Source organism: Sphingomonas trueperi (assembly GCF_040545665.1).
GTDB classification, from domain to species: domain Bacteria; phylum Pseudomonadota; class Alphaproteobacteria; order Sphingomonadales; family Sphingomonadaceae; genus Sphingomonas; species Sphingomonas trueperi_B.
On the sequence record NZ_JBEPMH010000004.1, the window covers coordinates 110,217 to 167,215 of the forward strand.

Sequence of the window (56,999 nt, forward strand, 5' to 3'; positions counted from 1 at the left end):
GACCCGGCCGCTGGTCGCCACCTGCGGCTCGGGCATCACCGCATCGGTGATCGTCTTCGCCGCGCATCTGCTCGGCCACGAGATCGCGCTGTACGACGGCAGCTGGACCGAATGGGGCGCGCAGCCCGATACCGCCAAGGTGGTCGGCGCATGAGCGGACACGACGACAAGCACGCGGACGGGGAGGCGACCAAGATCGTCCATGCCGGCCGCCGGCCCGAATGGACGCAGGGCATCGTCAACCCGCCGGTGTGGCGCGCCTCGACGATCCTCTACGACAATATCGCCGAGATGCGCGAGCGGGGCAGCGCCGACACGCACCACAAGCTCTATTACGGCCGCCGCGGCACGCCGACCCAGTGGTCGCTGGCCGACGCGCTGACCGAGCTGGAACCGGGTGCGCAGGCGACCTTGCTCTACCCGTCGGGCGTAGCGGCGATCACCACCGCACTGCTCGCGGTGCTCTCGCCCGGCGACGAGGTATTGTTGCCCGACAGCAGCTACGAACCGACGCGTGCCTTCGGCAACGGGATGCTCAAGCGGCTGGGCATCACCGCCACCTATTACGACCCGCTGATCGGCGCGGGCATCGCAGCGCTGTGCAGCGAGCGGACCAAGGCGATCCTGATGGAGAGCCCCGGCAGCCTCACCTTCGAGGTGCAGGACGTGCCCGCGATCGTTGCGGTCGCCAAGGCGCGCGGGATCGTCACGCTGCTCGACAACACCTGGGCCGGGCCGCTCTATTTCCCGGCGATCGAGAAGGGCATCGACTATACGATCCTGTCCTGCTCCAAATATGTCGTCGGCCATTCGGACGTGATGCTGGGCTCCGTTACCGCCGCGCCGGGCCACTATGAGAAGCTGCGCGCGACCACCTACCAGCTCGGTCTCTGCGCAAGTCCCGACGACGCCTATCTGGGGTCGCGCGGGCTGCGGACGATGGAGGTGCGGCTGCGCCAGTCGGGCGCGAGCGGGCTCAGGATCGCGCAGTGGCTGAAGACCCGGCCCGAAGTGGCGCGGGTGCTCCACCCGGCGCTGCCCGACTGCCCGGGGCACGAGGTGTTCCTGCGCGATTTCCGAGGGAGCGCCGGCCTGTTCTCCTTCGTGCTAAACGGCGGCGGCGATGCTGCGCGCACCGCGTTGATCGACGGGCTCCGGCATTTCGGCATCGGCTTCAGCTGGGGCGGCTATGAAAGCCTTGCCATCCCCGCCGATCCGCAGCGGATCCGCACCGCGTCGCGCTGGGAGGCAGAGGGGCCGATGATCCGGCTCTATGTCGGGCTGGAAGACACCGACGACCTGATCGCCGATCTCGAGGCAGGGCTCGCGCGCTTCGCCGCCGCACGCGGATGATCCGCGAATTGCTCGACCGGTTCGCCGGCATGGGGATGCGGTTTCCCTCGCCGGCCGAACTGGGCGAGTTGGCGGTGGCGCTGGGCCTGGCTGGACTTGCGCTGACGATCGGCGTGCTCGTCGGCCGGCGTATCGGCGCGCAGGTTGCAGGGCTGTGGCACCGCATCGCCGGCGAGCATGTCAACGGAATCCAGGCGCGGCTTTGCCGGATCACCCGCTACCTGACCGTCGCGTTGCTGCTCTCGCCGGTGGCGAGCGGCTATGGCTGGCACCCGCCGGCGACGCTGCTGCTCGGAATCGCATTGGGGCTGGCGATGGCGCTGGCGGTGGTGGAGGTGCTGCGCGGGCTGGGCCTGCCGCGGCTCGCCACCTGGCCGATGGGGGCGATCGCCTTCACCTCGCTGCTCAGCAAGACGATGGGCGGGCTGGGGGTGATCGAGGCGCTGCTGGCGCGCGTGGGTTTCGACATCGGCACGCGGCGGCTGTCGCTGCTGTCGCTGCTCACCTTCCTCGTCACCGTCACGATCATCTATGCGTTGGTGCGGATCGCCAACCGGCTGCTCGCCCAGTGGATCGGCCGGGCCAAGGGGCTCGATCCCACCCAGCAATTGCTCGGCCAGAAGCTGGCGAGCATCGCCATCGTCACCGCCGCCTTCTTCGTCGGCATCGATCTGCTGGGGATCGACCTCACCACCTTCGCAGTGTTTTCGGGGGCGTTCGGCCTGGCGATCGGCTTCGGCATGCAGAAGACGGTCGGCAACCTGATCGCGGGGATCATCCTGCTGATGGACCGCTCGATCAAGCCGGGCGACGTGATCGTGGTGGGGGACAGTTTCGGCTGGGTGAACAAGATCGGTGTGCGCGCGGTCTCGGTGATCACGCGCGACGGCAAGGAGCATCTGATTCCGAACGAGAATCTGATGACCCAGGAAGTCGAGAACTGGTCCTACACCGATCGCAACGTGCGCGTGCGGATCACGGTGACCGTCGCCTATGGCTGCGATCTGGAGCTCGCGCAGGATCTGATGCTGCGCGCGGCGACCGAAAGCCCCCGCGTGCTCGACACGCCGCAGCCCAATGTGTGGCTGACCGCGCTCGGCGAGAACGGCGCGGCGCACGAGATCCTGGTGTGGATCAGCGATCCCGAGAGCGGCGTCGGCAACGTGCGCAGCGACGTGCTCAACCGGCTGTGGAAGCTGTTCGGCGAGCACGGGATTACCGTGCCGGCGCCGCGGCGGGATGTTCGGGTGCGGGGGGTGGAGTAAGCCAGCCAAGTCCCCCTCACCCTTCCGCCGCTGCGCGGCTCCCTCCCTCTCCCACAAGGGGAGAGGGACCAGGACGCCGAAACTCCCTCTCCCCTTGTGGGAGAGGGAAGGGGCCCGCCGCCGAAGGCGGTGGGAAGGGTGAGGGGGATTGTTCTTTACCCCGTCACCGCGCCGGGCAGCGCGCCGTCACGCTGTTGCAGATCACGCTGCTCTTCCCCAGCGACACCGTCCAGTTCAGCCCCCGCGGATCGGGTGCGCCCTCGTAGAAATCGGTGCTGATCAGCTGCGCGCCCGCAGCGATCGCGGCGTCGAGCCGGCGGCGGTCATGATTGCGCGCCTCGATCGTCTCGGCATCGGCGCGGGTGCGGACCATGAAGCCGGCCTTGACCCGGCGGGTGATCGTGGCGGTGTCCGCGGTCGGGCTCTGGGTGTTGAAGAACGACGCTTCGGGCGCGTCTTCGGGGTACCAGCCGAACATCATCCGGCCCTTCAGGCTGGCATGGCCGGTCCGGTACTGCTCCTCGTTGGCGTCCGAGGTGTCGAGCACGAACAGGAACTTGCCGCGCGAGGCGCCGACGGTGGGCCAGCGATGCGCGGTCACCGCGTCGCGCAGCGTGGGGAGGGAGCCGCGCACGTCGTCCGGCGTAATCACCCGCTCGCGGCCGATCGTCGCGACAATGTCGGCATCGAGCGCGTCGAGCGTGGGGGCGTCGAAGCCGATATCGGTGGTGCGTACGCCCGGGATCGGCCGCACGTCGCTGGCGTTGACCAGGATCATCACCGGTAGGTGCCCCGGATGCGTATCCGACCAGCGGCGGAACAGCGCCATGCAGGCGCGGAAGACGCGGCAATGCGTCTGCCAGTCGATGCCGGGGATGTGGATCGTCTTGGCGCCCGGCGCGGCCATCTCGGCCTTTATTTCCTCGGTGCCGTTCGCATAGGGCGCGGCATAGGCACCGCCCTGCGGATCGGGCGCCACGTCGATTTCGAGCTGGCGCAGGCCGAGCGCGAGCTGGCTTTCGAGCGGCGGGTGGCCATAGGCCAGGCCCTCCCAGTTGCTCGGGAGCAGCTTGCGGATGCGCGCTTCCACCTCGGGCAGCGGATAGGGGCGGTAGCTGTTGTGCGAGCCGAGCACCCGCACCTGATCCAGCCGCAGCGAATCGAGGCCCTTGTCGGCGTCCGGCGTCGTCCCGCCCGGTGCCATTGCCATCAGCAGCGCCGCCGCGGCGACCATCATCCCTTTGCGCATTCCCGTCCTGTCCCTTTGCGAAGCGAACCCAAGGCGGTGCCTTTGGCGGGCTTTCGTTCCGGATCCATGACAGTCGCGCACACAAAAACGGCGGCGGTCCGCTGGGGACCGCCGCCGGCTTAGGGAGCTATCGGTTTAGTTGCCGGTCGGGCTGGCCGGTGCGGTGGCCTGGGCCGACTGGCCGCTGGTCTGCGCCTGGGCGGCGGCCGCCTGGATGCGCTGGTTGAGCGCGGTATCCGAGGCCATCGCCTGGCTGATCTCGTTGAAGCGCTGCGGCTGCAGGCCCGACGACGTGATGGCGGCAACGAACTTGGGATTCTTTTCCGCGGTCGGGATGCTGGTGTCCGCGTTGATCTTGTTCACCGCGAGCGCCGCCTTGGCGTACTGCTGCACCTCGGTGTCGGTGAAGGTCGCCGAACCGGCGGTCGCCGTCGCCGCGGTACCTGCGCCCGTGGTGCCCTGGTCGGGCGTCGCCGGCGTGGTCTGTGCCGGAGCGGCGTCGGCCGGGGTCGTCTGGGCCGGGGTCGTGGTCTGGGCGAAGGCGGTCGACGCCATCAGCGTGCCGGCAATTGCCAGGCTCGAAAAGATCGTCTTCATTCTCAACTCCTCGCAACAATGAAACTGTTTTGCATCGGCGTAACGTAACAGTGGGGATTGGGTTTTCCGCTTCACACCCGATTCACGATAGGCTGTGGCCATGGCGGGACGGCATGACCCGTCCGGGGACGGCGCCCCTCGGAATCACACCGCTGGAAAAGCCGGGGATTTTCGCCTATATGCCGCGGATGCAGACAGTGTCGGCCGCCCCCATGCCCATCCCCGGGCACATCGATCCCGTGCCCGTGCCGCGTGCCCCCGCCGCGCGCGAAGACGGGCGTACCGACCTGATCGGTCTCTCCCGCGACGGTATCCGCGAAGCGCTGGCCGCCGCCGGACTCGAGCCCAAGCAGGCCAAGCTGCGCGCCAAGCAGCTGTGGCACTGGATCTACAATCGTGGCGCCACCGAGTTTTCGGCGATGACCGACATCGCCAAGGCGCAGCACCCGTGGCTGGCCGAGCGCTTCGTGATCGGCCGCCCCGACGTGGTCGAGGCGCAGGTCTCGAACGACGGCACCCGCAAGTGGCTGCTCCGCTCGCCCGACGGGCAGGATTACGAGATGGTGTTCATCCCCGACGCCGATCGGGGCACGCTCTGCGTTTCCAGCCAGGTGGGCTGCACGCTCAACTGCCGCTTCTGCCACACCGGCACGATGCGGCTGGTGCGCAACCTCACCGCCGGCGAGATCGTCGGCCAGGTGATGCTCGCGCGCGATTCGCTCGGCGAATGGCCGAGCCAGCCGGAAGGCCGCCTGCTCACCAACATCGTGATGATGGGCATGGGCGAGCCGCTGTACAATTTTGACGAAGTGAAGGCCGGCCTGCAGATCGTGATGGACGGCGACGGCCTCGCGCTGTCCAAGCGCCGCATCACCCTGTCGACCTCGGGCGTGGTGCCGATCATGGCGCGCGCGGGCGAGGAGATCGGCGTGAATCTGGCGGTGTCGCTCCACGCGGTCACCAAGGAGGTGCGCGACGAGATCGTGCCGCTCAACAAGAAGTACGGGATCGAGGAGCTGCTCCAGGCCTGTGCCGATTATCCGGGCGCCAACAATGCCCGCCGCATCACGTTCGAATATGTGATGCTCAAGGACAAGAACGACAGCGACGCCGATGCGCACGAGCTGGTCCGCCTGCTCCGCAAGTACAAGCTGCCCGCCAAGGTGAACCTGATCCCGTTCAACCCCTGGCCCGGCGCGCCCTATGAATGCTCGACGCCCGAGCGGATCCGCTCCTTCTCGAACATCGTGTTCGAGGGCGGCATCTCGGCGCCGGTGCGCACCCCGCGCGGGCGCGACATCGACGCGGCGTGCGGCCAGCTGAAGACCGCGTCGGAGAAGAAGAGCCGGGCGCAGCTCGACCGCGAGGCCGAAGAGAAGTTCGCAGCGCTCGGTTGAGCCCTGCACGCTTCTGCCTGTAGGATGCAGCCATGCCGCTGCTCCTGCTCGCCCTCGCGCTTGCCGCCCCCGCCGATCGCTGCGCTGATGCGAAGACTACGGTGGACATGAACCTGTGCCTCGCGCGTGCCAGCAACGCCGCCGAAGTGCAGATGAACACCTATCTGGTCGCCGCCCGCAAGCGCGCCGCGACCGACGGCGTGACGGTGGTCAAGGCGTTCGACGAGGCGCAGGGCCGCTGGATCGCCTGGCGCAAGGGCGAGTGCGACGCGGTCTATGCGCATTGGCAGGGCGGCACGATCCGCAATGCCGCGCTGCTCACCTGCCGGATCGAGCTGACCGAGGCGCGCGTCCACCAGCTTTGGAAGACTTGGCTGACCTATCCGGATTCGACCCCGCCGATCCTGCCCGAGCCGGGCGTCAGCGCGGGCGAAACATCCTGAACAGCGATTCCTCGCCGATCTCGAAATAATCGGCCGGGCCGCCGCCGCGCAGGATCGGGCGGGCACGGGCGGTCTGGTAGACGCCGTCCTCCAGCATCGCGCGATCGATATGGATGCCGGTCGCCTCGCCCAGCACCAGCCAGGTGTCGACCGCGGCGCCTTCCTTGTTCTCCAGGCGGATCAGCTGGGTCAGCCGGCATTCGAACTGCGCGGGGCTGCCCGCGACGCGATCCGGCCGCACGGTGCGCGAGGGGAGTGCCTCGATGCCAGCATGCGTGAACTCGTCGACCTCGGGGTCAACCGGTGCCGAGGTCGCGTTCATGACCTCGGCGAGCGGGCGCGTCGCGAGGTTCCAGACGAACTCCTTGGTCTCGGCGATGTTGGCGACGCTGTCCTTCCATGCGGTGGAGGCGAAGCCGAGGATCGGTGGGCGATAGTTGAACAGGTTGAAGAAGCTGTACGGCGCGAGATTGCGCACGCCGCTGGCCGACATGGTGCTGACCCAGCCGATCGGGCGGGGCCCGACGATGGCGTTGAGCGGGTCGTGGGGTAGGCCATGGCCCGAGGCTGGTTCGTAGAAATGGAAGTCGGTGGGCATGCACGCTCCGGATTTTTATGGCGGCGGTGAAACCGATTCCGCTCGGGCCGCGAATATCCTATCGTCGAGGGTGCCGGAAGCGCCCGCCGTTGCACCCTTGCGATCCTCCCCTGGAAGGGGAGGGGGACCGCCCGGAGGGCGGTGGAGGGGTGTCCCGGTCGCACGGGCGGGTATCCTTTCAGCGGGGACACCCCTCCGACCTGCCTATGGCAGGCCACCTTCCCTTCCAGGGAGGATCTGAAGTCGGTGAAGGAGACACGAGCAGATGGCCGAAGCACCCCGCCTGATCTATCGCCATCGGCTGGTGACCCGGCTGTGGCACTGGATCAACGCGATCGCGCTGCTGATCATGGTCGGCAGCGGGCTGATGATCTTCAACGCGCATCCCCGGCTCTATTGGGGACAGTACGGCGCGAATTTCGACCATGCCTGGCTGGAGCTGCCGCGCTTCCCCGGCTGGGTGACGATCCCGTCCTATTACAGCCTCGCCGGTGCGCGGCACTGGCACTTCTTCTTCGCGCTGGTGCTGGCCTTCGGGTTGCTGGTCTACCTGCTCTGGAGCCTGGCGAACGGCCATATCCTGCGCGACCTGCGCATCCGCGCGCGCGAGCTGGGGCCGGGGCACCTGTGGAAGGACTTCAAGGACCATCTCGCCCTGCGCTTCCATGATCCGGAGAATCCGCGTGCCTACAACATCTTCCAGAAGCTGGCTTATGTCGGCACGCTGTTCGTGTTGCTGCCGGCGGTGATCCTCTCCGGCCTCGCGCTCTCGCCCGGCATGGACGCGGCCTGGCCCTGGCTGACCGAAGTCTTCGGCGGGCGGCAGTCGGCGCGCTCGGTGCATTTCCTCGCGATGGGGGCGATCCTCGTCTTCCTGCTCGTCCATCTCACCCTGGTGCTGCTCGCCGGCCCGATCAACGAACTGCGCTCGATGATCACCGGCTGGTGGCGCGTGCCCGCGGAGAAGCAGCCATGATCCTCACCCGCCGCAACCTGCTGGTCGGTGGTGCCGCCGGGCTGCTCACAGGCTGCGACCAGTTCACCGACAGCCCGGTGCTGGCGAGCGCCGAGGAAGCGCACCGCTTCCTCCAGCGCTCGATCGGCCGCGGATCGCTCGCCACCGAGTTCCGGCCCGAGCAGCGCAGCCCGATCTTCCGGGTGAACGGTACCCACCATCCGAACACGCCCGAGTACAATATCTGGGCGGGCACCGGCTTCGCCGACTGGCGCCTGAAGGTGGGGGGCATGGTCGCCCGCCCGATGCAGCTCACGCTCTCCCAGCTCCAGCACATGCCGCAGCGCGCGCAGATCACCCGCCACGATTGCGTCGAGGGCTGGAGCGCGATCGGCAAATGGCAGGGGCCGCAACTCGCCACGATCCTCAATGCGGCGGGGCTCGCTTCGCAGGCGCGCTATATCGTCTTCCACTGCGCCGACCGCTACGGCGATGGCGGCTATTATGAATCGATCGACCTGATCGACGCCTTCCACCCCCAGACCATCCTCGCCTGGGCGCTCAACGACCGGCGGCTCGATATCGGCCACGGCGCGCCGCTGCGGCTGCGGGTGGAGCGGCAGCTCGGCTACAAGCAGGCCAAATATCTGGTGGGGATCGAGGCGGTCGCCTCGCTCGCCGGGATCGGCAAGGGCAAGGGCGGCACCTGGGAGGATATGAGCGGCTACCAATGGTATGCTGGGATCTGAATGACAGCGCGAAACCTACTGGCAGATAGGTTGTGTGGCCGGCGCCGAAACGTAATACGCGTATTCCCGACACAATCTCTGCCTAGTGGAGCGACATGGCCCTGATTGACCGCTTCCTCGACCGCGCCGTGAAGCGTGGCGAGCTCACCCTGATCCGACCCGATGGCAGCACCCGCACGTTCGGCAGCCCCGATCCCGCCCTCAAGCCCGTCACCATGCGGCTGTCCAAGGGCGCCGAGGGCCGCATCGTCCGCGATCCCGCGCTGGGCGCCGCCGAAACCTATATGGACGGCAGCCTGAACCTCGAGCACGGCCACATCCTCGATCTGCTCAACCTGGTGACGGCCAACAACGCCTGGGAAAAGAGTGACGCGGCGCTCAGCCCGTCGAAGCTCAGCCTCGCCGCCGGCAAGGTCGCGCACCTGCTCGGCCGCTACAACATGGCGCGTAAGTCGAAGCAGAACGTCGCGCACCATTACGACCTTTCGGCGCGGCTCTACGATCTCTTTCTCGACGCCGATCGGCAATATAGCTGCGCCTATTACACCGATCCGGGCAACAGCCTGGAGCAGGCCCAGGCCGACAAGAAGGCGCACATCGTCGCCAAGCTGGCGATTCAGCCGGGCATGCGCGTGCTCGACATCGGCTGCGGCTGGGGCGGTATGGCGCTTTACATCCACGCCAAGACAGGCGCCGAGGTGCTGGGCATCACCCTGTCCGAAGAGCAGCTGAAGATTGCCCAGGAGCGCGCCGAAGCCGCCGGCGTGGCCGACAAGGTGAAGTTCGAGCTGATCGATTACCGCGCGCTGCAGGGGCAGTTCGACCGCATCGTCTCGGTGGGCATGTTCGAGCATGTCGGCACGCCGCAATACCGCACCTTCTTCACCAAGTGCCGCGAGCTGATGACGCCGGAAGGCGTGATGCTGCTCCACACGATCGGGCGTGCGGGCGGGCCGGGCTATACCGACGCGTTCACGCTGAAGTACATCTTCCCCGGCGGCTACATCCCCGCACTGTCGGAGATCGCACAGGGCTATGAAGGGCTGCGCTACTTCCTCACCGACGTGGAAGTACTGCGCATGCATTACGGCCACACGCTCAAGGCCTGGTACGACCGTACCGTCGCCGCGCACGACGCGATCGTAGCGCTCTATGACGAACGCTTCTTCCGCATGTGGACCTATTATCTGGCGGGGTCCTATGTGAGCTTCATGAACGGCGGGCTGGTCAACTACCAGCTGCAATTCTCGCGCTCGCGCACCGCGCTGCCGCTGACCCGCGACTATATGGCCGAAGCCGAAGCGAAGCTGACCGCCGGCAGCCAGTGATCCTGGCTGCCGGCGGCGCGCATCAGAAGGAGAAACGGGCCTGCAGACGGGCCGAACGGGCCGTCTGGTAGCCGGTCACCTGCCGGTAATAGGGGCTCGCGACGCCGTTGCCGTCGGTGCCGTACTCGTTGAAGTCGGTCTTCGCGTGCAGGTTGAGCAGGTTGAAGACGGTGAGGTTCAGCTGGACCTTCGACTTGCCGATCTCGGTTTCCCAGCCGAGCGAGAAGTCGTTGCCGAACACCCAGTCGCTGGTGAACACCGATCCCCGCGGGATCAGCTTCACCGGCGCATCGGCGGCCGGCGTGTTCGGATCGGTGGCGATCTGCCCGTTCGCCAGCACGCGGCAATAGAGCCCCGCCGCGCCATAGGCACGGGCATAGGGATCGACCGACGCCGGCACCTGGCCGATACAGCCATAGTGGCGCGGCGAGGTGGCCGAGGCGCTGAAGCCGATCGTCAGATGCTTGAACGGCGCATAGGAGCCCCACAGCTTGAACACGTGGCGGCGATCGTTGGGCGAATAGCCATAGGTGCCGTTGGTGAGGCCCGGCTGGTCGAAGTCCGTCGTCAGGCCGGTGTCGCTCTGGCCGTTGTCGGTCTTCACCCCGCCCTCGTAATTACCCTTGGTCCAGGACAGGACGTAGGAGCCGTTGAGCTCGAAGCGGCCGTCGAACTCATGGCCGACCTCGAAGGCGATCGCCTTGTAGGTGCGCTTCGCCTCGGGATAGCCGAGGTCCTTCGCCGAGAAGGTGACGGTGCGCACCTTGGACTCGCCGTTGATCGGCGCGGCGAGCTGGACGGTGATCGGGCGACCGGGATTGAGCAGCACATATTGGGTGAAGCCGGTCCAGGTCTTGTCGCAGCCGGTGATGCCGTTCTGGGTGCAGTAGTTGTTCACCGCGCGGTCGATCGCGGCGTCTTCCAGCACTTCGTTGAGCTTGGTGTACATGCCGTAGACGTTGAAGCGCCAGCGGCCGATCCGCTTCTCATAGCCGAGGATGAACTCGTCCTCCGACTGCGGCTTGAGCGACTGCGACACCGCAGCGCCGACCGCGACCGGCTGGCCCGATCCGGTCACGTCGCAATTGACCACCTTGTCGTCCGGGCAGGCCGCCGCACCGGCATAGGAGACCGGTGCGCCGAGCTGCGGAATGCCGTCCGCGCCGATGCCGGCGAGCAGGTTGGTGCGGGTGTAGTAGGTCTCGCCGCCGGTCAGGCGGATGTTGGTGTTCGATGCGACCGGCAGGTACATGCGCGAGAAGCTGCCATAGACCTTGTCGGTTCGCGCGCCGAACGGATCGAGGGTGAAGCCGAGCCGCGGCCCGAACTGCGTGCCCGATTCATAGAAGCGCGCGCCCGCCGAATTGTTGTTGGTGAACCGGTCGCCGCGCAGGCCGAGGTTGAAGTTCAGCCGCCCGTCGATCAGCGACCAGGCATCCTGGACGTAGAAGGCCTCGTTTTGCGAGGTGAAGCTGCCGATGTTCGAATAATAGGTCTGGCGCACATAGTCGGTGCCGATCGGCAGGCCGAACTGGTCGCCCTGCTTGGCGCGGTAGATGGTATAGCTATAGCCCAGGCCGGCGCCGACCGCGCGGTTTTCGGAGGCGAGATCCTCGCGGTCATAGCCGAACTTGAAGTGGTGGTCGCCGAACAGGTGGACCGTCACATCGACGTCGGCGCGGTAGAATTTGCGGACGTCGTTGTTGATGCCCACGCCGCCGCCGGCGATGGTCAGCGCCTTGCTCGGATCGGTGCGCGCGTCGGTCACGCCCGGCACGATCTTCGAATCGGCGTTGACGCTGCGATAGCTGCTGTTGTTCTCGCCGCGGCCATAGGCGGCCGAGACGGTCAGCCACTTGGTCAGGATGCTGGTGTAGCGGGCGACATAGTTGCTGCCGCCGGCCTTGCCGAACGAGGCCCCCGCGAAGGGACCGTCAATCCCGCGATCCCGGTCGAACCGCACCGTCGAGGTGCTGCCATAGGTCTGGGTGGTGCTGTCGGACTTGGTATTGAAATAGGTGAATTCGAGGTGGTTCTGGTCGTTGATATAGCCGTCGATCTTGGCGCCGTAGAAGGGCGAGCCGGTATGATAGAAGGAGCGGGAGGTGCCCTGCTTGGTCTTGGTCTTCAGGTCATATTCGGTGCCGGCGCCGATGCTGTTGTTGTCGCGCGCCTGGTAGAGGCCGAAGAAGAACAGATGATCCTTCCAGATCGGCCCGGAGAGCGTGGCGGTGAGCGACTTGGAATCGGCCTCGCCGTTGACGTTGTCGGTATAGATGGTGTCGCGCGTCTTCGAGCGCAGCGCATTGGGGTTCCAGTTGTACAGCAGCATGCCGTGGAATTCGTTGCTGCCGGACTTGGTGGTGGCGTTGATGAAGCCGCCGGTCGAGCGACCGAACTCGGCGGAATAGCCGCCCGTCTTGGTCTCCAGCGTCTTGTAGAAGTCGTAGGGAACTTCGACCGGTGACAGCCCCTTGCGGAAATCGGTGATGTTCAGCCCGTTGATGAAGAACGCGTTTTCCGAGACGGCTCCGCCGTTGAACGAGGTCTGGCCAGAAAAGGCGCTCGAACCCGCGCTCGCGCCCGGCGCCAGCTGGATGGCCGCCTGCAGGCTGCGCGCGAGCGGCAGGCGCTGGCTCACATCGGCCAGGTCGAGGACGAGGCCGGTGGTGGTGCGGTCGAAATCGGCGGTGGCGACGCGCGAGCTCTTCACCACGATCTCGTTGCTGCTGCCTTCGGGCGCGAGCGCGAAGATGTTGCCGGTGTTGTTGGCCGAGATCCGGATGCCCGATTCCTCGTATCCCGGATAACCTGCCGCGGTGATGGTGAAGCTGTACGCGCCCGTCTGCATCTCGGGCAGGCTGAAATTGCCTTCCTTGTCGGTGGTCGCGGTGCGGGTGAAGCCCTGGTCCTCGGACTTGGCCGAAACCGTCGCCCCGACGATCGGCTTGCCGTCCGGATCGACCACGCGACCGGTGGCGCGGACGGTAGAATAGCCCTGCGCATGGGCCAATGTCGGCACGAGTGGAAGGATCACCAGCGTCGCACCTGCGACGGACGCACGAAGGAGGCCGCGGCAGAGCCGCAGGCGAGCGTTGTTCATGATGGACTACCCCTTGTTGGCCCGACCCTCGGGCACGATCCGCGTTCGAATGTTATACGGATATCGTATACAACATAAGATTGCTGTGTCTTGTCAAACGGAAACTTCCGTTATTAATCAAGGGATTTGGAGTGTATTGCTGCAGTGCAACGCGTGAATCGTTAACTTTTCGTTCCGATCCGGCGGCGGGTTGTCTGCGCCGTTCGCGACGTGCATGGCCAAATCGCCGCCGGAGTTGCACCCCGGCCGCGCGGGCCGTACAGGGCGCGCGTTTCCCCATTTCGGAGTCCCTGCCCCATGTCGGATAAGATCAATCGCGTCGTCCTCGCCTATTCGGGCGGCCTGGACACGAGCGTGATCCTGAAATGGCTGCAGCAGACCTATAACTGCGAGGTCGTCACCTTCACCGCCGATCTCGGCCAGGGCGAGGAGCTGGAGCCCGCGCGCAAGAAGGCGGAGATGGCCGGCGTGAAGCCCGAGCACATCTTCATCGAAGACGTGCGCGAGGAATTCGTGAAGGACTATGTGTTCCCGATGATGCGCGCCAACGCGCTCTACGAGGGACTGTACCTGCTCGGCACCTCGATCGCGCGGCCGCTGATCGCCAAGCGCCAGATCGAGATCGCCAAGATGGTCGGCGCCGACGCGGTGAGCCACGGCGCCACCGGCAAGGGCAACGACCAGGTCCGCTTCGAGCTCGGCTATTACGCGCTGAACCCGGACATCAAGGTGATCGCGCCGTGGCGCGAGTGGGACCTGACCAGCCGCACCAAGCTGATCGAATTCGCGGAATCGCACCAGATCCCGGTGACCAAGGACAAGCGCGGTGAGTCGCCCTTCTCCACCGACGCGAACCTCCTCCACACCTCGTCGGAGGGTAAGGTGCTCGAGGATCCGTGGGAGGAAGTGCCCGACTATGTCTACTCGCGCACGGTGAACCCCGAGGACGCGCCGGACGTGCCCGAGACGATCACGATCGATTTCGAGCGCGGCGACGGCGTGGCGCTGAATGGTCAGGCGATGTCGCCGGCGACGCTGCTCACCGCGCTCAACGAGCTCGGCCGCAAGCACGGCATCGGCCGGCTCGATCTGGTCGAGAACCGCTTCGTGGGCATGAAGTCGCGCGGCATGTACGAGACGCCGGGCGGCACCATCTATCACCTCGCGCATCGCGGCATCGAGCAGATCACGCTCGATCGCGGTGCCGCGCACCTCAAGGACGAGCTGGCCCCGCGCTATGCCGAGCTGATCTACAACGGCTTCTGGTTCTCGCCCGAGCGCGAGATGCTGCAGGCGGCGGTCGATTACAGCCAGGAGAAGGTCACCGGCACCGTTCGGCTGAAGCTGTACAAGGGCAGCGTGATCGTCACCGGCCGCAAGTCGCCCTACACGCTCTACAGCGAGAAGGTCGTGACCTTCGAGGACGACCAGGGCGCCTATGACCAGCGCGATGCGGCGGGCTTCATCAAGCTCAATGCGCTGCGCCTGCGCCTGCTTGGCCGCCGCGAGGGATAAAAGGAAATAGTGTTTCCTCTCCCGGCGCAGCCGGGGGAGGGGGACCGCGCCGCGCAAGCGGCGTGGTGGAGGGGGCGCCGCACGATGCGGCGTCCTTTTTTGTCGGTGCGGGGGATGCCTCCTCCACCACCGCCTGCGGCGGCTTTCCCCCTCCCCCGGGCTGCGCCCGAGGGAGGAGACGCTTAGGCTTTCACCGCCGCCCGGTACGCCCGCAGGCTATCCCAGGCATAGAGCGCGCAGCCCGACCAGATCAGCGCGAAGGTGGCGAGGTGCACGGGCAGCACTGGCTCGCCGAAGATCAGCACCGCTTCCAGGAATTGCAGCGTCGGCGCGATATATTGGAGCAGCCCCATGGTCGCATAGGGCAGCCGCTTGGCGGCCGCGGCGAACAGCAGCAGCGGCGTCGCGGTGACGATCCCGGCGGCGACCAGCAGGAGGTCGATCCGCGTAGATCCGCCGAACGCGGCCGTGCCGGTGTGGTTCGCCCAGAGCAACACCGCCAGCGCAGGCGGCCCGAGCAGCAACGTCTCCACGGTCAGTCCGCCCAACGCGTCGATCGCCGCGACCTTGCGCAGCAGACCATAGGCCCCGAAGCTCAGCGCCAGCGCGAGCGGGATCCACAGCGCGCCGCCGCCATGCAGCGTCAGCAGCAGCACCCCGATCGCGGCCAGCCCGATCGCCACGCCCTGCCAGCGCCGCAGCCGCTCGCCGAGTACCAGCATCCCAAGCGCGACATTGACCAGCGGATTGATAAAATAGCCGAGGCTCGCGTCGAGCACATGGTTGTTCTGGACCGACCAGATATAAACCAGCCAGTTGATCGCGATCAGCGCCGCGCTGCCGACGAGGAAGAGCAAGGTCCGTCCCCGGGCAGCGGCGGCGATGCTCCGCACGCGGCGCAGCACCACGACGATCACGGCGAGCAGCAGCAGCGACCATAGCACGCGATGCGACAGCACCTGGAGTGCGGGCACTGCCTGTAGCAGGTGCAGATAGAGCGGCAGCACGCCCCACAGGCTGTAGGCGGCAATGCCGAGGGAAAGACCGGCGCGATCGGCGCCCTGAACGTTGGACATGTCGCCCTGTTGCGCCGTGTTGCGGTGCAACGCAACAAGCGGAGCAGTCAGGCGGGGCGGATCGGTATCGCCGCGTCCGCCCCCACCACGGTGGTCCAGCGCACCACCTCCCAGTGCGTGACGACCCCCTCCGTCACATAAGGATCCTGTTCTGCGAAGGCGCGCGCAGCCTCGGCATCGTCGAACAGCAGCAGCGCGCTTTCTGGAGGATCACCCACCGCGCCACCCAGCAGCAGCGTGCCCGCCTCCGCTGCGGCCCAGGCGAACGCGAGATGCGCTTCCCGAAGCGTTCCCCGGCGCGCGAGATAGTCGGGCGCCAGGGTGTAGCGGAGCAGGACATGCGCCATGCTCAGTCGGCGAACAGCAGGACCGGCGTCTCCAGCAGCTTCTTCACCGCCTGGACGAAGCTCGCCGCATCCCAGCCGTCGACGACGCGGTGGTCGCAGCTGATCGAGAGGTTCATCAGCTTGGCGCGGACGATGTCGTCGCCCCCCATTCCATTCGACTTGAACACCGGGCGCTCGACGATCTTGTTCGGGCCGATGATCGCGACTTCCGGCCGGTTGATCACCGGCGTCGTCGCGATGCCGCCAAGGGGCCCAAGCGAAGTGACGGTGAGGGTGGAGCCGCTCAGCTCCTGCGACGTCGCCTTGCCGGTGCGCGCAGCCTCGGCGAGGCGGGTGATCTCGCTCGCCAGCTGCCAGACATTCCTGTCCTGCGCATCGCGGATCACCGGCACCATCAGGCCGGCATCGGTCTGCGTCGCCATGCCGAGATGGACGCGGCCATGGCGGGTAACCACGCCGGCCTCGTCGTCATAGCGGGCGTTGAGCATCGGGAAGTCGGGTAGCGTGCGGCACAAGGCGACGATCAGCAACGGCAGCAGGGTCAGCTTGGGGCGCTGGCCGCGATTGTCGTTGAGGTCGGCGCGCATCGCCTCCAGCGCGGTCACATCGATCTCGTCGACATAGGTGAAGTGCGGGATGGCGCGCTTCGACGCGGCCATGTTCTCGGCGATGCGGCGGCGCATGCCGATCACCTTCACCGGCTGGTCCTCGCGGGCACGGCTGGCGTGCGGCGCGTGATAGCCCTGCGCGCTGCCATAGCGGAGGAGGGCGTCGAGATCGGCGTGGCGGACGCGGTCGCCCTCGGCGGGCTTCACCTGCGCGAGGTCGATGCCGAGGTCGGCGGCGCGGGCGCGGACGGCGGGGGAGGCGAGGATCTTATGATCCTCCCCGGAACGGGGAGGGGGACCATCAGCCGCAGGCTGATGGTGGAGGGGGGGCTCAGCCGGGGATGCGGGCGCAGTTTCGGCGGGGTCGCCCAGCGACGCCCCCCCTCCACCACCGGCTTCGCCGGCGGTCCCCCTCCCCGTGCCGGGGAGGATCGATTCCTCCACGCCAGGATTCTCCGCTTCGACCTGCTCCTCGACGGGCGTTTCCGCCTCGGCTTCCGCCTCGCCCTCGACCTCGATCACCATCAGCGCCGAACCGATCGGCACCTGATCGCCCACTTCGCCGGCGAGTTCGACCACCACGCCGGAGACGGGCGATTCCATCTCCACCGTGGCCTTGTCGGTCATCATGTCGGCGACCTGCTGGTCCTCCTCGACGCGGTCGCCGATCTTCACGTGCCAGGCGACGATCTCGGCCTCGGCAATGCCTTCGCCGATGTCCGGCAGACGAAAGGTAAAACGAGCCATGGGCGTCAGTCCTTGAGGAGGTTGTTGAGCGCCTCGCGGATCCGCACGGGACCCGGGAAATAGGCCCATTCGAGGCTGTGGGGGTAAGGTGTGTCGAAGCCGGTGACGCGAGCAATCGGCGCTTCGAGATGGTAGAAGCAGCGTTCCTGCACCAGCGCGGAAAGCTCGGCGCCGAAGCCGGAAGTCCTCGTCGCCTCATGGACGATCATGCAGCGGCCGGTCTTCTTGACCGAGGTCTCGATCGCTTCGATGTCGAGCGGCACCAGCGTGCGCAGATCGATGATCTCGGCATCGACGCCCAGCTCCTCGATCGTCGCGGCGACCACGTGCACCATCGTGCCGTAGCAGAGGATGGTGACCGCCTCGCCCTCGCGGACCGTGGCGGCCTTGCCGAGTTCGACGCGGTAGTGCCCCTCGGGCACCTCGCTCGCCGGATGCGCGGTCCAGTTCTTGGCCGGGCGGTCATAATGGCCGTCGAACGGGCCGTTATAGATGCGCTTGGGCTCGAGGAAGAGGACGGGGTCGTTGTCCTCGATCGCGGCGATCAGCAGGCCCTTGGCGTCATAGGGCGTCGACGGGATCACCGTCTTGATGCCGGAGACGTGGGTGAAGATGCCCTCGGGCGACTGGCTGTGCGTCTGCCCGCCGAAGATGCCGCCGCCATAGGGCGAGCGTACCGTGATCGGCGCGGTGAAATCGCCGTTGGAGCGGTAGCGCAGCCGCGCGGCTTCGGAAACGAGCTGGTCGAGTGCCGGGTAGATGTAATCGGCGAACTGGATCTCGGGCACGGGGCGCAGGCCATAGGCGCCCATGCCGATCGCCACGCCGATGATGCCGATCTCGGTGATCGGCGTGTCGAAGGCGCGGGTCTTGCCGTACTTGGCCTGGAGCCCGGCGGTCGCGCGGAACACGCCGCCGAAATAGCCGACATCCTCGCCCATCACGACGACCTGGTCGTCGCGCTCCATCATCACGTCCATGGCGGAGTTGATCGCCTGGATCATGTTCATCCGGGGGGCGCCGCTCATATCCCGGCCGCCTTGCGCTCGGCGATCATCTGGTCGCTCTGTTCCTTCAGGTGCCAGGGCATCTCCTCGAAGACGCCCTCGAACATGGTCTCGAACGGCTGGTGCATGCCGTGGCCGAGGATGCCGTTCTTCTCGGCCTCCTTCTGCGCGCGCTTCACCGTCTCGGCGAGTTCGAGGTCCATCGCCGCATGGCGTTCCTCGTCCCATTCGCCGAGGCCGATCAGATGGTCCTTCAGCCGCCGGATCGGGTCGCCGAGCGGCCAGGCATTGGTCTCGCCCGCCGAGCGATAGGCGCTGGGATCGTCCGAGGTGGAGTGGCCCTCGGCGCGATAGGTGAAATGCTCGATCAGCGTCGGGCCCTGGTTGGTCCGCGCGCGCTCGGCGGCCCACTCGGTCGCCGCATAGACCGCCAGCGCGTCGTTGCCGTCGACGCGCAGGCCCGCGATGCCATAGCCGATCGCGCGCGCCGCGAAGGTGGTCGCCTCCGCGCCCGCGAAGCCCGAGAAGCTAGAGATCGCCCATTGGTTGTTGACGACGTTGAAGATCACCGGCGCGCGGTAGACCGTCGCGAAGGTCAGCGCCGAGTGGAAGTCGCCTTCCGCGGTCGAGCCCTCGCCGCACCAGGTGGCGGCGATGCGGGTGTCGCCGCGCGCCGCGCTCGCCATCGCCCAGCCCACCGCCTGCGGATATTGCGTGGCGAGGTTGCCGGAGATCGAGAAGAAGCCGGTTTCCTTCGACGAATACATGATCGGCAGCTGCCGGCCCTGCAGCGGATCGCCCCGGTTCGAGTAGATCTGGTTCATCATCTCGACCAGCGGATAGCCGCGGGTGATCAGGATGCCCTGCTGGCGATAGCTGGGGAAGCACATGTCATCGCCGGCCATCGCCAAGGCGGCCGAGACCGACACCGCCTCCTCGCCGGTGGACTTCATGTAGAAGCTGGTCTTGCCCTGGCGCTGGGCGCGGAACATGCGCTCGTCAAACGCGCGGGTGAGCGCCATGCTGCGCAGCATTTTCCGCTTTGCATCCGGGTCCAGCCGCGGATCCCAGGGGCCGACGGCATTGCCCTCGTCATCGAGGACGCGGACCAGGCCATAGGCGAGTTCGTGGAAGCGATCGGCCGGCTCGGCGGTGTCCGGGCGGCGCGCGGCGCCGGCGGGGGGCACGACGAGATCGCTGAAATCGGCCTCGTCGCCGGGGCGAAAGCGCGGCTCGGGCACATGCAGCGATAGCGGCGGCAGGTTGGCGCGCGGGGCGTCCACCGTCATGGTCTCTCCATAAATTCGGCCGTGTCGCCACGGACAACGCACGGAACTCGATTTCACGCGCTTGTTATAAAATTTCAATCGGCCTGTCGAGATGGGGCAGCAGGGCTGGCCTAAAAATTTGAGGTGGGGAGTCCGATTGACTCCGTGGCGGATTAGAACAAAATAGGAACGAACGAGTCGGACCTGTCATCAACCCCCGAGCGAGTCGCCGTGCCCGATCCTGCCACTCTCGACCAGTTGCGCGCAATGCTCAGCGCCATCGACGGCACCGGATTCCGTCGGCGCCCTGTACTGCCCTTCGGGCTGGAGCGGCTCGATTCGAAGCTGGCGGACGGCGGGCTGCGGCTGGATGCGCTGCACGAGATCGCCGGCGCCACGCCCGACCTGACCGACGATTGTGCCGCCACCACCTTCCTCGGCGGAGTCGCCGCGCGCTGCTGGGGGCCGGTGCTGTGGGTGGTCCGGCGGCGCGACCTGTTCGCCCCCGGCTTGGCGCAGGTGGGCCTAGATCCCAAGCGGGTGATCTATGCCGAGGCGCGCGACGACGACGAACTGCTCGCGATCATGGAGGAAGGGCTGCGCCATCGTGGGCTCGGCGCGGTGATCGGCGAAGTGAAGCGGCTGGCGATGCCGGCGACGCGGCGGCTGCAATTGGTGGCGGAGGGCGGTCGCACGATCGCGCTGCTGCTCAAGCGCCATGCCCGTGAGGGGAGCGATCCCTTGGGGGCGCCGTCCGCGGCGGTGACGCGCTGGCGGATCGGCTGCGCACCCTCGGCGCCGCTGCCGGTGGAGGGGGTCGGGCGGCCGCGCTGGGACGTGTCGCTGGCGCGGCAACGTGGGGGGGAATCATTCCAACTCTTGGTGGAGGCCTGCGATGCAACGGGTCGCTGCGCTCTTCCTGCCCCACTGGTCGCTCGACCGCGTGCGGCGGGCCGAGCGGCGCGCGCTGCCGCCGCCTGAGCGGGGCCGGGCGCTTTCCACGAACGATACCGCACCCGTTGCCCTGCCGCTTGCGAGAGGGGCCGGGGGAGGGGCTGATCTTAGCGTAGTCCACCCTCTCCACGTCAGTCCCTCCTCCAGGCGGGAGGGGAGCGAAGACTTGGAAGGGCTCGTCCAGGCACAAGCGCTCGCCGCAGCCGAGCAGGAAGCCGCCTGCTCCGTCCAGCGCGGCGGCGGCTGGCGGCCGGGGGCGCGCTGGGCGCGGGTCGCGCGCGATGCTGCCATCGCCGCGCTCCCGCCGCACCAGCGGCCGCCGATGCGCGAGCTCGGCCGGCGCAGCGAGGCGGCGGCGCCGGTGTTCAAGCGGATGCGGCCCGACGAGGGCGGGGCGATGGCGGGTGGGGTGGTGCGGTTGCCGCTGGCGGCGCGCGGGGCTGCGCCGTCCGTCGTGGCGTCGGCGCCTCCCCCACAATCGTCATCCCGGCGAAAGTCGGGATCCATTCGCCTGTCGGTTTCGGCTTCCTCCCCAGCGGAGAAGGTAATGGATCCCGGCCTTCGCCGGGATGACGAAAGGGGTGTGGAGTTTCCCCGCATCCTCTCCCGCCGCACCGGCAGCCGCAGCGAAGTTGCCGCCGCCTGCCCCGCCGCCATCGCCGCGGGTATCCGCATCGGCATGGCGCTTACCCAGGCCCGTGCGCTGGTGCCCGAGCTGCGCGTCGACCCGGCCGATCCCGAAGGCGATCGCGCCGACCTCGAACGGCTGGCGCACGGCCTCGCGCGGCGCTGGTCGCCGAGCGTGACCCTGGCCGGCGAGGACCTGCTGTTCCTCGACCTGACCGGTGTTGCCCATCTCCACGGCGGCGAAGCCAGGATGCTGCGCCGGCTGCATGCGCTGCTCGCCCGGCTGGGCTTCGCCGCTAGGATCGCCGTCGCCGATACCCTTGGCGCCGCCTGGGCCTTGGCGCGTTTCCGCCCCGAGACGCTGCTCCGCTGCCCGCCCGGCGAACATGGCGCGTGGCTCGCGCCGCTGCCGGTCGAGGCGTTGCGGCTGGAGGGGGATGCGCTCGACCTGCTCCACCGGCTCGGCGTCGACAGCATCGGCCAGCTCGCCGCGCTCCCCCGCGCGCCGCTGGTCCGCCGCTTCGGCACCGTCATCGCCGCGCGGCTGGACCAGGCGCTGGGCCGCATCCCGGAGCCGGTCACCCCCGTCACCCCGCCCGAGCAGATCGCGGTCACCCAGCGCTTCGCCGAGCCGATCGCCACGCCCGAGGCGATCGCTCACTGGCTGGGCGATCTCGTCCACCGTCTCGCCGAAGCATTGGCCGAAGCAGGGCAAGGGGCGCGCCGCATTGGGCTGGTCGCCGACCGGGTCGACGGCGTGCCGCAACGGATCGGCATCGGTCTCGCCCGCGCCAGCCGCGATCCCGCGCACCTGCTCCGCCTGCTCGCGCGCCGGATCGACCAGATCGAACCCGGCTATGGCCTCGACGCGATGACGCTGCATTTGCTGCGCAGCGAACCGCTGGGTGCGCAGCCGGTCGACGAGCGGCTGGATGCCGAGACGGTGCCCGATCTCGCGCCCTTGATCGACACGCTGGCGACGCGGATCGGCATGGCGCGGCTCTGGCGGATGCGGCCGGTGGAAAGCGACGTGCCGGAGCGCTCGGCCGCCGCCCTCCCGCCGCTCAATCCGCCCGAACGCGAGGCCCCGCCGATGAAGGCCGACGATGTCCGCCAGCTCGATCGCAATGCCCCGCTGCCGCCCTGGCACCCCGACTGGCCGCGCCCGATCCGCCTGCTGCGCCGGCCCGAGCGGCTGGACTTCGTGGTCGCCGAGCTGCCCGACCAGCCGCCGCGTCGCTTCACCTGGCGGGGCGAGCGGCACGAGGTGGTCCGCGCCGACGGGCCCGAGCGGATCCATGGCGAATGGTGGAAGCGCGCGACCGAGACGCATGCCACGCGCGACTATTTCCGCGTCGAGGACGAACGCGGCCGCCGTTACTGGCTGTTCCGCCAGGGCGATGGCGAACGTAGCGTTACCGGCGATCTCAGCTGGTATCTCCACGGCCTGTTCGGGTGACCGCCATGTATGCCGAACTCCAGGTCACCAGCCATTATTCCTTCTTGCGCGGCGCCTCCGCGCCGTCCGAGCTGTTCGAGGCGGCGGCGGCCTATGGCATGCCCGCGCTCGGCATTACCGATCACAACAGTGTCGGCGGGATCGTCCGCGCGCTGGTCGCGGCGGAGGCGACGGGCGTGCGGCTGGTCACCGGCTGCCGGCTGGACCTGACCGACGGCAGCGGCGTGCTGGTCTGGCCCGAGGATCTCGCCGCCTGGTCCCGGCTCACCCGGCTGCTCAGCATCGGCAAGGCGCGGGCGGATGCGCAGCATGGAGAGAAGGGGCAGTGCTTCCTCCATTGGGAGGATGTGGCGGGGCATGCCGACGGCCTTGTCGCCGCGCTGGCGCCGGGCATGGCGGATGGCGGCGACCCGGCGGCGCTGCGCTGGATGGCGGATGTGTTCGGGGACCGGGGGCATGTCACCCTCACCCGCCATCGCCGGCCGCAGGAGGCGGTGCGGTTGCACGGGCTGGCAGAGGCCGCCGCCGCGCATGGCCTGACCCCGCTCGCCACCGGCGACGTGCTCTATCATCACCCCGACCGGCGGATGCTGCACGACGTGATGACCGCGATCCGCCACACCACCACCGTCGACGATCTCGGCTTCCGCCGCGCCCGCAGCGCCGATCGGCATCTCAAGCCCCCGCACGAAATGGCGCGCCGCTTCGCCGCCTGGCCCGAGGCGCTGCAGGCGGTGGAGGCAGTGGTCGAGCGCTGCAGCTTCTCCCCCCGCGAACTCGGCAAGCTCTATCGCTACCCCGATGAAGTGGTGATGTCCGGCCGCAGCCCGCAGCAGGCTTTGGCCAAGCTCGCCCGCGATGCGCTCGCCGCCAAGTTCCCGGAAGGGCCGCCGCCCGCCTATGCCGAACTGCTGGAGAAGGAGCTGCGGCTGGTCGAGAAATTCGGCTATGCGCCCTATTTCCTCACCGTCCATTCGATCGTCCGCTTCGCCCGCGCGCAGGAAATCCTGTGCCAGGGGCGGGGGAGTGCGGCCAATTCGCTGATCTGCTTCCTGCTCGGCGTCACCTCGATCGACCCGGTGGTGCACAAATTGCTGTTCGAGCGGTTCATTTCCGAGGACCGCGACGAGCCCCCCGATATCGACGTCGATTTCGAGCATGAGCGGCGCGAGGAAGTGATCCAGTGGATCTACGAGACCTATGGCGCGCGCCACGCCGCGCTCACCGCCGTGGTCAGCCGCTATCGTACGCGTGGGGCGGTGCGCGAGGTCGGCAAGGCGCTGGGGCTGCCCGAGGACGTCACCGCCGGGCTGGCGGGGCAGGTCTGGGGCTGGTCGAACGAAGGGGTGAGCGAGGCCGATGCCGCCGCGCTCAACCTCGATGCCAGCGAACCGCGGCTGGCGCTGACGCTCGATCTTGCCCGCCAGCTGATCGGCACCCCGCGCCACCGCTCGCAGCATCCCGGTGGCTTCGTGCTGGCCCAGGCGAATCTCGACGAGATCGTGCCGATCGAACCGGCGGCGATGGTGGCGCGGCGGGTGATCGAATGGGAGAAGGACGATATCGAGGAACTCGGCCTGATGAAGGTCGACATTCTCGGGCTCGGCATGCTCGGCTGCATGCGGCGCGCGTTCGACCTGCTCGAGCAGCACAAGGGGGTGAAGCTCACCTTGGCTTCCGACGCGATGCAGGAGGACGACGAAGACACCTTCAAGATGATCCAGAAGGCCGACACGCTCGGCACCTTCCAGATCGAGAGCCGGGCGCAGATGTCGATGCTGCCACGACTGAAGCCACGCGAGTTCTACGACCTCGTCATCCAGGTCGCGATCGTGCGGCCGGGGCCGATCCAGGGGGACATGGTGCACCCCTATCTGCGGCGGCGCGAGGGCAAGGAGGAGGTCGAGTATCCCAGCGCGGAACTGGAGGACGTCTTGTCGAAGACCTTCGGCGTGCCGCTGTTCCAGGAGCAGGCGATGAAGGTCGCCATCGTCGGCGCGGGGTTCGAACCGGCCGAGGCCGATGCGCTGCGCCGCGCGATGGCGACCTTCAAGTCGACCGGCGGCGTCACGCACTTCAAGGAGAAGATGATCAGCGGGATGCTCAAGAAGGGCTACACCCAGGATTTCGCCGAGCGGACCTTCAAGCAGATCGAGGGTTTCGGCAGCTATGGCTTTCCCGAGAGCCACGCGGCGAGCTTCGCCAAGATCGCCTATGCGTCGAGCTGGATGAAGTGCCACCATCCGGACATTTTCTGCGCGGCGCTGCTCAACGCCCAGCCGATGGGCTTTTACGCGCCGGCGCAGATCGTCCGCGATGCGCGCGAGCATGGCGTCGAGGTACGCGCGGTGTGCGTCAACGACAGCGACTGGGATACGCGGGTCTTAGGATCCTCCCCGGAACGGGGAGGGGGACCATGTGCGCCAGCACATGGTGGAGGGGGAGCTCCACACGGGCATCCCTTGCCGAGCTCCCCCTCCACCACCGCCTTCGGCGGCGGTCCCCCTCCCCGTGCCGGGGAGGATCTGCGGTTCCTCCCCCTTCGCCTCGGCATGCGCGTCGTGCAGGGGCTGTCCGCGCGCGATGCCGAGGCGATCCTCACCGCCCGTGCCGAGCGGCCCTTCACCTCGATCGAGGATGTCTGGCGCCGCGCCCGCGTTTCCCCCGCCGCGCTGACCAAGCTCGCCCAGGCCGATGGCTTCCGCGCCTTCGGCCAGGATCGCCGCCAGGCGCTGTGGGCGATCAAGGCGCTCGACCAGGCGCCCTTGCCGCTGTTCGCCGGCATCGAGGGGCCGATCCAGGCCGCCGAGCCTGTGGTGACGCTCACCCCGCTCACCGCCGGCCGCGAGGTGGTGGAGGATTATCGCGCCACCCAGCTGAGCCTGCGCGCGCATCCGCTCCACTTCCTGCGCGGCACGCTCGCGGCGCGGCGCATCCGCCCCTGCGGCGACCTCAAGACGCTCAAGGACGGCGCGCGGGTGGAGGTGGCGGGAATCGTGCTCGTCCGCCAGAAGCCGGGCAGCGCCAAGAGCATCTTCCTCACGCTGGAGGACGAGAGCGGGATCGCCAATGCGATCGTCTGGCCGGCGCGCTTCGCGCTCTACCGCCCGATCATCCTCGCCGCGCCGATGATCGCGGTGCGGGGGCGCCTCCAGCGCGAGGGCGAGGTGCTGCACCTGATCGCCGAGACGATCACCGACCTGACCGACCTGCTGCGCAGCGTCGGCGCGCTCGACCTGCCGCGAATGACGATGCCCGGCGACGGCGCGACGCATGGCGGCACGATCGATTCGCGCGACCGCAAGGTCACCCGCGCCACCGATCCCGCACAAGCCTATCCAAAGCAGCGAACGCCGGAGAGCTGGCCGTCGCGGCGCGAGGACATCATTCCGATCAAGTCGCACGATTTCCACTGATTCCGAATATCGCTACGCCGTTGCATCATCTTCCGGGGGGAACCATGCTGAACCATCTTCTGATCGCCGGATCCGGTCTGCTGCTCGCATCCACCGCGCACGCGCAAAGCGTCGCGCCGCCGCCCGCGGCGCTGCAGGCGCTCGAAGGCTGCTGGCAGGGCAGCGGCAAGGTGATGGACAAGCCCGTCACCCTCACGCTCCGCGCCGCGCCGACGGCGATGGGGGCAATGATCGCGCTCGATACGACCAGCGTCGCCACCGCCGATGCCGCCGACCGCTACGCCGCGCACCTCGTCTTCGGCTGGTTGCCCGCCAAGGCCGGGCGCCCGGCAGGCGCGCTCACCGGCTATTGGGCGGACAGCTTCGGCGGCGCCTTCGCGGCGCCCGGCGAGGGCGAGGCGCAGGATCAGGGATTCGAGATGCGCTATCGCTTCGGCAGCGACACCTTCGTCAATCGCTGGCGGCGCACGGGGCCGGCGCTCGAATGGACGATCGTCGCGCGCGATGCCGTGGGCAAGGAAAGCCTCTTCGCCACCTATCGGCTGATCGTCACGCCCTGCGGACCGGCCAGGCCGGCGCCGCGCCGCTAGGACGCCGCGCCGGCCCCGCGGATCAGCCTGCGACCACCGTCTGCTCGATCGTGCCGAAGATCGGGTGGTGCTTGTCGTCCTCTGCCCAGATGCGGATCGTGTCGCCCGCCTTCAGGAACGGTGTCTCGGCGCTCCCACGCAGGATCGTCTCGACGGTGCGCACCTCGGCGAGGCAGCAATAGCCCTTGCCGCCCTCGCCGATCGGCTTGCCCGGGCCACCATCGTCGTCGCGATTGGAGACGGTGCCCGATCCGATGATCGTGCCCGCACCCAGCGCGCGCGTCTTCGCCGCATGGGCGATCAGCGTGCCGAAATCGAAGGTCATGTCCTCGCCCGCGTCGACCCGGCCGAAGGGCTTGCCGTTGAGGTCGACCATCAGCGTGCGGTGGAGCTTGCCGTCCTGCCACCAATCGCCCAGCGCGTCCGGCGTGACGAACACCGGCGAGAAGGCGCTGGCCGGCTTGGACTGGAAGAAGCCGAAGCCCTTGGTGAGTTCGCCCGGGATCAGGTTGCGCAAGCTCACGTCGTTGGTCAGGCCCACCAGCCGCACCGCCGCCAGCGCTTCCTCACGGCTGGCACCCAGCGGCACGTCGCCGGTGACGACCACCACTTCGGCCTCCAGGTCGCAGCCCCAGCTTTCGTCCTTGAGCGGGATCGAATCGCGCGGGCCCAGGAAGCCGTCGGACCCGCCCTGGTACATCAGCGGATCCTGCCAGAAGCTCTCGGGCAGCTCGGCGTCGCGTGCCTGCCGCACCAGCGCGACATGGTTCACATAGGCGGAGCCGTCCGCCCATTGATAGGCACGGGGCAAGGGGGCCGATGCCTGGCGCTCGTGGAAGCGCATCATCGGGATGGTCTCATGCTCGAGATCGGTGGCGAGGTTGCGCAGATCGCCCTCCACCCGCGCCCAATCGTCCAGCGCCGCCTGCAGCGTGGGGGCGATATGGCTGGCATCGGCGCACCAGGCGAGATCGTTCGAGACGACGACGAGCTTGCCGTCGCGGCCCTGCTTGAGGCTGGCTAGTTTCATTTGACACCATCTCCTTCGGCGGTCGCCATAGAGCAACTTCGCTCGCCACGGAACCGTAGCCCCTTGGTACGTATTTTGCCCAGTCGCATTGACTTCGGGGCGGGCCATGATCAACGAATTACATATGGCCGCTCCGCTTCGCTTTCTGGATCATGGCGGCGAAATGGCGGAACGTATCCGCACGTTCGACTGGACGAACCATCCTTTCGGCCCGCCAGGGTCCTGGTGCGAGCCGCTGCGCATCACGGTCGACATGATGCTGGCCTCGCGCTTTCCCAAAGCGCTCTATTGGGGCCCCGAGTTCCGGCTGCTCTACAACGATGCCTGGGCGCCGATCGCAGCCGACCGGCACCCCTGGGCGCTGGGCCGCGCAGGCGGTGAGGTCTGGGCGGAGATCTGGGACGTGGTCGGCCCGCAGATGGAGGAGGTGGTCGCCACCGGCCGCGGCTTTGCCGTCTACGATCAGCTGCTGCGGATGGCGCGCGACGGCGTACCGCGCGATACTTGGTGGAACTACAGCTTCACCCCGGTGCGCAATGCCGAGGGGCGGGTGCTCGGCATCCTCAACCAAGGCAACGAGACGACGCGGGTGGTGCTTGCCGAGCGCGCCAAGCAGGCCGAGATCGAGCGGCTGCGCGACTATTTCGAGCAGGCCCCCGGCGCGGTGGCGCTGCTGGACGGCCCGGAGCACCGATTCGTGCTGGCAAACCCCGCCTATCTCGAACTGGTCGGCCGCGAGGCCGTGGTGGGGCAACGCGTCGCAGAGGCGCTGCCCGAGGTCGTCGAGCAGGGCTATGTCGATGTGCTCGACCATGTGTTTCGCAGCGGCACCCCCTACCGCGCGGTCAATCGCGACGTGATGCTGCAGCGTCGCGCGGACGCACCCACCGAGCGCCGCGTACTCGATTTCGCGTTCCAGCCGATCAAGGATTCGCTCGGCGCGTGCACGGGCATCTTCATTTCCGCTGCCGACATCACCGAGCGTGCGGCTGCCGAGGAAGCGTTGCGGCGGAGCGAGGAGCGGCTGCAGCTCGCGCTCAACGCTTCGACCGGCATCGGGACCTGGGACTGGACCGCGGAGAGCGGCCGGGTGACCGGCGACGAACGCTTCGCCGCGCTGTTCGGCATCGATCCCGAGCGGGTGACCCATGGCGGCGCCTTCGATGCGGTGCTCAACTTCATCCACCCGGAGGATCGCGCCCGTATCGCGCTGGAGGTGCGCCAGTCGATCGCCGACCGCGCGCCGCTCAAGCTGGAATTCCGCGTGGTGCGTGCCGATGGCGAGGTGCGCTGGCTGCTCACCCAGGGGCGCTGCACCTTCGATGCCGAGGGGCGTCCGATCCGCTTCCCCGGCGTCAGCTTCGACATCACCGACCGCAAGCTCGCCGAGGAAGCCGCGCAGGAGGCGGCCGAGGACCTGCGCTCCGCCACCGAGTCGCAGTCGTTCCTGCACGGCCTCGCCGAACGCCAGCGCGCGCTCGACACCCCCGACGCGATCATGGAACTCACCGCGGCCGAACTGGGAGCGAAGCTGGGGCTCGCCCGGGTCGGCTTCTACCGGGTGGCGGGCGACGTCATTCATCTGGGCCCGTGCTGGACCGATGGCAGCCTGCCCAAGTTCGCCGGGCAATGGCGGCTGGATGCGGTGGCGCCGCTGGTCGAGCGCTACCGCCAGGGCCGCACCGTCACCTTCGACGACAGCAGCGCGGAATTCCCGCATACCGAGCTGAGCAAGCTCTCGCCCTCGGCGATCGGCGTGCCGCTGCTGCGCGGCGGGCAATGGGTGGCGACCTTCTACGCCAATGGCGCCGGGCCGCGCGCATGGCTGCCCGAGGAGATCGCCTTCGTCGAGACCGTGGTCGAGACCACCTGGGATTCGGTCGAACGCGCCGATGCGGTGCTGGCGCTGCGCGAGAGCGAGGCGCAGTTCCGCGCGATCACCAACTCGATCGATCACATGGTCTGGTCGGCCGATGCCGAGGGTGCGGTCGATTTCTATAACGACCGATGGTACGACTATACCGGCGTCGAGCGCGGCAGTACCGACGGCCAGGCCTGGGGGCAGGTGCTCCACCCCGGCGATCAGCGGCGGGCGGCCGCGGCCTGGGAGCATTGCGTCCACACCGGGGAGCTGTATCGCATCGAGTATCGGCTGCGGCACCATAGTGGCATCTATCGCTGGGCGCTGGGCCGCGCGCAGCCACTGCGCGACGAGACCGGCCGCATCGTCCGCTGGTTCGGCACCAGCACCGACATCCAGGACATCGTCGACGCGCGCGAAGTGCTCGCCCGCTCGCGCGAGGAACTGGAGGCCGCCGTGCGCGAGCGGACCGAGCGGCTGATGGCTGCCGAGGCGCAGCTCCGCCAGGCGCAGAAGATGGAGGCGGTGGGCCAGCTGACCGGCGGCATCGCGCACGACTTCAACAACATGCTCGCGGTGGTGATCGGCGCGCTCGACCTGATGGAGCGCCGCGTCGCGCAGGGGCGCACCGATATCGATCGCTATCTCATCGCCGCGCGCGACGGGGCGAGCCGCGCGGCGGCGCTCACCCAGCGGCTGCTCGCTTTCTCGCGCCGCCAGCCGCTCGCGCCGACCGCGCTCGACGTGAACGACATGCTCGGCGGGATGATCGAGCTGCTGGTGCGCACGCTGGGCGAGAGCGTGGTGATCGAGACCCAGTTCGCCCGCCGGCTCGATCCGGTGGTGGCGGACCGCAACCAGCTCGAGAATGTCGTGCTCAACCTTGCCGTCAACGGCCGCGATGCGATGCCCGAGGGCGGCACGCTGACGATCGAGACCGCGCTGGTGGCGATCGACGCGGAAGAGGCCGCGCGGCACGAGATCGCCGCCGGCGACTTCGTCGAGATCCGCATCCGCGATACCGGCGTCGGCATGCCGCCGGAGGTGGCGGCGCGCGCCTTCGATCCGTTCTTCACCACCAAGGGTGTCGGCAAGGGCACCGGGCTGGGGCTCAGCCAAGTGTTCGGCTTCGTCCGCCAGTCGGGCGGGCATGTGACGATCGAGAGCGTGCCCGGGCGCGGTACCTGCGTGCGGGTGCTGCTGCCCGCCCAGCCCGAGGCGGTGCCTACGCCCGCCGCAAGCGGCGTCACGCGCGAACTGCCGCGCGGGCAGTCCAGCGAAGTGATCCTCGTCGTCGAGGACGAGGACCGGGTGCGCACCTATTCGGTCGAAGCGCTGCGCGAGCTCGGCTACGGCGTGGTCTTCGCGCGCGACGGGATCGAGGCACTGCGGCTGCTCGAACGCGGGCAGAGGGTTTCGCTGCTGTTCAGCGACGTGGTGATGCCCGAGATGAGCGGCCGCGAGCTGGCGACGCGGGTGCGCGAGCGCATGCCCGATCTCAAGGTGCTCCTCACCAGCGGTTATGCGCCCGATTCGCCGGCGGCACGCGAGGACGAGCACATCCTGCCCAAGCCGTTCGACATCGCCGCGCTGGCCACCGCGATCCGCGCCGCACTGGACGGTTGACGGCAGGAAAGGCTTGACCTTCGGGCGCGCGTTCGCCATTCGCGCCGCGGCTTCGGGCGACGCGTCCGTTTGACCAGTCCCTGCCGCCGAGTCCTGTCGAAGGGCGGCCAGGGTCCGCCCGGCAGGCGGAGGACGTGTATCCATGGCAAATGTGGCAGTGATCGGCGCCCAATGGGGTGACGAAGGCAAGGGCAAGATCGTCGACTGGCTCGCCGAGCGTGCCGATGTGGTGGTCCGCTTCCAGGGCGGGCACAATGCCGGCCACACGCTGGTGATCGGTGAAAAGGTCTACAAGCTCTCGCTGCTGCCCTCGGGCATCGTGCGCGGCACGCCCAGCGTGATCGGCAACGGCGTGGTGCTCGATCCCTGGGCGCTCAAGGCCGAGGTGGAGAAGCTGCGCGACCAGGGCGTCGACGTGACTCCGGACACGCTGAAGATCGCCGATACCTGCCCGCTGATCCTGCCCTTCCACCGCGATCTCGACGCGCTGCGCGAGGACGCCAGCGGCGCGGGCAAGATCGGCACCACCCGCCGCGGCATCGGCCCGGCTTATGAGGACAAGGTCGGCCGCCGCGCCATCCGCGTGTGCGACCTCGCCAATCTCGATTCGATCGGGCCGCAGCTCGATCGCCTCGCCGCGCACCACGACGCGCTGCGCGCCGGCTTCGGCCAGCCGCCGATCGACCGCGACGCGCTGGTCGAGGAGCTGCGCGGCATCGCCGGCTTCGTGCTGCCGTTCGTGCAGCCGGTGTGGAAGATGCTCAACGAGGCACGGTCGCGCGGCCGCCGCATCCTGTTCGAAGGCGCGCAGGGCGTGCTGCTCGACATCGACCACGGCACCTATCCGTTCGTCACCTCGTCCAACACCGTATCGGGCACCGCGGCGAGCGGCAGCGGCATGGGGCCGGGGGCGGTGGGCTTCGTGCTCGGCATCGCCAAGGCCTATACCACCCGCGTCGGATCTGGCCCGTTCCCGACCGAGCAGGACAACGATGTGGGCGAGCGGCTCGGCACGCGCGGGCACGAGTTCGGCACCGTCACCGGGCGCAAGCGCCGCTGCGGCTGGCTGGACGCGGTGCTGCTGCGCCAGTCGGTCGCGGTTTCGGGCATCACCGGAATCGCGCTGACCAAGCTCGACGTGCTCGACGGGTTCGAGGAGATCCAGGTCTGCACCGGCTATCGCCTGAACGGCGAGGTCCTCGATTACTATCCTGCCAGCGCGCCCGACCAGGCGGCCGTGGAGCCGATCTACGAAACGATGGAAGGCTGGTCGGAGTCGACCTTCGGTGCGCGCAGCTGGGCCGATCTGCCGGCACAGGCGATCAAGTATATCCGCCGCGTGGAGGAGCTGATCCAGTGCCCGGTCGCGCTGGTCTCGACCAGCCCCGAGCGCGAGGACACCATCCTCGTCCGCGACCCCTTCGCAGACTGACGCGAAAACGCCCGGCCCTCGGGGGAGGGCCGGGCGCATCGGAACTCAAGGCGCGGGGCTGAAAGGGGGAAAGGCTCCGCGCCGAGCTACCGCTCGTTAGCGCGGACGCTTGCGCTTGGGCTTGTCGCCGGTCTGGTCACTCGTGGTCGAGTCCGTGGTGGTCGCGCTCGGGTCCGTCGGCGACGTCGTCGTCGTCGTGGTCGACGAATCCGGTGTGTTCATCGTGCCCGAACCGGTGGTGCCGCCGGGCGTCGTCGTGGTCGACGGGTTCATCGACGGATCTGTCGGCGAGGTCGACGGCTGGCCCGGCGTGGTGCTCTGGTCCATGGTCGAGCCGCCCGGCGTCGTCTGGCCCGGCGTGGTCTGCTGCGCGAAGGCAGCCGGCGCGGCGATCAGCGTAGCAGCGGCGAGAATGGTCTTGATATACATTACACGGCATCCTTCTGTTGATTATGCCAACGGAAGATTAACCATCAAATCCCCAACAAGTCTCACTAACTGATTTCGATTAATCGATAAAAGCGAACGGGTCAGGGGCGAGTCGAGCGCAAGATCAGCCGACCTGCGCCCGGTGCAGCAATTTCTGGTCTGCCAGCACGAGCGCGACCATTGCTTCGACCACAGGCACGCCGCGGATGCCGACGCACGGATCATGGCGGCCCTTGGTGCGGATCTCGCTGGCCTCACCCTCGCGGGTGACGGTCTCGACCGGGATCAGGATCGAACTGGTCGGCTTGAACGCGACGCGCATCCGCACCGGCTGGCCGGTGGCGATGCCGCCCGCGATGCCGCCGGCATGGTTGGCGAGGAAATCCACGCCGCCATCGCCGCGCGGGCGCATCGCATCGGCATTCTCCTCGCCGCGCAGGGCGGCTGCCGCGAAGCCGTCGCCGATCTCGAAGCCCTTCACCGCGTTGATCGACATGCAGGCCGCTGCCAGTTCGCTATCGAGCTTGGCGTACAGCGGCGCGCCCCAGCCGGCAGGCACGCCGGTCGCCTCGCAGGCGACGACGGCACCGAGCGAGGAACCGTCCTTGCGTGCGGCATCGACCAGCGCTTCCCAGCGGACGGCCGCATCGGGATCGGGGCAGAAGAAGGGGTTGTTGCCGATCTCGGCCGCGTCGAACCGGGCATAGTCGATCGCATCGCCGCCGATTGCCTCGACCCAGGCGGTGATCGTCACCTCCGGAATCACCAGTCGTGCGACCGCACCGGCTGCCACCCGCGCGGCGGTCTCCCGCGCCGAGGAACGGCCGCCGCCGCGATAGTCGCGGAAGCCGTATTTCTGGTCATAGGCATAGTCGGCATGGCCGGGGCGATAGGCCTTGGCGACCTCCGAATAGTCCTTGGAGCGCTGGTCGACATTGTCGATATGGAGCGCGATCGGCGTGCCCGTGGTCCGCCCCTCGAACACGCCGGAGAGGATGCGGACCTGGTCCGGCTCCTGCCGCTGGGTGGTGAAGCGCGACTGGCCGGGGCGGCGGCGATCGAGGAAGGGCTGGATGTCGCCCTCGCTGAGCGTCAGCCCCGGCGGGCAACCATCGACCACCGCGCCGAGCGCGGGCCCATGGCTCTCGCCCCAGGTGGTGAAGCGGAACACGCGACCGAAGCTGTTGAACGACATCGGCGCACGCCCTCCGTCTGGGTTGAAACCGCGGGCCGTTTCGCAGGTGTCGCGCGCGGCTGCAACCCGTTCGGCGGAGGCTCGAGGGACGGTGCCGACTTTTGAAGCTGCGGTATGGGGCTGCTAGTCGCGAAATTGCGGCGCGCGTTTCTGCAGGTTGGCCATCACCGCCTCGAGCTGGTTGGGCGTGCGCAGCAGGGCTACCTGCTCGACGCTCTCGGCCAGCAGCACGGCGGCGGCGTCGCCTCGGTGATTGGCCAGCCGCTTGGCGGCGCGGATCGCGTCCGGGTTGCGGCCTGCGATGGCGTGCGCAAGCGCCAGGGCTTCGGCGTGCGGATCCTCGGCCAGCCGGGTCACGAAGCCGAACCTCTCCGCCGCCGCCGCATCGAACTCGCGGGCAGTGTAGGTGAGCTCGCGCAGCACGTCGTCGCGCACGGTGCCGCGCCAGAGCACGAAGCCCGCCATGTCCGGCACGATGCCCCATTTCAGCTCCATCACCGACAGGCGCGTATCGGGGGCGGCGATCCGGATGTCGGCCCCGCTCGCGATCTGCAGCCCGCCGCCAAAGGCGACGCCGTGCACCGCTGCGATCACCGGCACCGGCAGCGTCCGCCATCCCCAGGCGACTTGCTGGAAGCTGTTCGCCAGCCCGTGCGTCCGCGCCGCGATATCGACGCCCGTGCCGACACTCGCCATGCTCGCCATGTCGAGCCCGGCGCAGAAGGCGCGGCCTTCGCCGGAAAGCACCACCGCGCGCAGGCCCTTGGTCTGGCCGAGCGTGTCGATCGCCGTCAGCAACGCCTCGATCATGGCGGGATCGAGCGCGTTCATCTTGTCCGGCCGGTTCAGCCGTACGTCGGCCACGCCGTTCTCGATGGTCCACGTCACCCGCTCGCTCATACCCGCATCCTCTCTCGTTCCCGGCCAATGTGCGGCGGAGCATTTGCGTGGGCAAGACGGGGGCGCTAGAAAAGTCGGTATGTCCCAATCCAGCGATCCCGCGGTACCGCCCCGGTTCGATCCCCGCGCCTTCTTCGCGCTCCGCTTTCCCAACCATGGCAGCCGCATGGGCGTCGCCTATCGCAATCATGGCGAGGACTGGTCCGAGCTCGAGCTGCCGTGGCGCGCCGATCTGGTGGGGCAGGAGGAGACGGGCGTGCTCGCCTCCGGGCCGATCCTGGCGCTGATGGACATGGCGAGCAGCGTTGCGGTGTGGCTGAAGGTGGGCCGATTCCTGCCGCATGCGACGCTGGACCTGCGGATCGACTATCTCCGCCCGGCGTGCACCCGCCAGACGGTGATCGGCCGCGCCGAATGCTATCGGCTGACCCGATCGATCGCGTTCGTGCGCGGGCAGGCGCATGACGGCGATCCGGCCGATCCGCTGGCGCATGTCGCGGGCACCTTCATGGCGGCGGACGGATACTGGTGAAGCTTCCCCCCTACGCCGAGCTGTTGGGGCTCAGTGTCGAGCCGGGCGCCGATGCGCCGGTGCTGGTGCTGCCCTTTTCCGGCGACGTGGTCGGGCGGCCCGGTTTCCTGCACGGCGGCGCGATCGGCGGTCTGCTCGAGATGGCGGCGGTCGGTGCGCTGCTCCAGGCGCTGGAGTCGGAAGGCGGGGCGAAGGTGAAGCCGGTCAATGTCACCGTCGATTACATGCGCGGCGGTCGCGAGAAGGAGACGCGGGCCAGGGGCACGGTGACCCGGCTCGGCAAGCGGGTGGCGAATGTCAGCGCGGTGGCGTGGCAGGACGAGGAAGACCGGCCGATCGCGGCCGCGCGGATGAATTTTCTGATCGTGCGGTAATGCAACTCCTCCCCCGACGGGGGAGGGGGACCGCGCTGCGCAGCAGCGTGGTGGAGGGGCCGCGCCGCCAGGCGCGGTTCGCCCAGCATCGAAGGCAACCGCCGCTTGCGCGGCGGCCCCTCCACCACCGCCTAACGGCGGCGGTCCCCCTCCCCGAGCTACGCCCGGGGAGGAATTTGACGGCCTCACTTCTTCGGCGTGACCCGCATCAGCCAGCCGCCATCGCCCTTGGCGCCGTCCTGCAGCAGCCACAGCGAGCCGTCGGGCCCCTGCGCCACGTCGCGGATGCGCATGTCGAGGTTCCACTGGTCCGCCTTGCGGGCATTGGCACCGTCGAGCGCGATGCGGATCAGCGCCTGGCCGGACATCGCGCCCATCAGCAGCGAGCCCTTCCACTGCGGGAACTCGCTGCCCGTGTAGTAGATCAGCCCCGAGGGCGAGATCGACGGCACCCAGTAGAGCTTGGGCATCTCATAGCCGTCGCCGGCCTTGGGTTTGGGGATCGGCTTGTTGTTGTAATTCTCGCCGAACGAGACGTTGGGCCAGCCATAGTTGCGACCCTTGACGATCAGGTTGAGCTCGTCGCCGCCCTGCGGGCCCATCTCGTGCTCCCACAGATTACCCGACGCATCGAAGACGAGGCCATAGGGATTGCGATGGCCGCTGCTCCAGATCGAAGCCGGTGCGGGGTTTGGCCCGTCAAAGGCGAAGGGGCGGCCCTTGGCGGTCTTGGCGGCTTCGGTATCCTCGGGGGGATCGATCACCTGCACGGACGTCGCGCCGACCTTGCCCGCGTCGGGATTGTCCGGGGCCGGCTTGCCGTCGAGCGTGAGGTGCAGGATCTTGCCGATCGCCTGGCTGGGATCCTGCGCGGGGGTGAAGCGCTGGCGCTCGCCCGAGGAGAGGAACAGCGACTTTCCGTCGGGCGCGAAGGCGATCACCGCGCCGAACTGGCCGCCGTCGCCGTCCGCGCCCGAGCGGAACAGCACCTCGACATTGTCGAGTCGCGGTGCCATCGCCTTGCCGCGGGTGAGCTTGGCGCGGGCGAGCGCCAATGCGCTGCCGTTCGCGCGCGGCTCCGAATAGGTGAAGTAGATGGTGTTGCTGCTGGCGAAGTCCGGCGCGGGGGCGACATCGAGCAGACCGCCCTGGCCGCCCGCGGCGACCTTGGGCACGCCGGTCACCGCCTGCGCCTTCTGGTTGACCTCCCAAACTTGCAGCTGCCCGGCCTTCTCGGTCACTAGCGCGGCGCCGTCGGGCAGGAAGGCAAGCGCGAAGGGCGAATCGAAATCGGCGACGCGGATCGCGGTGAACGGCACGCCGGCCGGCAGCGGGGCGGGGGTGCCGCTCGGCACCGGCAACGGTGTCGGCGTGGCGGCCGCACCGGTCGGCTGCTGGGCATTGGAGCCGGGCGACGAGCAGGCGGCGGCGAACAAGACGGGGATCAGCAGCAGCGAACGGGGCATGGGGAATCCTCTCCGGCGATGGTTCGGCCACGAACGCAGCCGGTTTTGCAACGTGTTGCAACGACTTTCGTCCGCCAAAAGATGCAACTACTCAGGCGCCCCCTTGCTCCGGGGCACACGATTGCGTATATCGCGGATGCTTTCTCGGACATCGTCAAACATGATCGAGGTCGGGGCCACCAGGCTCCGGCGCCGAAGCTGCTTGAATTCAACCGGAGACGTGTGTGGCGAATCTCGCCGAACTGGCCAAGATGATCGAAACCGAAGCGCAGGCGCTGGGCTTTTCCCTGGTGCGCGTGAAGCTGTTCGGCGGCCAGAGCGATCCAACGCTGCAGATCATGGCCGAGCGCCCGGATACGCGCCAGCTGACGATCGACGATTGCGCCGATCTGTCGCGCCGCATCTCGGACCTGCTCGACCGGCTGGAGGCCGAGGGCCGCGATCCGATCGACCATGCCTATCGGCTGGAAGTCAGCTCGCCGGGCATCGACCGGCCGCTCACCCGGCTGCAGGATTTCGCCGACTGGCAGGGCCATGAGGCCCGGATCACGCTCGCCGAGAAGCTGGACGGGCGCAAGCAGTTCAAGGGCGATCTCGCCGGCATCGATGCGGACGCAGGCACCATCACGATCGTGACGCAGGACGAGACGCACCATGTGCTGCCGTTCGCGGCGATCGAGGATGCCAAGTTGACGATGACCGATCGCCTGATCGCCGCCACCGCGCCGCTCTCCGCCGAGGGCGCCGACAAGATTATCGAAGTAGAAGGATAAGCCCGGATGGCCACCGCCATTTCTGCCAACAAGGCCGAGCTGCTCGCGATCGCCGATTCGGTCGCGAAGGAAAAGCTGATCGACAAGGCCATCGTCATCGAGGCGATGGAAGACGCGATCCAGCGCGCCGCGAAGAACCGCTACGGCGTCGAGAACGACATCCGCGCGAAGCTCGATCCGGTCTCGGGCGATCTGCGCCTGTGGCGCGTCGTCGAGGTGGTCGAGCAGGTCGACGACTATTTCAAGCAGGTCGACCTCAAGGGCGCCGAGAAGCTCCAGAAGGGCGCGAAGGTCGGTGACTTCATCGTCGATCCGCTGCCCCCGATCGAGTTCGGCCGCATCCAGGCGCAGGCCTCGAAGCAGATCATCTTCCAGAAGGTCCGCGACGCCGAGCGCGAGCGCCAGTATGACGAGTTCAAGGACCGGGTGAACGAGATCATCACCGGTGTGGTGAAGCGCGTCGAGTTCGGCCATGTCGTCGTCGACCTGGGCCGCGCCGAAGGCGTGATCCGCCGCGACCAGCAGATCCCGCGTGAAGTCGTTCGCGTCGGCGACCGCGTCCGCTCGGTGGTGCTCAACGTCCGCCGCGAGAATCGCGGGCCGCAGATCTTCCTGAGCCGGGCGCACCCCGAGTTCATGAAGAAGCTGTTCGCGCAGGAAGTGCCTGAAATCTACGACGGCATCATCGAGATCAAGGCCGCCGCCCGCGACCCGGGCAGCCGCGCCAAGATCGGCGTGATCAGCCATGACGGCTCGATCGATCCGGTCGGCGCCTGCGTCGGCATGAAGGGCAGCCGCGTGCAGGCCGTCGTGCAGGAAATGCAGGGCGAGAAGATCGACATCATCCCCTGGTCGCCGGACACGGCAACCTTCGTCGTCAACGCGCTGCAGCCGGCGAATGTCAGCCGCGTCGTGATCGACGAGGAAGAGGACCGCATCGAAGTCGTCGTCCCCGACGACCAGCTGAGCCTGGCGATCGGCCGTCGCGGCCAGAACGTCCGCCTGGCGTCGCAGCTGACCGGCAAGGCGATCGACATCCTCACCGAGGCGGATGCGAGCGAGAAGCGCCAGAAGGAATTCGTCGAGCGTTCGGAGATGTTCCAGAACGAGCTCGACGTCGACGAGACGTTGGCCCAGCTGCTGGTCGCCGAAGGCTTCGGCGCGCTGGAAGAAGTCGCCTATGTCGAGGTCGAGGAACTCGCCACGATCGAGGGCTTCGACGAGGACCTGGCGCAGGAGCTCCAGAACCGCGCGCAGGAAGCGCTGGAGCGCCGCGAGGAAGCCAATCGCGAGGCACGCCGCGCGCTCGGCGTCGAGGACGACCTGACCACCATGCCGTACCTCACCGAAGCGATGCTGGTCACGCTCGGCAAGGCGGGCATCAAGACGCTCGACGACCTTGCCGACCTGGCGACCGACGAGCTGGTCGAGAAGAAGCGTGCCGAGCCGCGTCGCCGCGGCGACGACACCCCCCGCAAGGAGCCCAAGGGCGGCATCCTCGCGGAGTACGGCCTGAGCGACGAACAGGGCAACGAGATCATCATGGCGGCCCGCGCCCATTGGTTCGCCGATGAAGAACCTGCGGAAGCAGGCGAGGAGGACGCAATTGCGGACTCCGAACAATGATACGCGCCGACTGACATTGGCACTGGTCATCCCCCCTCTCGGCCACGGGAGGGGACGATGACCGACGCGGTTCGCACCTGCATCCTGTCGCGCGAGGAATCGCCGCGGGAAGGGCTGATCCGACTCGTGCTTTCGCCCGAGGGCGAAGTGCTGCCCGACATTCGTGCCAAGGCCCCCGGCCGCGGCGCCTGGATCTCCGTCGACAAGGCGGGACTCACGGCCTCGCGCGACAAGGGCAAGCTTCGTGGGGCCCTCTCGCGCAGCTTCCGCACCGGCGAGCTTCGCATTCCCGACGATCTGGAGGACCGGATCGCCGCCCAGCTGCAGCGCGCCGCGCTCGACCGGCTGGGCCTGGAGGCGAAGGCGGGCTATGTCGTGATCGGTGCCGAGCGGATCGAAAAGGCCGCGCGCAGCGGCCGACTCCATCTGCTGCTCCACGCATCCGACGCCCGCGACGACGGCAGCCGAAAGCTGGCCCAGGCGTGGCGGGTTGGCTCGGATCGGGAAGGTTCTGCCCTCAAGGGGTTAACATTGCCGGTCTCGCGCACCATATTGTCCTTGGCGTTAGGCCGCGAAAATGTGGTACACGCCGGACTCATCGACGCCCGGGCGGCGCAACGGACGAGCGAAGCGCTCGATCGCTGGCTGCACTTTATCGGACCCGAACCTGATCCCGTGTCTTGCGATTCCGAATCGCAAGGCGCATCGGCTTTGCCGTCCGCCGTGCCATTGACGACGAACATTATCGAGGAACTTGAGTAGCCGCATGAGCGACACCGAAAACGACAAGCCGAAACTGGGCATGCGCGCACCGCTGGGTCTGAAGCGCACGGTGGAAACCGGCAAGGTGAAGCAGAGCTTCAGCCATGGCCGTTCCAACACCGTGGTCGTGGAGGTCAAGCGTCGCCGTGTTCTCGGCCCGCAGGGTGCGCCGATCGACGAGTCGACGCCGGCCCCTGCCGCTGCGCCCGAGGCGCCGGCTGCTCAGGCTCCCCGCGCCGCTGCCCCGCAGCAGGCGCAGCGCCCGGCGGCCCAGCCGCCGCGCAAGCCGATGGACAACCTGTCGCCGCAGGAGCGCCAGGCCAAGCTGCTCCGCGAGGCCGAGGAACAGCGCATGCAGGCGCTGGAAGAGAGTCGTCGTCGCGACGACCGCCTCCGCGCAGAAGCGCAGGAAGAAGAGCGTCGCCGCGCCGAAGAGCGCACGCGTGCCCAGACCGAGGCGGCTGCCGCCCCGGTTGAAGCCGCCGCGCCCGAGCCGGCCCCCGCACCCGAGCCTAAGCCGGAAGTTGCAGCGGAGGCTCCGGCCGCCGCACCGACGCCGGAGCCGACTCCCGCGCCTGCGCCGGCAGCACCCCAGGCCGCTGCCCCGCAGCAGCCGGCGGCGCCCAAGCCTGCCCAGCCGCAGGTCGCAGCGCCCAAGCCGGCCGCGCCCGCGCAGCCGCCGCGTCGTCCGGTGCCGCAGGGCCCGATCACGCTGCAGCTCGATGCGTCGCTGCCCGCGCCGCGTCGCTTCACGCCGGTCGTGCGTCCGGAAATCCCCAAGCCGCAGCCCAAGCCCGAGCCGCAGCAGGCAGCCCCTGCCGCGACCCAGCAGACGCAGCAGCCCGCGCAGAACCAGACCCAGCAGCGTCCCGCTGCAGGCGCCGGTGCCGCGCGTCCGGCCCCGTCGGGTCCCGGCGCCGCGCCGCGCCGCCCGGGTGCCGATCCGGCCAAGCCGTCGCGCGACCGCAAGGGCGACGATCGCCGCCAGTCGGGCAAGCTCACCGTCACGCGTGCCCTGGGCGGCGACGATGGTGCGCGCGCCCGCAGCCTCGCCGCGCTGAAGCGCGCCCGTGAGAAGGAGCATCGCCGCTCCTATGGTGGCCCGCGCGAGCCGCAGATCAAGCAGGTCCGCGACGTGGTGGTGCCCGATTCCATCACCGTGCAGGAACTCGCCAACCGCATGGCCGAAAAGGGTGCGGACCTGGTGAAGGCCCTGTTCAAGATGGGCATGATGGTCACGGTCAATCAGTCGATCGACCAGGATACCGCCGAACTGCTCGTCACCGATTTCGGGCACAACGTGCAGCGCGTCAGCGACAGCGACGTCGATATCCAGGTCGATACCGAGCTGGATCCCGAGGACAAGCTGCAGCCGCGTCCGCCGGTCGTCACGATCATGGGTCACGTCGATCACGGCAAGACCTCGCTGCTCGATGCGCTGCGCGGTACCGATGTGGTGCGCGGCGAAGCCGGCGGCATCACCCAGCATATCGGCGCCTATCAGGTCACCCTGAAGGACAAGTCGAAGATCACCTTCCTCGACACGCCGGGCCACGAAGCGTTCAGCGACATGCGTGCGCGCGGTGCCAACGTCACCGACATCGTCGTGCTGGTGGTGGCCGCGAACGACGGGCTGATGCCGCAGACGATCGAGGCGATCAATCACACCAAGGCGGCCGGCGTGCCGATGATCGTGGCGATCAACAAGGTCGACCTCGACAGCGCCAACCCGCAGCGCGTGCGCGAGCGTCTGCTCGAGCATGAGGTGATCGTCGAAGAGATGGGCGGCGACGTCCAGAACGTCGAAGTCTCGGCGCTGAAGAAGATCGGCCTCGACGCACTGATCGAGAAGATCCAGCTCCAGGCCGAACTGCTCGAACTGCGTGCCAACCCCGATCGCGAGGCAGAAGGCACCGTGATCGAGGCGAAGCTCGACAAGGGCCGCGGCCCGGTCGCGACCATCCTCGTCAACCGCGGCACGCTGCGCGTGGGCGACGTGTTCGTCGTCGGTGCGGAAAGCGGCAAGGTCCGTGCAATGATCGACGACAAGGGTCGCCAGATCAAGGAAGCGGGCCCGGCGATGCCGGTCGAGGTGCTCGGCATCTCGGGCGTCCCGTCGGCGGGTGATCCGATGCAGGTGGTCGAGAACGAGGCACGTGCCCGCGAGGTCGCCGAATATCGCCAGGGCGTGCTGCTCCAGAAGCGCACGACGCAGGCACCGGCGAGCCTGGAGAGCATGTTCTCCGCGCTCAAGGACAAGCAGGCGATCGAATATCCGGTGGTGGTCAAGGCAGACACGCAAGGGTCGACCGAGGCGATCGTGGGTGCGCTCAGCAAGCTGGGCAACGACGACATCCGCGTGCGCATGCTGCACTCGGGCGTCGGCGGCATCACCGAGAGCGACGTTTCGCTGGCAGCCGCCAGCGGCGCGCCGATCATCGGCTTCAACGTCCGTGCCAATGCCAAGGCGCGCGAGATTGCCGAGCGGAACAAGGTGGCGCTGAAGTATTACGACGTCATCTACGACCTGACCGACGAGATCCGCGCCGGCATGGCGGGCGAGCTGGGTCCGGAAGCCTTCGAAACGGTCGTCGGCCGCGCCGAGATCAAGGAAGTCTTTTCGGCGGGCAAGCACGGCAAGGCAGCCGGTCTGCTGGTCGTCGACGGCTTCATCCGCAAGGCGCTCAAGGCACGCATCACGCGCAACGACGTCATCATCTACCAGGGCGAGATCGCCTCGCTGCGTCGCTTCAAGGACGATGTCGCCGAAGTGCGCGCCGGTCTCGAATGCGGCGTGACGTTCACGCAGAACTTCGTGGACATCAAGGCAGGCGATTACCTCGAAACCTACGAAGTCGAACTGCGCGAACGTACGCTGTAATGCGGCTGCCCTTGTAAAACGCGAGTTTACAAGGGCAGTTGATCGCTGAGGCGCATACGAAGGCCTACACCTCCTTTCATCGCTAGGTCGATGGAAGGAGGTGCATATGTCGATTGAAGTAGTTGCAAGCCTGGTTCTTGGTTTCGCGATGTTAGTTATCGCTCAGCTTGGTCTGGTGGTGAAGCTGATTGAGCTGAGCCGCAAGTAACCAGTGCGGGCTCCCGGCGCTGGAACGCCGGGAGCCCAATATGATTTGAGCCCGGGCGCTGGAACACCCGGGCTCAGGAAGTGACTTATTGCAAGTTCACAACGTAGCCTGTTCTACATAGCGAAAACCGGTCAGAATCACAAGATGCGCCAGAACGACACTGATGAAACCCGCTCCGTCCGCGTGCTGCGCGTGGGCGAACAGGTGCGCCATATCCTCAGCGAGATCCTCCAGCGCGGCGACGTGCATGACGAGGTGCTGGCCAAGCATCTGGTCTCGGTAACCGAGGTGCGCATGTCGCCGGATCTGCGCCACGCGACGGTGTTCGTGAAGCCGCTGCTCGGCAAGGACGAGGACGCGGTGCTCAAGGCGCTGCGCACCAACACCGCCTTCCTCCAGCGCGAAGTCGCGCACCGGGTGAAGATGAAATACGCCGCCAAGCTCAAGTTCCTGGCCGACGAGAGCTTCGACGAGGGTAGCCATATCGACCAGTTGCTCCGCGCGCCGAACGTGGCGCGGGACCTGAGCGCGGACGAAGATTGACTCCGCAGCCGGTAAGACGCATCTTACCGACATGAACGCTACGACGACGCTCTCTGCGAAAGGCCAGGTCGTGATCCCGAAGGAGGTTCGGGACGCGCTGGGATTTTTGCCCGGTCAGCAGCTTGAGGTGGTTCGCAGCGGCGCATCGATCGTGCTGCGTCCGATCGTCACGAAATCCGGCCGCTCGTTCGATGAGATCACCGCCTCGCTTCGCGCGACGCTGCGCTACGATGGCCCGCCGGTATCCATCGAAGAAATGAATCACGCGGTCGGGCAGTCCGCTGCCGACGCTGCGGGTGCGCGGGACGATCGTGCGCGCCGTTGATACCAACGTTCTTGCCCGGTTTCTGATTGGCGATGATCCGGCGCAAGCCGCAGCGGCCGGCGAGGTGCTGCGTAGTCCCGTGTATGTTTCGAACAGCGTGCTGCTCGAACTAGGGTGGTTGCTGCAGTCGCGCTACCGCCAGCCCGCCCACGCGGTGACTCGTGCCTTGCGGGACCTGATGGATCTGCCTTCCGTCCAGGTAGAGGATAGCGGCGCGTTGGCTTGGGCACTCGACCGTGTCGCGCAGGGCGCCGACCTGACCGACATGTTCCATTTGCTCGCGGTCGGCCCTGCCACCAGCTTCGTGACGTTCGCTCGGGGCATAGAACGCGCCGCCGGTCCCAATCCGCCCGTCACCATCGAGACCCTCGCCTGATGGCCAAGCTCTATTTCTACTATGCCTCGATGAATGCGGGGAAATCGACCACGCTGCTCCAGGCCGATTTCAATTATCGCGAGCGCGGTATGCGCACCTTGCTGTTCACCGCAGGCGTCCATGATCGCGGCGGGCATGGCGTGATCGACTCGCGGCTCGGCATCCATGCCGATGCGATCCCGTTCGAGACGGCCACGGACCTGCGCACGATCGTCCAGGACGCGCATTTCGCGTCGCCGCTGGCCTGCGTGCTGGTCGACGAGGCGCAGTTCCTCTCCGCCGCCCAGGTCCGACAACTCGCTGCCGTGTGCGACGAGGACGAGGTGCCGGTGCTCTGCTACGGGCTGCGCACCGATTTCCGCGGCGTGTTGTTCGAGGGCGCGGCGGCGCTGCTGGCGATCGCGGACTCGCTGGTCGAGATCAAGTCGGTCTGTGAATGCGGGCGCAAGGCGACGATGAACCTGCGTGTCGACGCTGCGGGACATGCGGTGCGCGAGGGCGAGCAGCGGGAGATCGGCGGCAACGACCGCTATGTTGCGCTTTGCCGCCGCCATTTCGTTGAGCGGCGCGGCGCGATCGGCTGACATAAGAAAAGGGCGCCGCGAGGATACCCTGCGACGCCCTTGGAACCGAATGCGCGGCCGGGAGCCAACCCACCGCGCCCCCGATCAGAAGTGGAACCGGATCTCGCCGCCGATGATGCGCGGCTCGTTGATCATGCCGGTCAGGTTGTTGAAGTCGATCGCGCTCTGCGCGCGGATCTGGTTGAGGATGTTGCGGGCGAACGCCGCCACCTCATAGCCTTCCGGCGCGCGGTAGCCGATGCGCAGCCCGCCCTCGACCAGCGAACGCCCGCGGAACTCCTTGGCCTCGTAGAGGAAGTAGTTGATCTCGCTGCGATAGGCCCAGTCGGTATAGGCATAGACCTCACCGCCGTTCGCCAGCGGCACGCCGTAGCGGGCGGTGGCGTTCAGCACGAAGCGCGGCGCCTGGGGCAGGCGATTGCCGTCGATCCGGGCAAAGGTGCTGGTGCCGACGGTGAAGGTCGGATCGGTCATCGTGCACAGCGAACCGCACGCCGCCACGACCAGCTTGGGGTCGCGGATCTGGGTGAAGTTGTAGCTGCCGCTGGCGGTGAGATCCAGGCCGCGCACCGGGCGATAGCTGAACTCCGCCTCCACGCCATAGCCGTTGACGTGGTCGGCCGAGAGCAGACGGGTCGAGTTGCTCGCGCCGCCCACCGCGGTCAGCTGCAGGTCGTCGGTGCGGAACCAGTAGCCGGTCAGCGCATAGTTCAGCCCCTTGGCCGGGAAGGCGCCCTTGACGCCAGCCTCGGCCGACTTGGTGAACTGCTTGCCCGCGGTGGTCGGCACCGAGCCGAAGGTCACGCGGTCCTGGATCGCCGGGCCGAGATACCCGGTGGCGAAGCGCGCATAGACGTTGACGTCGGGGGTCAGCGCATAGGTGGCGCTGGCATCCCAGGTCACCGCCTCGCCCTTCACCTTGGTCTGCACCGGCAGCTTGAGGCCGCTGGTGAGGTCGCCGGAGAAGCCCGTGATCACATCGTTCTTGCGGTCATGCGAATAGCGCACGCCCGCACGCAGGGTCAGCGCGTCGGTCGCCTTGAACTCGCCCGAGGCGAACACGCCGAAATTCTCGTTGATGTTCACATGGCCGATATTCTGGTTCTGCGCGCCGCCGCCCAGCGGATAGCCATATTCGCTGTAATCGAGATTCTGGTCGAAATAATAGACACCGGCCTGACCGCGGAAAGCGCCGAACTGGTCGGTCGCGAAGCGCAGTTCCTGGCTGAACTCCTTGGGGCTGGTGATGCCGCCGGTGTTCGACGGGAACAGGGCGTTGTTCAGGCCCAGCGCCGGGAAGGTGTAGTTGTCGCCGCCGTCGACGTCGCCGGTGCTCTGCACCTTGGCACGCTCATAGGAGGTGATCGAGTAGAGCGTGCCCAGGCCATCGAAATGATAGTCGAGCTGCAGGTTGCTGCCCCACTGCTCCAGCCACTGGCTGGTATAGCCGTCGAGCTTGACGTGCTTGGGGTCGAAGCCCGCCGAGAAGTTGTTCGAGCCCTGCTGGAACAGGCCGGCGCGGAACACGCGCGGCGTGCCTTCGAGGTCGCGGCCATGGACGTTGATCAGCGCGTTGAAGTCGCCATTGGTGTAGCTGAGCTGCACGCGGCCGGCGCGATCGGTATAGCCTTCCAGCTTGCGGTTGGCGACGCTGAGCTTGCTCGTGCTGTCGTTCACCACCCAGTTGTCGCGGTGCTGGACCAGCGCCGAGACGCGCAGCGCGAAGCCATTGCCCAGCGGTGCGTTGAGCGCGAGATCGGCGTTGATCGTGTTGTAGGTCGCCCAGCTGATGCCGCCCTTGGCTTCATACTTGTCGGTCGGGCGCTGCGATTCGAGCTTCACCACGCCGGCCGGCGTGTTGCGGCCGAACAGCGTGCCCTGCGGCCCTCGCAGCACTTCGACGCGCGCCAGATCGAATGCCGGGAACGCCTTCAGCATCGGGTTTTCGAGCGCGACATTGTCGTACACCACCGACACCGGCTGCGCGGCATTGGGATCGAAATCGGTGTTGCCGAGACCGCGGATGTAGAAGCGCGGGAAGGTGCGGCCGAACGAGCTTTCGATCTGCAGGCTGGGCGTGCGCGCCGAGAGGAAGCGGATGTCGAGGCCCGAGGAATTGAGCACGTCGAGCTTCTCGCCGCCGATCGCGGTGACGGCGACGGGCACGTCCTTGGCGGCTTCGGTGCGACGCTGCGCGGTGACGACGATCTCGCCGCTCTGCTGCGGCGCGGTCTCGTCGGGCTGGGCGCCCTGCACCGGGGCGGGCGTTTCGTTGCGATTGGCGGCGAGCGCCGAGGGCGCGGTGAGCGCGGCGCTGGCGAGCAGCAGGCCGCGAAGGATGGCGGAAGTGGTCATGGCTGAGTCGAGTCCCCGTACAGTGTTGGCTCGTCCTCTCCGGCGCGTTTTCGCGATCGTTTCTTGTCGGTGTCGCTGATTTTTCGCGCGCCTGTAGCGGAACCGTCATTTGCAGCAAGCGTTTCGGGCTGCGCCCGAACGGTTTGCCTGTTGGTGTTGCAATAATGTCGTGATTTGCGCGGGCGGCGAAGGGCACCTATGGCGCGGCGATGCACGGCTGGATCCTTCTCGACAAACCTTTGGGCCTCGGCTCGACCCAGGGCGTGAGCGCGGTCAAGCGCGCGCTGCGCGAGGGCGGCTATCCCAAGGTGAAGGTGGGCCATGGCGGCACGCTCGATCCGCTGGCGACCGGCGTGCTGCCGATCGCGCTGGGCGAGGCGACCAAGCTCGCGGGCCGCATGCTCGACAGCGACAAGGTGTACGACTTCACCATCCGGTTCGGGGTGGAGACGGACACGCTCGATGCCGAGGGGAAGGGCATCGCGGAGTCGGACGCGCGGCCGACGCTGGCGCAGCTGGAGGCGGTGTTGCCGCGCTTCACCGGGCCGATCGAGCAGGTGCCACCCGCCTATTCGGCGCTCAAGGTCGATGGCGAGCGGGCGTATGATCTGGCCCGCGCGGGCGAGACGGTGGTACTCAAGAGCCGTGCAGTGACGATCTACGGGCTGGAGGTCGTGCCTTCACCCGACGGCTGTCATCCCGGCGAAAGGCGGGATCCATTCGCCACTCCGCCAGCAGCAAGCGCCGAGACGATGACCCCAATGGATCCCGGCTTTCGCCGGGATGACGGCGTTGAGGGGGCGGGCGCTTCGACTGGATTGGCGGGCGCGCCGCTCCACGAAATCACCCTGCGTGCACACGTCTCCAAGGGCACGTACATCCGCAGCCTCGCCCGCGACATCGCCCGCACCCTAGGAACCGTCGGCCACGTCACCTATCTCCGTCGCATCAAGGCCGGGCCCTTCACCCTGGACCGGGCGATTTCGCTGGACTCTTTGGCGGATGCCGCTAAGGAGCGGCGCCTTGAAGACATTTGCCTGCCGCTGAGGGCGGGGCTGGACGACATCCCGGCTCTATCCCTCACCCCCGATCAGGCAGGGCTGCTCCGCCAGGGGCGGGTCTTGGTCGGGATTGCCAAAGACGAGGGCCTGTATTTCGCGCTGCTCGGGGATACCCCGGTTGCGCTGGTAGAGGCGGAAACCGGCAGCATCCGGGTCGTACGCGGCTTCAACCTGTAGCCTTAGATGTCGAAGGAAATTGCATGTCGATCACGCAGGAGCGCAAGGAAGCGCTCGTCAAGGAACACGCCCGCAACGAGGGCGATACCGGCAGCCCCGAAGTGCAGGTCGCGATCCTCTCGGAGCGCATCGCCAACCTCACCGAGCACTTCAAGACCCACGCGAAGGACAACCACTCGCGCCGCGGTCTGCTGATGCTGGTCAACAAGCGCCGCAGCCTGCTGGACTATCTGAAGAAGAAGGACCAGGCGCGCTACGCAGATCTCATCGCGAAGCTCGGTCTTCGCAAGTAACCACGGAAAGGCGACCTTCGGGTCGCCTTTTTGTCATTCCGGTGCGATAACGCATCGGCGGTCCCCGGCGAAAGGCGCCGGGATCGAAACGGGGGATCCGGCAATACGGTCGGTCCCACGAGCCACATACGGCTCACGCATAGGCCCCCCGCGTGATTTGCACCGGGGAGTGAAGGAAACGACATGTTCGACAAGAAGACTGTATCGATCGAGTGGGGCGGCAAGACGCTGACTCTCGAAACGGGCAAGGTTGCCCGTCAGGCCGACGGCGCGGTGATCGCGACCCTCGGCGAAACCGTGGTGCTGTGCGCGGTCACCGCCGCCAAGAGCGTGAAGGAAGGCCAGGACTTCTTCCCGCTGACCGTCCACTACCAGGAAAAATTCTCGGCCGCCGGTCGCATCCCGGGTGGCTTCTTCAAGCGCGAGCGCGGCGCCACCGAGAAGGAGACGCTCGTCTCCCGCCTCATCGACCGCCCGATCCGCCCGCTGTTCCCGGAAGGCTTCTACAACGAGATCAACGCCATCGCTCAGGTGCTGAGCTATGACGGCGAGAACGAGCCCGACATCCTTTCGATGATCGCCGCCTCGGCAGCGCTCACCCTGTCGGGCGTGCCCTTCATGGGCCCGATCGGCGCCGCCCGCGTTGGTTACCTCAACGGCGAGTATATCCTGAACCCGACCGACGCGCAGGTTGCCGAGGGCGAGCTCGATCTCGTCGTCGCCGCCACCTATGACGCGGTGATGATGGTCGAATCCGAAGCCAAGGAGCTTTCGGAAGAGATCATGCTCGGCGCCGTGCTGTTCGCGCACGATGCCTGCCGCGAGATCGTCAAGGCGATCGTCAAGCTCGCCGAGCAGGCCGCCAAGGAGCCTTGGGAAATGGCGTCGTCGAACGACAACGCCAAGATCAAGGACAAGCTCAAGAAGCTGATCGGCAAGGACATCGCCGCCGCCTACAAGCTGACCGACAAGTCGGCCCGCTCGAACGCGCTCAACGAGGCGCGGGCCAAGGCGAAGGCGCAGTTCACCGAGGAAGGCCTCAGCCCCCAGGACGTCATGGCCGGCATCAAGCTGACCAAGAAGCTGGAAGCCGAGATCGTCCGCACCGCCATCCTCAAGGACGGCAAGCGCATCGACGGCCGCACCACCACGCAGATCCGCCCGATCGAGGCGGAGACGCACTTCCTGCCGCGCGCGCACGGCTCGGCGCTGTTCACCCGCGGCGAGACCCAGACCATCGCCACCTGCACCCTCGGCACCAAGGATGCGGAGCAGATGATCGATGGCCTGAACGGCCTCAGCTACCAGAACTTCATGCTGCACTATAACTTCCCGCCCTATTCGGTCGGCGAAGTCGGCCGCTTCGGCGCGCCGGGCCGTCGCGAAGTCGGCCATGGCAAGCTGGCATGGCGCGCGCTGCACCCGGTGCTGCCCGCCAAGGAAGACTTCCCCTACACGATCCGCCTGACCAGCGACATCACCGAGTCGAACGGCTCGTCGTCGATGGCGTCGGTGTGCGGCGGCAGCCTCGCGATGATGGACGCCGGCGTGCCGATCAAGCGTCCGGTCTCGGGCATCGCCATGGGCCTGATCCTCGAGGGCAAGGATTACGCGATCCTGTCCGACATCCTGGGTGACGAGGATCACCTGGGCGACATGGACTTCAAGGTCGCCGGCACGTCCGAAGGCATCACCACGATGCAGATGGACATCAAGATCGCCGGCATCACCAAGGAGATCTTCGAGGCGGCGCTCAACCAGGCGAAGGCCGGCCGCGCGCACATCCTGGGCGAGATGAACAAGGCGCTGGGCGAAGTCCGCGCCGAGCTCTCCGCGCATGCCCCGCGCATCGAGACCTTCACGATCGACAAGTCGAAGATCCGCGAAGTGATCGGCACCGGCGGCAAGGTGATCCGCGAGATCGTCGCCACCACCGGCGCCAAGGTCGACATCGACGACGAGGGCGTGATCAAGGTCAGCTCGTCGGATCCGGCGCAGATCGAAGCCGCGATCAAGTGGATCAAGGGCCTCGTCGAGGAAGCCGAAGTCGGCAAGATCTACAACGGCAAGGTCGTCAACCTCGTCGATTTCGGTGCGTTCGTGAACTTCATGGGCGGCAAGGACGGTCTCGTCCACGTCTCGGAGATCAAGAACGAGCGCGTCGAGAAGGTCTCGGACGTCCTGAGCGAAGGCCAGGAAGTCAAGGTCAAGGTCCTCGAGATCGATCCGCGCGGCAAGGTGCGCCTGTCGATGCGCGTCGTCGACCAGGAAACCGGTGCCGAGCTGGAAGACTCGCGCCCCGCACGTGAAGCCCGCGAGCCGCGCGGCGACCGTGGGGATCGCGGCGACCGCGGCGATCGTGGCGGCGACCGCCGTCGCGAAGGCGGCCGTGGCGGCGAGCGCGGTGGTGAGCGCGGCGAGCGTGGCCCGCGCCGCGACCGTGGCGACAAGCCGCGCGGGGGTGGTCGCGAAGGCGGCAAGGACGAAGGCGGCGAGGACATCGGCCTGCCCGCGTTCCTGACCGGCGATCGTGACTGACCGCACGCGTTTCGCGCAAGAAATGAGAGGGGGTCCGGCGTTGCCGGGCCCCTTTTTCATTAACCCATTCCGAAGTTCCACTTTGCGTTAAACAGCGCTATGCAATCCTTGGGGGGATGGATCGGAGCACGCGAAGCTAAGGGTAAGGGCGGAACGATGATGGCAACGACGACGATCGCCGAACTGCGGCACGATCACGAAATGATCGACATTCTCGCACGGCGCCTGTCGGGACTACTCGAAAGCGACGCGACTCCCCTCCAGCTTTCCACCGCGCTCGACCATCTGCTCAACTGCGTCGCCGAGCATCTCGCCCGCGAAGACACCACGATCTACACGCTCACGATGTCGGCCCAGCCGGGCATCTCGCGCACCAAGGTCGACCAGGTCCGCGAGGATTTCGAGCGGCTCAAGGCCAACTGGCAGGACTATCTCCAGTTCTGGACCCCCGAGCAGATCGCCGCCGACCGGCAGGGCTTCGCCGACGCCAGCCGCGCTATGTTGCCGCGCCTGCGCGACCGGGTGAAGCTGGAGGAAAGCCTGCTGGTCGCCGCCGCGCTGCAGAGCGAGCCGAGCTTCCAGACCAAGCATTGATGGGCGGGCGGCAGCCCTTGAGTCCGCGTGCGCCCCAACGAAGGCCGGTCAGGCGATCAATCAGGCGGCACAACGTGTCGCACGCATATTCGGCACGCGTTTTCATATTTGCGATGGGGTGAGTGCTTGCAGACGTCGCACCTAATTGCAAACGCTGTGACATGATCGAGTTTGAAACTATCGCGGAAATGATTCCTCTTCCTGCGACACCGGAAGGTTGGTTCGACTACGGCTACACCGCGTTGGCGGACGGGAGATTGGCGCTCATCCGCACTCGGAAGGATGTCCATAGCGAGTTCAGGCGGTGGAGGGAGGCCGCGCAGGGTGGCTGGGGTTCACCAAAGCACCCGCAGGTCTGGGACGATCAGATGCGGCTCTCGATCTTTGACGGAACTACGGAGTCCGATGTGGCGATTCTGCCATCGGGTGCCTATCCCGTCGTAGATAGGATGTCCGACGGTAGATGGCTCATTGCTGGCTCTCGCGCCAAAGAAGGAGAGAAGAACGGCGTCATCTATTCTGCGGATGGGGAGAAGGAATGGGCGATGGTTCTCGGCGACGGGATCGAAACCCTGTTTTGCGCCCCTGACGCGACGATCTGGGTTGGTTACTTCGACGAGGGCGTCTTTGGCGGGCCGAAGAAGGACGGAAGCTGGCCCGTATCGTCAGGCGGGCTTGTTCAGTTCGATGCATCTGGCCGTGTTCTCTGGGCGTTCAACGAGAAGTATGGCGAGGAGCGTGGGATTGACGACATCTACGCAATGACACTCTGCGGCGATGAAGTCTGGGCGTGCTATTACTCGAATTTCCCTATCGTCAAAGTCAGCGGAGGCAAGGCGGCGTTCTGGTCGAACGGGGTTGCCGGGGCTAAGGCCGTCGCCGTGAAAAACGACCTCGTGATGCTGGGTGGCGGCTACAACGACCGCTTGGATCGGATCACGCTAGTCAAGCTCGAGGGCAATTCGAGCCGCGAACTGGGTAGCTTGCGACACAGCAAGATGACACGCGGCAAGGCTGGGCTGTTTCAGGGTAGAGGCAGCGTTATGCACCTGGTCAGCGATGGCGTCTGGTTCAAGGCGTCGGTGTACAAGGCGGCGGCGGCGATAACCCAGGGTAGCAGCTTTTGAATGTCGGAAGTGCTTGCGCAACTATCTTGAACCTGAAGGGATGAACGCCCGGAGCGCTGACGCCGTAGGGCTCCAAGCGACGGCCTCCCGCTACTCCGCCGCAAGCAAGCTCGTCGCGCCGCCGAGGTCCACCGACACCAGCCGGCTGACCCCGCGCTCGACCATCGTCACCCCGAACAGCCGGTGCATCCGCGCCATGGTCGCGGCATTGTGGGTGACGATCAGGTAGCGGGTCGCCGTTTCGCGGGTCATCGCTTCCAGCAGGTCGCAGAAGCGATCCACATTGGCGTCGTCGAGCGGCGCGTCGACTTCGTCGAGCACGCAGATCGGCGAGGGCTTGGTGAGGAACAGCGCGAAGATCAGCGCCACCGCGGTCAGCGCCTGCTCGCCGCCCGAGAGCAGGGTGAGCGACTGCAGCTTCTTGCCCGGTGGCTGGGCCAGGATCTCCAGCCCGGCCTCCAGCGGATCGTCCGAGTCGATCAGCGCTAGATGCGCCTGGCCGCCGTTGAACAAGGTGGTGAACAGCCGGCGGAAATGCTGGTCGACGGCCTCGAACGCGGCGAGCAGCCGCTGGCGCCCCTCGCGGTTGAGCGTGCCGATCGAGCCGCGCAGCCGGTTGACCGCCTGGAGCAGCTCGTCGCGTTCCTTGGCATTGGTGCCGAACGCGGCCTCGATCTCGGCAAGCTCGGTCTCGGCGACGAGGTTGACGGGCCCGAGCCGTTCGCGATCGGTGGTCAGCTTGTCGAGTGCTGCGGATTCGTCCTGCGGACTGCGCACGCTGTCGGCCTCGAAGTGCAGCCGCGCCGGCAGCAGCGGCGGCGGGCATTCGAACCGTTCGCCCGAGACCCGGCCCATCTCAACCCGGCGCACGTCCTGGTTCTCGGCGCGGGCGACGGCCCCGGCGCGGCGCTCGCGGGCTTCGGAGAGCGACTCGCTCGCCTTGCGCAGCGCCGCCTCGGTGGCGCGCAGCCGGGCGTCGGCCTCGCGCTCGGCGACCTGGGCGGCGGCGGATTCCTGCTGCATCCAGGCATCGGCGGCCTCGGCGTCGGCGAGCTGCGCGGCGATCTGGGCGGGGCGGGCGGCGATTGCATCGCGCTCCTGCGCCAGCGTTGCAGCGCGCTCGTCCATTTCGGCGGAGCGGCGGGTGGCATCGGCGGCGCGGGCGGACCAGCTCTTCGCCTCGGCCCCGGCGGTGGCGAGCCGCTCGCGGGCCTGGGCCAGGTCGCGGTCGAAGCTGGCGCGCTCGGCGCGGGCGCTGGCCACGGCAGCGCGAGCATGGTCTGCCTCGCGGGAGAGTGCGGCGACCTTGGCGCGAGTCTCCGTCCCGTCGGGCAGCGCGGCCTTGGCCGCCTCTGCGCGGGCAAACTCGGAGGCGGCTTCCTCCGCCTCGGCCGCGATGCGGGCGCGGCGGGTTTCGAGATCGGCGCGCTGCGCCTCCAGCCGTTCGAGCTGGTTGGCGGCGCGATCCTCGGCACGCGTCGCCTCGCGCGCGGCGAGGTCGGCTTGGTCTAGGCGCTTGCGGTTCTCCGCGGCGCTGCGGCGGGCCTCGGCGATGCTCGCCTCGATCCGGTTGAGTTCCGCCGCCGCTGCTTCCAGCGCCGCCTGCGCCGCGGGACGTGCCTGCTCCAGTGCGGTGAGGCGGTTGACCCGCTCCAGCCGCTCAGCCGCCGCCGCGCCGCCCGAGCGCGCGCGATAGCCGTCCCAGCGGCGCAGCACGCCCTGCAATGTCACCAGCCGCTGTCCGACCGCGAGGGGCTGGCCTTCATCCGCGTCGCACACCAGCACCTGCGCCAGTCGCCGGGCGAGTTCCGGTGGGGCGGTGACGTGCTCGGCAAGCGGCGAGGTGCCCGATGGCGGCGCGGGATCGGTCGGCAGTGCCTCCGCGCCTCCCCAATAGCGCTCGGCGCTCGCATCGAGCCCGGCCTCGAGATCGTCGCCCAGCGCCGCCGCCAGCGCGCGTTCATAGCCGGCGGCAACGGTAACCCGGTCGAGCAGCCGGTCCTTGCCCGAGGGCCTGGTTGCCTTGGCGAGCGCCGCCGCCTCGCTGTCGATCTGGGCGAGCTCTGCATGCGCGGCCGCCCGCGCCGCCTGGGCGCCGTTGCGCGCCTCGATCGCGGCGCGCTCCTCGGCATCGGCGCGGGTGAGCGCGTCGCGGGCGGAGTTGGCCTGGCGTTGCGCTTCGGCCCGGGCTTCGCTGGCGCGCTGGCGCTCGGCATGGAGCGGTGCGGCGTCGCCGAGGGCCCGCGCCTCGGCCTCGATCCGCGCCTGATCGCGCTGGCTGCGTTCCACCCGGCCGCGCGCGGCGGACAGCGCGGCATCGGCGACGCGCACTTCCGCGGCTTCGGCCGCCTGCTGGGCCAGTGCCTGCGAGAGCGCGACTTCGGCATCGCGGGCGGCGCGTTCGGTATCGGCGAGCGTCGCATCAAGCAGGGGCACGCGCGCCGCGGTCTCAGCAATCCGCGCTTCCAGCGTCGCCTGTTCGCCGGTCAGGCGTGCGATGGCCTCGGCGGCGTCGCGCGCCAGCGAGGCTTCGCGCGCACGATCTGTCTCCAGCCGCCGGCTCGCCTCGGCCAGTTCGGCGATCCGTCGCTCGACGCCGTGGCGGGCACTGCGCAGCGTCTGGAGCCGGTGCTGGGCATCGCTGGCGGCATCGCGCAGCCGCAGCGATTCGGCGCGAAGCGTGCCGACTGCCTCGGCCGCCGCCTTCTGCGCGGCCTCCGCCTCGGCCTGCGCGGCGGTACGCTCGACCACCAGCGACTCGGCCTCGGAAGCCTCCTTGCGCGCGATATCGGCCGCCGCGGCCGCGTCGCGCCAGCGGGCGAAGATCATCCGCGCCTCGGCGACACGGATGCGGTCGGAAAGCTCGCGATAGCGCTCGGCCTGGCGCGCCTGGCGCTTGAGCGCGGCGGCGCGCTGTTCCTGCTCGCCGATCAATTCGTCGAGGCGCGTGAGGTTGGTCTCGGTGGCGCGCAGCTTCTGCTCGGCATCGCGGCGGCGGACATGGAGGCCGGCGATCCCCGCCGCTTCCTCCAGCATCGCGCGGCGCTCGCCGGGCTTGGCGGCGATGATCGCGCCGATCCGCCCCTGGCTGACCAGCGCGGGCGAATGCGCGCCGGTCGCGGCATCGGCAAAGGCCAGCGCCACGTCCTTGGCGCGCACGTCACGGCCGTTGATGCGATAGGCGGATCCGGCGCCGCGCTCGATGCGGCGGATGATCTCCAGCTCGTCCTGCTGGTCGTCCAGGTCCGCGACCACCGCTACTTCGGCGAAGTCGCGCTGC

At 67.8% G+C, this 56,999-nt stretch carries 46 protein-coding genes (2 of these 46 cut by a window edge); 30 read left to right on the top strand and 16 right to left on the bottom strand.

From position 1 onward, the window contains the following. The 3 genes in view from ABIC65_RS14020 to ABIC65_RS14030 are tightly spaced (each overlapping or abutting the next) and all read left to right on the top strand, a layout consistent with a single transcriptional unit that may run on beyond the window. Positions 1-154, top strand: partial view of a sulfurtransferase gene (locus ABIC65_RS14020; RefSeq protein ID WP_354309557.1) — the 3' portion only. 677 nt of this gene lie to the left of the window's left edge; the window shows 154 of its 831 coding nt (coding positions 678-831); the start codon falls outside the window, past its left edge; it ends in the stop codon at positions 152-154. Next, positions 151-1,353, top strand: coding sequence for a cystathionine beta-lyase (gene metC / locus ABIC65_RS14025; RefSeq protein ID WP_354309558.1), 1,203 nt, complete (start codon positions 151-153; stop codon positions 1,351-1,353). Before ABIC65_RS14020 ends, metC begins: the two co-directional genes overlap by 4 nt. Further along, positions 1,350-2,618: a mechanosensitive ion channel family protein gene (locus ABIC65_RS14030; protein ID WP_354309560.1), complete on the top strand. Its 1,269-nt coding sequence runs from the start codon at positions 1,350-1,352 to the stop codon at positions 2,616-2,618. The genes metC and ABIC65_RS14030 overlap by 4 nt, the downstream gene beginning before the upstream one ends. Before the next feature lie 163 nt (positions 2,619-2,781). Here ABIC65_RS14030 and ABIC65_RS14035 read toward each other — a convergent pair whose 3' ends face one another. Together ABIC65_RS14035 and ABIC65_RS14040 are read right to left on the bottom strand one after the other, a co-directional pair. Continuing rightward, positions 2,782-3,867 (bottom strand): Ca2+-dependent phosphoinositide-specific phospholipase C, encoded by a 1,086-nt coding sequence (locus ABIC65_RS14035; RefSeq protein WP_354309561.1) that lies wholly within the window; start codon positions 3,865-3,867, stop codon positions 2,782-2,784. A gap of 135 nt (positions 3,868-4,002) precedes the next feature. Then, the gene (locus ABIC65_RS14040; RefSeq protein WP_121072545.1) at positions 4,003-4,464 is read right to left on the bottom strand and encodes a DUF4168 domain-containing protein; all 462 of its coding nucleotides are present in this window, start codon (positions 4,462-4,464) and stop codon (positions 4,003-4,005) included. A gap of 212 nt (positions 4,465-4,676) precedes the next feature. On the opposite strand from ABIC65_RS14040, the gene rlmN reads away from it, so the two are divergent. Both rlmN and ABIC65_RS14050 read left to right on the top strand, forming a co-directional pair. Continuing rightward, positions 4,677-5,861 (top strand): 23S rRNA (adenine(2503)-C(2))-methyltransferase RlmN, encoded by a 1,185-nt coding sequence (rlmN, locus tag ABIC65_RS14045; protein WP_354309563.1) that lies wholly within the window; start codon positions 4,677-4,679, stop codon positions 5,859-5,861. Positions 5,862-5,893: 32 nt separating this feature from the next. Next, positions 5,894-6,304 carry a lysozyme inhibitor LprI family protein gene (locus tag ABIC65_RS14050; RefSeq protein ID WP_354309565.1) on the top strand — a complete coding sequence of 137 codons (411 nt, stop codon included), beginning with the start codon at positions 5,894-5,896 and terminating at the stop codon, positions 6,302-6,304. Here ABIC65_RS14050 and ABIC65_RS14055 read toward each other — a convergent pair. Next, on the bottom strand, positions 6,282-6,902 hold the full coding sequence (locus tag ABIC65_RS14055) for a flavin reductase family protein (protein WP_354309567.1): 621 nt from the start codon (positions 6,900-6,902) through the stop codon (positions 6,282-6,284). The two genes, ABIC65_RS14050 and ABIC65_RS14055, sit on opposite strands and share 23 nt — an antisense overlap. A gap of 265 nt (positions 6,903-7,167) precedes the next feature. Here ABIC65_RS14055 and ABIC65_RS14060 point away from each other — a divergent pair, with 265 nt between their 5' ends. From ABIC65_RS14060 to ABIC65_RS14070, 3 genes are all read left to right on the top strand, one after another. Beyond that, a complete protein-coding gene (locus ABIC65_RS14060) occupies positions 7,168-7,878 on the top strand; it encodes a cytochrome b/b6 domain-containing protein (protein ID WP_354309569.1) in 711 nt (236 codons plus the stop codon). Then, positions 7,875-8,606 (top strand): molybdopterin-dependent oxidoreductase, encoded by a 732-nt coding sequence (locus tag ABIC65_RS14065; RefSeq protein WP_354309571.1) that lies wholly within the window; start codon positions 7,875-7,877, stop codon positions 8,604-8,606. Before ABIC65_RS14060 ends, ABIC65_RS14065 begins: the two co-directional genes overlap by 4 nt. Positions 8,607-8,701: 95 nt before the next feature. After that, positions 8,702-9,934: a cyclopropane-fatty-acyl-phospholipid synthase family protein gene (locus tag ABIC65_RS14070; RefSeq protein ID WP_354309572.1), complete on the top strand. Its 1,233-nt coding sequence runs from the start codon at positions 8,702-8,704 to the stop codon at positions 9,932-9,934. Positions 9,935-9,956: 22 nt separating this feature from the next. On the opposite strand, the gene ABIC65_RS14075 is transcribed toward ABIC65_RS14070, so the two are convergent. Next, positions 9,957-13,037 (bottom strand): TonB-dependent receptor, encoded by a 3,081-nt coding sequence (locus tag ABIC65_RS14075; RefSeq protein ID WP_354309574.1) that lies wholly within the window; start codon positions 13,035-13,037, stop codon positions 9,957-9,959. A 297-nt stretch (positions 13,038-13,334) separates the two neighbouring features. On the opposite strand from ABIC65_RS14075, the gene ABIC65_RS14080 reads away from it, so the two are divergent. Then, complete coding sequence (locus ABIC65_RS14080; RefSeq protein WP_354309576.1) at positions 13,335-14,552, top strand: argininosuccinate synthase; 1,218 nt, start codon at positions 13,335-13,337, stop codon at positions 14,550-14,552. Between the two features lie 182 nt (positions 14,553-14,734). On the opposite strand, the gene rarD is transcribed toward ABIC65_RS14080, so the two are convergent. The 5 genes from rarD to ABIC65_RS14105 are packed head-to-tail and all read right to left on the bottom strand — an operon-like array spanning position 14,735 to position 19,626. Beyond that, positions 14,735-15,628 (bottom strand): EamA family transporter RarD, encoded by an 894-nt coding sequence (gene rarD / locus ABIC65_RS14085; RefSeq protein ID WP_354309577.1) that lies wholly within the window; start codon positions 15,626-15,628, stop codon positions 14,735-14,737. 47 nt (positions 15,629-15,675) lie between these two features. Continuing rightward, on the bottom strand, positions 15,676-15,975 hold the full coding sequence (locus ABIC65_RS14090) for a YciI-like protein (protein ID WP_354309579.1): 300 nt from the start codon (positions 15,973-15,975) through the stop codon (positions 15,676-15,678). A 2-nt stretch (positions 15,976-15,977) separates the two neighbouring features. Beyond that, a complete protein-coding gene (locus ABIC65_RS14095) occupies positions 15,978-17,330 on the bottom strand; it encodes a dihydrolipoamide acetyltransferase family protein (RefSeq protein ID WP_354309580.1) in 1,353 nt (450 codons plus the stop codon). A 5-nt stretch (positions 17,331-17,335) separates the two neighbouring features. Beyond that, complete coding sequence (locus ABIC65_RS14100; RefSeq protein ID WP_354310018.1) at positions 17,336-18,340, bottom strand: alpha-ketoacid dehydrogenase subunit beta; 1,005 nt, start codon at positions 18,338-18,340, stop codon at positions 17,336-17,338. 14 nt (positions 18,341-18,354) lie between these two features. Continuing rightward, positions 18,355-19,626, bottom strand: a complete 1,272-nt coding sequence (locus tag ABIC65_RS14105) for a 3-methyl-2-oxobutanoate dehydrogenase (2-methylpropanoyl-transferring) subunit alpha (RefSeq protein ID WP_354309582.1) — start codon at positions 19,624-19,626, stop codon at positions 18,355-18,357. 246 nt (positions 19,627-19,872) lie between these two features. On the opposite strand from ABIC65_RS14105, the gene ABIC65_RS14110 reads away from it, so the two are divergent. The 4 genes from ABIC65_RS14110 to ABIC65_RS14125 all read left to right on the top strand — a co-directional run bounded on the left by ABIC65_RS14110 (position 19,873) and on the right by ABIC65_RS14125 (position 26,651). Further along, the gene (locus tag ABIC65_RS14110; RefSeq protein WP_354310020.1) at positions 19,873-20,586 is read left to right on the top strand and encodes an ImuA family protein; all 714 of its coding nucleotides are present in this window, start codon (positions 19,873-19,875) and stop codon (positions 20,584-20,586) included. Positions 20,587-20,725: 139 nt separating this feature from the next. After that, positions 20,726-22,645 carry a Y-family DNA polymerase gene (locus ABIC65_RS14115; protein ID WP_354309583.1) on the top strand — a complete coding sequence of 640 codons (1,920 nt, stop codon included), beginning with the start codon at positions 20,726-20,728 and terminating at the stop codon, positions 22,643-22,645. A 5-nt stretch (positions 22,646-22,650) separates the two neighbouring features. Then, positions 22,651-26,061, top strand: a complete 3,411-nt coding sequence (locus tag ABIC65_RS14120) for an error-prone DNA polymerase (protein ID WP_354309585.1) — start codon at positions 22,651-22,653, stop codon at positions 26,059-26,061. Positions 26,062-26,105: 44 nt separating this feature from the next. After that, complete coding sequence (locus ABIC65_RS14125) at positions 26,106-26,651, top strand: hypothetical protein (RefSeq protein WP_354309586.1); 546 nt, start codon at positions 26,106-26,108, stop codon at positions 26,649-26,651. 22 nt (positions 26,652-26,673) lie between these two features. Here ABIC65_RS14125 and ABIC65_RS14130 read toward each other — a convergent pair whose 3' ends face one another. Next, entirely contained in the window at positions 26,674-27,681 is a 1,008-nt protein-coding gene (locus ABIC65_RS14130; RefSeq protein ID WP_354309588.1) for a fumarylacetoacetate hydrolase family protein, read from the bottom strand. Positions 27,682-27,805: 124 nt separating this feature from the next. On the opposite strand from ABIC65_RS14130, the gene ABIC65_RS14135 reads away from it, so the two are divergent. Further along, positions 27,806-31,168 carry a PAS domain-containing protein gene (locus tag ABIC65_RS14135; protein ID WP_354309589.1) on the top strand — a complete coding sequence of 1,121 codons (3,363 nt, stop codon included), beginning with the start codon at positions 27,806-27,808 and terminating at the stop codon, positions 31,166-31,168. 142 nt (positions 31,169-31,310) lie between these two features. Further along, positions 31,311-32,600, top strand: coding sequence for an adenylosuccinate synthase (locus tag ABIC65_RS14140; protein WP_354309590.1), 1,290 nt, complete (start codon positions 31,311-31,313; stop codon positions 32,598-32,600). A gap of 96 nt (positions 32,601-32,696) precedes the next feature. Here ABIC65_RS14140 and ABIC65_RS14145 read toward each other — a convergent pair whose 3' ends face one another. The 3 genes from ABIC65_RS14145 to ABIC65_RS14155 form a co-directional block, all read right to left on the bottom strand. Next, entirely contained in the window at positions 32,697-33,029 is a 333-nt protein-coding gene (locus tag ABIC65_RS14145) for a hypothetical protein (RefSeq protein WP_354309591.1), read from the bottom strand. 124 nt (positions 33,030-33,153) lie between these two features. Beyond that, positions 33,154-34,224: a chorismate synthase gene (gene aroC, locus ABIC65_RS14150; RefSeq protein WP_354309593.1), complete on the bottom strand. Its 1,071-nt coding sequence runs from the start codon at positions 34,222-34,224 to the stop codon at positions 33,154-33,156. 123 nt (positions 34,225-34,347) lie between these two features. Continuing rightward, positions 34,348-35,124, bottom strand: coding sequence for a crotonase/enoyl-CoA hydratase family protein (locus tag ABIC65_RS14155; RefSeq protein WP_354309595.1), 777 nt, complete (start codon positions 35,122-35,124; stop codon positions 34,348-34,350). 79 nt (positions 35,125-35,203) lie between these two features. Between ABIC65_RS14155 and ABIC65_RS14160 the strand changes: the two genes are divergently transcribed. Continuing rightward, positions 35,204-35,656, top strand: a complete 453-nt coding sequence (locus ABIC65_RS14160) for a PaaI family thioesterase (protein WP_354309597.1) — start codon at positions 35,204-35,206, stop codon at positions 35,654-35,656. Continuing rightward, the gene (locus ABIC65_RS14165) at positions 35,653-36,030 is read left to right on the top strand and encodes a PaaI family thioesterase (protein WP_354309599.1); all 378 of its coding nucleotides are present in this window, start codon (positions 35,653-35,655) and stop codon (positions 36,028-36,030) included. Before ABIC65_RS14160 ends, ABIC65_RS14165 begins: the two co-directional genes overlap by 4 nt. 185 nt (positions 36,031-36,215) lie before the next feature. Here the strand turns inward: ABIC65_RS14165 and ABIC65_RS14170 are convergent, their stop codons facing one another. Continuing rightward, positions 36,216-37,496, bottom strand: coding sequence for a PQQ-dependent sugar dehydrogenase (locus tag ABIC65_RS14170; RefSeq protein ID WP_354309600.1), 1,281 nt, complete (start codon positions 37,494-37,496; stop codon positions 36,216-36,218). Between the two features lie 251 nt (positions 37,497-37,747). Between ABIC65_RS14170 and rimP the strand changes: the two genes are divergently transcribed. From rimP to ABIC65_RS14210, 8 genes are all read left to right on the top strand, one after another. After that, positions 37,748-38,269 (top strand): ribosome maturation protein RimP, encoded by a 522-nt coding sequence (gene rimP / locus ABIC65_RS14175; protein WP_436286736.1) that lies wholly within the window; start codon positions 37,748-37,750, stop codon positions 38,267-38,269. Positions 38,270-38,275: 6 nt separating this feature from the next. Then, positions 38,276-39,895, top strand: a complete 1,620-nt coding sequence (nusA, locus tag ABIC65_RS14180; protein ID WP_354309603.1) for a transcription termination factor NusA — start codon at positions 38,276-38,278, stop codon at positions 39,893-39,895. Between the two features lie 57 nt (positions 39,896-39,952). Continuing rightward, positions 39,953-40,657: a DUF448 domain-containing protein gene (locus ABIC65_RS14185; RefSeq protein ID WP_354309604.1), complete on the top strand. Its 705-nt coding sequence runs from the start codon at positions 39,953-39,955 to the stop codon at positions 40,655-40,657. A gap of 4 nt (positions 40,658-40,661) precedes the next feature. Then, positions 40,662-43,538 (top strand): translation initiation factor IF-2, encoded by a 2,877-nt coding sequence (infB, locus tag ABIC65_RS14190; protein ID WP_354309605.1) that lies wholly within the window; start codon positions 40,662-40,664, stop codon positions 43,536-43,538. Positions 43,539-43,890: 352 nt separating this feature from the next. Next, the gene (rbfA, locus tag ABIC65_RS14195) at positions 43,891-44,289 is read left to right on the top strand and encodes a 30S ribosome-binding factor RbfA (protein ID WP_354309606.1); all 399 of its coding nucleotides are present in this window, start codon (positions 43,891-43,893) and stop codon (positions 44,287-44,289) included. Positions 44,290-44,320: 31 nt separating this feature from the next. Beyond that, positions 44,321-44,614, top strand: coding sequence for an AbrB/MazE/SpoVT family DNA-binding domain-containing protein (locus tag ABIC65_RS14200; protein WP_354309607.1), 294 nt, complete (start codon positions 44,321-44,323; stop codon positions 44,612-44,614). Beyond that, positions 44,601-44,990, top strand: coding sequence for a type II toxin-antitoxin system VapC family toxin (locus ABIC65_RS14205; RefSeq protein ID WP_354309608.1), 390 nt, complete (start codon positions 44,601-44,603; stop codon positions 44,988-44,990). Before ABIC65_RS14200 ends, ABIC65_RS14205 begins: the two co-directional genes overlap by 14 nt. Beyond that, positions 44,990-45,574: a thymidine kinase gene (locus ABIC65_RS14210; protein WP_354309609.1), complete on the top strand. Its 585-nt coding sequence runs from the start codon at positions 44,990-44,992 to the stop codon at positions 45,572-45,574. Before ABIC65_RS14205 ends, ABIC65_RS14210 begins: the two co-directional genes overlap by 1 nt. An 84-nt stretch (positions 45,575-45,658) precedes the next feature. Here ABIC65_RS14210 and ABIC65_RS14215 read toward each other — a convergent pair whose 3' ends face one another. Further along, a complete protein-coding gene (locus ABIC65_RS14215; RefSeq protein ID WP_354309610.1) occupies positions 45,659-47,929 on the bottom strand; it encodes a TonB-dependent receptor in 2,271 nt (756 codons plus the stop codon). A 209-nt stretch (positions 47,930-48,138) separates the two neighbouring features. Here ABIC65_RS14215 and truB point away from each other — a divergent pair, with 209 nt between their 5' ends. The 5 genes from truB to ABIC65_RS14240 all read left to right on the top strand — a co-directional run bounded on the left by truB (position 48,139) and on the right by ABIC65_RS14240 (position 53,719). Then, the gene (gene truB / locus ABIC65_RS14220; protein WP_354309611.1) at positions 48,139-49,167 is read left to right on the top strand and encodes a tRNA pseudouridine(55) synthase TruB; all 1,029 of its coding nucleotides are present in this window, start codon (positions 48,139-48,141) and stop codon (positions 49,165-49,167) included. A 23-nt stretch (positions 49,168-49,190) separates the two neighbouring features. Beyond that, the gene (gene rpsO / locus ABIC65_RS14225) at positions 49,191-49,460 is read left to right on the top strand and encodes a 30S ribosomal protein S15 (protein ID WP_010544825.1); all 270 of its coding nucleotides are present in this window, start codon (positions 49,191-49,193) and stop codon (positions 49,458-49,460) included. Positions 49,461-49,643: 183 nt separating this feature from the next. After that, positions 49,644-51,998, top strand: coding sequence for a polyribonucleotide nucleotidyltransferase (pnp, locus tag ABIC65_RS14230; RefSeq protein WP_354309612.1), 2,355 nt, complete (start codon positions 49,644-49,646; stop codon positions 51,996-51,998). A 156-nt stretch (positions 51,999-52,154) separates the two neighbouring features. Further along, on the top strand, positions 52,155-52,592 hold the full coding sequence (locus ABIC65_RS14235) for a hemerythrin domain-containing protein (protein WP_354309613.1): 438 nt from the start codon (positions 52,155-52,157) through the stop codon (positions 52,590-52,592). 161 nt (positions 52,593-52,753) lie between these two features. Beyond that, positions 52,754-53,719: a hypothetical protein gene (locus ABIC65_RS14240; RefSeq protein ID WP_354309614.1), complete on the top strand. Its 966-nt coding sequence runs from the start codon at positions 52,754-52,756 to the stop codon at positions 53,717-53,719. Positions 53,720-53,809: 90 nt separating this feature from the next. Here the strand turns inward: ABIC65_RS14240 and smc are convergent, their stop codons facing one another. Next, positions 53,810-56,999 carry the 3' portion of a chromosome segregation protein SMC gene (gene smc / locus ABIC65_RS14245; protein ID WP_354309615.1) on the bottom strand. 218 nt of this gene lie beyond the right edge of the window, so 3,190 of the gene's 3,408 nt are visible here — the last part of the coding sequence; the start codon falls outside the window, past its right edge; it ends in the stop codon at positions 53,810-53,812.

What these genes read in the sequence shown, in the direction of transcription:
- ABIC65_RS14065 (WP_354309571.1), top strand. Translation starts at nt 7,875, where the DNA reads ATGATCCTCACCCGCCGCAACCTGCTGGTCGGTGGTGCCGCCGGGCTG.
- rarD (WP_354309577.1), bottom strand. Translation starts at nt 15,628, where the DNA reads ATGTCCAACGTTCAGGGCGCCGATCGCGCCGGTCTTTCCCTCGGCATT.
- infB (WP_354309605.1), top strand. Translation starts at nt 40,662, where the DNA reads ATGAGCGACACCGAAAACGACAAGCCGAAACTGGGCATGCGCGCACCG.
- ABIC65_RS14110 (WP_354310020.1), top strand. Translation starts at nt 19,873, where the DNA reads ATGCTCAGCGCCATCGACGGCACCGGATTCCGTCGGCGCCCTGTACTG.
- ABIC65_RS14210 (WP_354309609.1), top strand. Translation starts at nt 44,990, where the DNA reads ATGGCCAAGCTCTATTTCTACTATGCCTCGATGAATGCGGGGAAATCG.
- metC (WP_354309558.1), top strand. Translation starts at nt 151, where the DNA reads ATGAGCGGACACGACGACAAGCACGCGGACGGGGAGGCGACCAAGATC.
- ABIC65_RS14035 (WP_354309561.1), bottom strand. Translation starts at nt 3,867, where the DNA reads ATGCGCAAAGGGATGATGGTCGCCGCGGCGGCGCTGCTGATGGCAATG.
- ABIC65_RS14125 (WP_354309586.1), top strand. Translation starts at nt 26,106, where the DNA reads ATGCTGAACCATCTTCTGATCGCCGGATCCGGTCTGCTGCTCGCATCC.
- ABIC65_RS14145 (WP_354309591.1), bottom strand. Translation starts at nt 33,029, where the DNA reads ATGTATATCAAGACCATTCTCGCCGCTGCTACGCTGATCGCCGCGCCG.
- ABIC65_RS14215 (WP_354309610.1), bottom strand. Translation starts at nt 47,929, where the DNA reads ATGACCACTTCCGCCATCCTTCGCGGCCTGCTGCTCGCCAGCGCCGCG.
- ABIC65_RS14040 (WP_121072545.1), bottom strand. Translation starts at nt 4,464, where the DNA reads ATGAAGACGATCTTTTCGAGCCTGGCAATTGCCGGCACGCTGATGGCG.
- rbfA (WP_354309606.1), top strand. Translation starts at nt 43,891, where the DNA reads ATGCGCCAGAACGACACTGATGAAACCCGCTCCGTCCGCGTGCTGCGC.
- ABIC65_RS14050 (WP_354309565.1), top strand. Translation starts at nt 5,894, where the DNA reads ATGCCGCTGCTCCTGCTCGCCCTCGCGCTTGCCGCCCCCGCCGATCGC.
- ABIC65_RS14155 (WP_354309595.1), bottom strand. Translation starts at nt 35,124, where the DNA reads ATGAGCGAGCGGGTGACGTGGACCATCGAGAACGGCGTGGCCGACGTA.
- ABIC65_RS14120 (WP_354309585.1), top strand. Translation starts at nt 22,651, where the DNA reads ATGTATGCCGAACTCCAGGTCACCAGCCATTATTCCTTCTTGCGCGGC.
- ABIC65_RS14160 (WP_354309597.1), top strand. Translation starts at nt 35,204, where the DNA reads ATGTCCCAATCCAGCGATCCCGCGGTACCGCCCCGGTTCGATCCCCGC.
- ABIC65_RS14060 (WP_354309569.1), top strand. Translation starts at nt 7,168, where the DNA reads ATGGCCGAAGCACCCCGCCTGATCTATCGCCATCGGCTGGTGACCCGG.
- ABIC65_RS14080 (WP_354309576.1), top strand. Translation starts at nt 13,335, where the DNA reads ATGTCGGATAAGATCAATCGCGTCGTCCTCGCCTATTCGGGCGGCCTG.
- ABIC65_RS14090 (WP_354309579.1), bottom strand. Translation starts at nt 15,975, where the DNA reads ATGGCGCATGTCCTGCTCCGCTACACCCTGGCGCCCGACTATCTCGCG.
- ABIC65_RS14030 (WP_354309560.1), top strand. Translation starts at nt 1,350, where the DNA reads ATGATCCGCGAATTGCTCGACCGGTTCGCCGGCATGGGGATGCGGTTT.
- ABIC65_RS14200 (WP_354309607.1), top strand. Translation starts at nt 44,321, where the DNA reads ATGAACGCTACGACGACGCTCTCTGCGAAAGGCCAGGTCGTGATCCCG.
- ABIC65_RS14240 (WP_354309614.1), top strand. Translation starts at nt 52,754, where the DNA reads ATGATCGAGTTTGAAACTATCGCGGAAATGATTCCTCTTCCTGCGACA.
- rpsO (WP_010544825.1), top strand. Translation starts at nt 49,191, where the DNA reads ATGTCGATCACGCAGGAGCGCAAGGAAGCGCTCGTCAAGGAACACGCC.
- ABIC65_RS14170 (WP_354309600.1), bottom strand. Translation starts at nt 37,496, where the DNA reads ATGCCCCGTTCGCTGCTGCTGATCCCCGTCTTGTTCGCCGCCGCCTGC.
- rlmN (WP_354309563.1), top strand. Translation starts at nt 4,677, where the DNA reads ATGCCCATCCCCGGGCACATCGATCCCGTGCCCGTGCCGCGTGCCCCC.
- nusA (WP_354309603.1), top strand. Translation starts at nt 38,276, where the DNA reads ATGGCCACCGCCATTTCTGCCAACAAGGCCGAGCTGCTCGCGATCGCC.
- ABIC65_RS14070 (WP_354309572.1), top strand. Translation starts at nt 8,702, where the DNA reads ATGGCCCTGATTGACCGCTTCCTCGACCGCGCCGTGAAGCGTGGCGAG.
- ABIC65_RS14185 (WP_354309604.1), top strand. Translation starts at nt 39,953, where the DNA reads ATGACCGACGCGGTTCGCACCTGCATCCTGTCGCGCGAGGAATCGCCG.
- truB (WP_354309611.1), top strand. Translation starts at nt 48,139, where the DNA reads ATGCACGGCTGGATCCTTCTCGACAAACCTTTGGGCCTCGGCTCGACC.
- ABIC65_RS14100 (WP_354310018.1), bottom strand. Translation starts at nt 18,340, where the DNA reads ATGAACATGATCCAGGCGATCAACTCCGCCATGGACGTGATGATGGAG.
- ABIC65_RS14235 (WP_354309613.1), top strand. Translation starts at nt 52,155, where the DNA reads ATGATGGCAACGACGACGATCGCCGAACTGCGGCACGATCACGAAATG.
- pnp (WP_354309612.1), top strand. Translation starts at nt 49,644, where the DNA reads ATGTTCGACAAGAAGACTGTATCGATCGAGTGGGGCGGCAAGACGCTG.
- aroC (WP_354309593.1), bottom strand. Translation starts at nt 34,224, where the DNA reads ATGTCGTTCAACAGCTTCGGTCGCGTGTTCCGCTTCACCACCTGGGGC.
- rimP (WP_436286736.1), top strand. Translation starts at nt 37,748, where the DNA reads ATGATCGAAACCGAAGCGCAGGCGCTGGGCTTTTCCCTGGTGCGCGTG.
- ABIC65_RS14075 (WP_354309574.1), bottom strand. Translation starts at nt 13,037, where the DNA reads ATGAACAACGCTCGCCTGCGGCTCTGCCGCGGCCTCCTTCGTGCGTCC.
- ABIC65_RS14095 (WP_354309580.1), bottom strand. Translation starts at nt 17,330, where the DNA reads ATGGCTCGTTTTACCTTTCGTCTGCCGGACATCGGCGAAGGCATTGCC.
- ABIC65_RS14135 (WP_354309589.1), top strand. Translation starts at nt 27,806, where the DNA reads ATGGCCGCTCCGCTTCGCTTTCTGGATCATGGCGGCGAAATGGCGGAA.
- ABIC65_RS14105 (WP_354309582.1), bottom strand. Translation starts at nt 19,626, where the DNA reads ATGACGGTGGACGCCCCGCGCGCCAACCTGCCGCCGCTATCGCTGCAT.
- ABIC65_RS14130 (WP_354309588.1), bottom strand. Translation starts at nt 27,681, where the DNA reads ATGAAACTAGCCAGCCTCAAGCAGGGCCGCGACGGCAAGCTCGTCGTC.
- ABIC65_RS14055 (WP_354309567.1), bottom strand. Translation starts at nt 6,902, where the DNA reads ATGCCCACCGACTTCCATTTCTACGAACCAGCCTCGGGCCATGGCCTA.
- ABIC65_RS14140 (WP_354309590.1), top strand. Translation starts at nt 31,311, where the DNA reads ATGGCAAATGTGGCAGTGATCGGCGCCCAATGGGGTGACGAAGGCAAG.